This window comes from Methylobacterium sp. W2, from assembly GCF_020662345.1.
Lineage (GTDB): Bacteria > Pseudomonadota > Alphaproteobacteria > Rhizobiales > Beijerinckiaceae > Methylobacterium.
In genome coordinates this window covers 55,453-112,079 of sequence record NZ_VMOA01000016.1, presented here as the reverse complement: position 1 = coordinate 112,079, position 56,627 = coordinate 55,453, and the positions used below count along the sequence as shown (strand labels likewise).

The following is a 56,627-nucleotide window of genomic DNA, read 5'->3' as shown; positions in this document are numbered from 1 at the left end:
CGTGCCGGGCGCATGAGGTGTGGCGAGTGCCTGGAAGTCAGATCGACCGCGGCGGCAATGCCGTCCCGCCGCCGCCGGATGCGCTGATCCGTTTCGAGCAGGTGGCGAAGACCTACTCCACCCGCGACGGCGCCGGCGTTTCGGCGCTCAGTGGGATCGACCTGTCGGTGACGGCCGGTTCGGTGCTGGGGGTGATCGGCCGCTCGGGTGCGGGGAAATCGAGTCTGATCCGGCTCATCAACGGGCTGGAACGCCCGAGCGCCGGCCGTGTCAGTGTCGGGGATGCGGAGGTCTCGTCCCTTGACGAGCGCGCGCTGCGCCGGATGCGCCGCGGCATCGGCATGATCTTTCAGCATTTCAACCTGCTCTCCTCACGCACCGCCTTCGGCAACATCGCCCTGCCCCTGGAGATCGAGGGCCGGGGCAAGGCCGCGATCCGCGCCCGTGTCGAGGAATTGCTGGCCCTGACCGGGTTGGAGGAGCAGCGCGACCGCTATCCCGCCGAGCTCTCCGGTGGGCAGAAGCAGCGTGTCGGCATCGCCCGGGCCCTGGCCACGGGGCCGAGCGTCCTCCTCTCCGACGAGGCCACCTCCGCCCTCGACCCCGAGACCACGCGGTCGATCCTGGCGCTCCTGCGCCGCATCAACCGCGAGCTCGGCCTCACCATCGTGCTCATCACCCATGAGATGTCGGTGATCCGCGCCGTGGCGGATCGCGTCGCCGTGCTGGAAGCGGGCCGCATCGTCGAACAGGGCGACGTGTTCGAGGTCTTCACCCGGCCCCAGGCGGAGATGACGCGCACGCTCCTCGCCGGGGAGATGGGGCTGACCCTGCCGGCAGCACTCCGCGCCGGGATCGAGACCCGACCGATCGCGGGTGGCCGGGCGGTCCTGCGGATCGCCTTCCGCGGGCCTCACGCCAACGACCCGATCGTCGCGCGGCTCGCCCGCGAGACCGGCATCGAGGCCAACATCCTGTCCGGCACCGTCGACGAGATCGCCGGGCAGCCCTTCGGCTCCCTCACGGTCGGCCTGCCCGCGGGGCCGGACGTGGTCGGCCGGGCCCGCGCCTTCCTCGACGCTCACGGCCTTGTCTCCGATCTCCTCGGCTACCTGCCGGCCCATAGCGCGGAGGATCGCCGTGTCGCCTGAAATGATCCGCCTGCTGCTCCAGGCCACCGGCGACACCCTGTCCATGGTGGCCGTGGCGGCTGCTCTCGGCACGCTGTTCGGCCTTCCGTTGGGTGTCTTCCTGGCGACGAGCCGGCGCGGGGAATTGCTCGCCGCACCCTGGCTCAACGGCGTGCTGGGCCTCGTCGTCAACGCCACCCGCTCGACGCCCTTCATCATCCTGGTCGTGGCCATCATCCCCTTCACCCGGCTCATCGCCGGCACCTCCATCGGGATGTGGGCCGCCACGGTGCCGCTGACGGTGGCGGCGACGCCCTTCATCGCCCGCCTGGTGGAGGCGGCGATCCGCGAGGTCGATGCCGGGCTGGTGGAGGCGGCGCGCGCCTTCGGGGCCGGCCCGCTCACCATCATCCGCAAGGTGCTGATCCCGGAGGCGCTGCCTGGCATCCTCCTCGGCCTGACCCTCGCGGTGGTGTCGCTGCTCGGCTACTCGGCCATGGTCGGCGCCGTCGGCGGCGGGGGCCTGGGCGATCTCGGCATCCGCTACGGCTACCAGCGCTTCCGGCCCGAGATGATGCTGGCCGTCGTCGTCGTACTGATCGTCCTGGTCCAGGCGGTCCAGACCATCGGCGAGCGGCTCGCCGCCCGGCTCAACCGGCGCATCCGCCGGGCGTGATCCCGCTCCGGCAGGTTTTGTGAGGGCACACACCCTTTAGCCCGCTCGGCGTGTCCCGTAAAACGAACGACGGGCGTGATCAGATAAATCGATGGTCTCCGGCATCTCGTCGTTCGGCCGGAAATATCCTTCGCATTACTGCGGCGAGCTCGATAATGACTACGATCCGCTTGTTCTAGAGACGGATCATCTCCTTTGTCCGTTCTATAAAGAGAACGATTTCATTGACGCCGGGAGCCCCGCCAAGCAGATTTGCACGACACTTTCTCTAACCCGGCTCCGCGTCCCGCGTCCGAGTTCGACAGCAGGTTTGCCCATGACGACCCGACGCTCTTCCCTCTCGCGCCGGAAGGCTGCGGCTCTTCTGGGTGGATTCGCCCTCTCCCTGGCGAGCCTCGGCCCTGCGGCGGCCGGCGAAGGCCAGCTGCGCATCGCCAAGCAATTCGGCGTGGTCTACCTGCTCCTCAACGTCGTCGAGGACCAGAAGCTCATCGAGAAGCACGGCAAGCAGGCGGGCCTCGACATCAAGGTGGACTACGTCCAGCTCTCCGGTGGATCGGCCGTCAACGATGCGCTGCTGTCCGGCAATATCGAGATCGCCGGTGCCGGTGTCGGCCCGCTCTTCACCCTCTGGGACCGCACCCGGGGACGGCAGAACGTCAAGGGCGTCGCGTCCCTGGGCAATTTCCCCTACTACCTCGTCACCAACAATCCCGACGTGAAGACCATCGCCGACTTCACCGAAAAGGACCGCATCGCGGTCCCCGCCGTCGGCGTCTCGGTGCAGTCGCGCATCCTGCAGCTGGCCTCGGCGAAGCTCTGGGGCGACAAGGATTTCGCCAAGCTCGACAAGATCAGCGTCGCGGTCCCGCATCCGGAGGCCACTGCCGCGATCATCAAGGGCGGCACCGAGATTTCCGGCCATTTCGGCAACCCGCCCTTCCAGGAGCAGGAACTCGCCGACAATCCGAAGGCCCGGATCGTGCTCAATTCCTATGACGTGCAGGGCGGGCCGGCCTCCTCGACCGTGCTCTACGCCACGGAGAAGTTCTATAAGGACAGCCCGAAGACCTATACGGCCTTCCTCGGCGCCCTCGACGACGCCGCGAAGTTCATCACCGCGAATCCGGAGAAGGCGGCCGAGATCTACGTTCGGATCAACGGCAGCAAGATCGACCCGGCCTTCCTGACGACGATCATCAAGAACCCCGCCGTATCCTTCAAGGTGACGCCCGAGAACACGATCGGTCTCGGCACGTTCATGCACCGGGTCGGTGCGATCAAGGCCGAGCCGAAGGCGATCGGCGACTACTTCTTCGATGACCCGCGCATCAGCAACGGCAGCTGAGCTGCGCACGATGATCTCCACGGCTCCCCGCTCCGACTTCGCCATTACAGGGCTTCCCGATCCCCGCGCATGGGGATCGGCGCGGCGTGAGGAGGCGCGCGCCCATGCCCCGGTCGCGGCCGAGGCTTCGCCGCTGCTGCGGATCAAGGGCGTGACCCTCGAATACCGCACGCCGGAGCGGGTGGTGCGCGCCACCCATCGCATCGACCTCGATATCCATCAGGGGGACCGCTTCGTCCTGCTCGGGCCGTCCGGCTGCGGCAAGTCCACCCTGCTCAAGGCGGCGGCCGGTTTCCTCCGCCCCGTGGAGGGGGAGATCACCCTCGGCGGCGTGCCGGTTCGCGAGCCCGGCCCCGACCGGATCGTCGTGTTCCAGGAATTCGACCAGCTGCCGCCCTGGAAGACGGTCGCCCAGAACGTCGCCTTCCCCCTGCGCGCGGCCCGCGCCCTCGGCCGGCGCGAGGCCGCCGAGCGAGCGCGGCACTACATCGACAAGGTCGGGCTGACGCGCTTTGCCGACAGCTACCCGCACCAGCTCTCGGGCGGCATGAAGCAGCGCGTGGCGATCGCCCGGGCGCTGGCGATGCAGCCGAAGGTCCTGATGATGGACGAGCCCTTCGCGGCCCTCGACGCCCTGACCCGGCGCCGGATGCAGGAGGAATTGCTGACCCTCTGGGACGAAGCCCGCTTCACCCTGCTCTTCGTCACCCATTCCATCGAGGAAGCCCTGGTGGTCGGCAACCGGGTGGCGCTGCTCTCGCCCCATCCGGGCCGGGTGCGGGCCGAGATCAACAGCCATGCCTTCGATCTGACCAGCATCGGGAGCCGCGATTTTCAGGACGCGGTGCAGCGTCTGCACAGCCGCCTGTTCGAGACCGCTCCCGAAAGCCGAGACTCCACGGGGGCTTCCGCATGAGCGAGGCCAGTCTCGCCGGCCGGCCCCTCGTGCCGCCGATCCGTCCCGAATACGACCACGTGCTCGCCCCCTTTGTCGAAGCCCCGGTGGAACGGGTGCTGCCGTTCTCGACCCGGCTCTGGCAGCAGGATTGGCTGCGCAAGGGCCTGATCATCGTCGCCCTCATCCTCGTCTGGGAGGGGCTGGCGCGCTGGCAGGACAACGACCTGCTGCTGCCCGGCTTCGGCGCCACGATGTCCGCCCTGGTGGAAGGCCTCGTGAACGGCGAGCTGCTGGACCGGGTGCGGATCTCCCTCGTCGTGCTGATGCAGGGCTATGTCTACGGCATCGTCCTGGCCTTCCTGCTGACCACCCTGGCGGTCTCGACCCAGTTCGGCCGCGACCTGCTCTCGACCCTGACGGCGATGTTCAACCCGCTGCCGGCGATAGCCCTGCTGCCGCTGGCCCTGCTCTGGTTCGGCCTCGGTTCCGGCAGCCTGATCTTCGTCCTCATCCATTCCGTGCTGTGGCCGATGGCGCTCAACACCTATGCGGGCTTTCAGGGCGTGCCCGAAACCTTGCGCATGGCCGGGCGCAACTACGGTCTGCGCGGCCCGTCCTACGTGATCCAGATCCTCATCCCGGCCGCGCTGCCGGCGATCCTGTCCGGCCTCAAGATCGGATGGGCCTTTGCCTGGCGCACGCTGATCGCGGCCGAGCTCGTCTTCGGCGCGTCCTCGGGGCGCGGCGGCCTCGGCTGGTACATCTTCCAGAACCGCAACGAACTCTACACCGACCGGGTCTTCGCCGGTCTCGTCCTCGTCGTCGTCATCGGCCTCGTCATTGAGAACGTCGTGTTTGCGGCGTTCGAACGGCTCACCGTGCGGCGCTGGGGCATGGCGCGATAGTCTCAATCGCCGTCGGAAGCCTGGCTGCCTCGCGCGAAAAATCTGCTCTTACGAGCGGAAGACGAAGCAGTTTTCGGTCGTTCTGTCTTTGTATTTGAAAGATCATGTCATCGACTTTAGTCGGAACCGGCGATTATAACGGCGTTCGCAAAAGCTTTTATTCAATATTTCGTCTATCGGCCGGCCTGAGATGCTGGCCGGATGGTCATGCTTCGATCGGATCCCCGTGCCGTCGCCCCATCTCGCCCTCGATGCCATCGGGTTCCGGCATGGCGCCAGACCCATCCTCGACCGCCTATCGCTGCAGGTCGCGGCCGGGGAGAGGGTCGGGATTCTTGGGCCCTCCGGCGTCGGGAAATCCACCCTGCTCCAGATCGTCGCCGGACTGGTCGCCCCGTCATCGGGGGAGCTCGGGATCGACGGCGCCTCCGTGACCGGTCCCGTGCCGGGGGCCACGATGATGTTCCAGCGCCCTGCCCTTCTTCCCTGGGCGAGCGTGCTCGACAACGTGCTCCTGCCCTCTCGTCTCATGGGCAGGCGCGATCCGGGCAGGCGCGATCCGGGCAGGCGCGATCCGGGCAGGCGTGATTCGGGCAGGCGCGACGAGGCCCGTTCGGAGGCCCTTCGCCTCCTCGGCGAGGTCGGCCTCGCCGACAGGGTGGACGCCAAGCCCCATGCGCTCTCGGGCGGCCAGCAGCAGCGCGTCGCCCTGGCGCGGGCGCTGGCGAGCCGGCCGCGCATCCTGCTCCTCGACGAGCCGTTCTCGGCCCTCGATCCCGAGATGCGGGCCGCTCTGCGGGCGGATGTGAAGCGCCTCGCGCAGGAGCGCGGGCTCACCCTGCTCATCGTGACGCACGATCCCGCCGATGTCGCGGCCCTGGCCGAGCGGGCCGTGGTGCTCGGCGGCCGGCCCGCCGGCATCGTCGCGGATTTCACCCTCGCCTCCGAGGCCGACCTGCGGGCGCGGCTCGGCGGACATGTCTCGCAGAACGGCCGCGAAGCGGCCTGAACCGGATTTCGCCCATGCCCGCCCCCGACGACCTCTCCGCCCTGTGGACGCATGAGTGGGCGCGCGCCGACTGGACCCGCCGCGACACCCTCGACGGCCTCGCCAGGGGCGGCCTCGCCGCGCTTCTCGGCGGCGCGGGCCTCGGCCTTTCGAGCCGCGCCGTCCATGCGGCGGACGACGAGGTCGTGCGCATCGGCTACCTGCCGATCACCGACGCCACCGCGCTGCTCGTGGCCCATGCCAAGGGCTATTTCGAGGAAGCCGGCCTCAAGGTCGCCGAGCCGACGCCGGTGCGCTCCTGGTCGGCGCTCGTGGAGGGCTTCGCCGCCGGCAAGTTCAACCTCGCCCATCTCCTCAAGCCCATCCCGGTCTGGATGCGCTACAACAACACGTTCCCGGTGAAGATCCTGGCCTGGGCCCATACCAATGGCTCGGGCATCGTCGTCGGGGGCAAGAGCGGCATCACCGACTTCAGGGGGCTGGCGGGCAAGCGCATCGCGGTGCCCTACTGGTACTCGATGCACAACGTCGTGCTGCAATACGCCCTGCGCGAATCGGGCGTGACGCCGGTGATCCGCGGCGAGGCGGGGGCGAACGAATGCGCCCTCCAGATCCTGCCGCCGCCCGAGATGCCGGCGGCTTTGGCGGCCGGCAAGATCGACGGCTACATCGTCGCCGAGCCGTTCAACGCGCTGGGCGAGATCAAGGCCGGCGCGCGCATGCTGCGCTTCACCGGCGACATCTGGAAGAACCACCCCTGCTGCGTGGTCGTCGCCCACGAGCGGACCACCGTCGAGCGGCCCGAATGGACCGGCAAGGCCGTGGACGCCATCGTCCGCGCCCAGGCCTACGCCTCGGTGAACAAGGAGGAGGTGGCCCGCCTGATCTCGAAGGACGGGCGCGGCTACCTGCCGATGCCCGCCGACGTGGTGGTGAAGGCCATGACCGATTACGGCCCGGCCTATGCGGCGAGCGGCGCGATCCGGCACCCCGACTGGGCGGCCAATCGCATCGACTTCCAGCCCTGGCCCTACCCCTCCGCCACGCGGCTGATCGTCGAGGCCATGGGACGGACCGTGGTCGAGGGCGATGCCACCTTTCTCACCGGTCTCGATCCCGATTTCGTGGCACGCGACCTCGTGGACGACCGCTTCGTCGCCGCCTCCCTCAAGCGCTTTCCCGACGCGTTTCCCGGCACCGATCTCGGCCGCACCGAGGTGTTGTCCCTGTGAGCGCGGGCCTGCTCAAGGCATCGCTGCCGGTCGCGGGCGGCACCGGGGACCGGCCGGCCTCGTTCTCCGGCGGCGGTGGCGCGCGCCTGCTCCATCGGGGCGCCCCCTTCCTCGGGCTTCTCAGCCTTCTCGGTCTGTGGTTCGTGGCCGGGCGCCTGCTCGCGAGCGATCCGGCCTCTATCGCCTTCACCGGCTTCGGGCCCGGCCCGGCGCTGGCGTCCTTCGTCGAGCTTGTCACCTCGGGCGAAGCGTTGCGCGCGGCGGTGCCGAGCCTCTCGCGGATCGGACAGGGCCTCGCCTACGCCTTCCTGCTCGGAGCCCCGCTGGGATTGCTCATGGGCGCCTCGCCCCTGGCCGAGCGCGCGCTGCAGCCGCCGTTCCAGCTCCTGCGCATGGTCTCGCCCCTGGCCTGGATGCCGGTGGCGGTGCTGGCCTTCCCGAGCTGGGACGGGGCCATCGTCTTCCTCATCACCGCCGCCGCGATCTGGCCGATCCTGTTCTCCACCGCCGCCGGGGTGAAGCGGATCGACCCGGTCTGGCTCACCCTGGCGCGCAATCTCGGGGCGAGCCGGCTCGGCATCCTGCGCCGGATCATCGTCCCGGCGGTGCTCCAGGACATTCTCACCGGCCTGCGCCTGGCGCTCGGCGTGGCCTGGATCGTGCTGGTCCCGGCCGAGTATCTCGGGGTCACCAGCGGCCTCGGCTACGCCATCAACGACGCCCGCGACACCCTCTCCTACGACCGGCTCGCCGCCCTCGTCCTGCTGATCGGCCTGATCGGCTACGCCCTCGACAGCGGCCTCGGTCGCCTCGCTGCCCGCGCCCGCTGGATTCCCGCCACCTGAAAGGAACGCCCATGTCGTCGTCTTCCGTGACCGAGATCGTCCAGACCTTCGAGACCATCGACCGCGACGCCCTCGAGACCCTGTCCGAGAAAGGCCGCTCCGATCCCACCGCCGTGCGCACGGTGCGCGCCCGCACGATCGCGCAGGGCCGCCGCTTCCGCCACCTGAACTACGTCCGCAACCTCGACGCCCATATCGTCGACGAGCCGCCGGGGCTGCTCGGCGACGACACCGCGCCCAACCCCACCGAGGCACTGCTCGCCGCCCTCGGCACCTGCGTCGCGGTGGGGCTTCAGGCCAACGCCGTCGCCCGCGGATGGACCGTGCGCGGCATCGAGATCGAGAGCGAGGGCGACATCAACATCACCTCGGTCTGGGGCACCGGCGACCTGTCGCCGAAGGTCGTCGGCCTCTCCGCCGTGCGCCTGTCCGCACGCCTCGACATCGAGGGGGCGAGCCAGGCCGAGCTCGACGAGCTCGTGGCCCATGCCGGGCAATGGTCGCCGGTGCTGAACACCGTGAAGAACCCCGTGACGGTCAGCCTCGTCCGCGCCCGATGAGCGCCGCGCTCTCCCTCGCCGAGGCGGACAGGCCGGTCCCGGATGTGGAGACCATCGTCCGCACGGAGCTCGGCCCCCTCGCCGGTGCCATCGACGGCGGGCTCTATCCGGAGGCGATCCTGCGGCACCTCGGCGCGGCCGGCGCCTATGCGCATCATCGCGACGGAACGCCCGAAGGGCTGGTCGCCGCCATCGCGGCCATGGCCACGGCCGGGACCGTCTGCCTGTCCACGGCCTTCTGCATCTGGTGCCAGGACGCCCTGGTCTGGTACCTGGCCCGAGGCGACGATGCGGCCGGATCGCGCCACCTCCACTCCGCTATGAGCGGGTCCCGCATCGGCGGTACCGGCCTCTCCAACCCGATGAAGGCGTTCTCAGGCATCGAGCCGCTGGCCCTCACCGGCCGGCGCGTGGCTGGCGGCTACCGGGTGCGCGGGCGCCTGCCCTGGGTCTCCAATCTCGGCCCCGGTCACCCCTTCGCCAGCATCTTCGCCCTGGAGGACGGGCGGCGGGTGATGGCCGTGTTCGAGGCCGGATCGGAGGGCGTCTCCATCGCGGCCAATGCGCGGTTCGTGGCGCTGGAGGGCACCGGCACCTACACGGTGATGATCCGCGACGCCTTCGTGGCCGATGACGACGTGATCGCGGCCGATGCCGCCGCCTTCGTCCCGCACATCCGCAGCGGCTTCGTCCTGCTCCAGGCCGGCATGGGCCTCGGCCTCGCCAGCGGAGTCGCCACTCTGATGCGCGCGGACGAGCGCGGGCGCCGCGACGGCGCGGCCCTTCCCCTGGGCGCGGACGGGATCGAAGACCGCGCCTCCGCCCTGTGGGAGCGTGTGGCACGGGCCGCCGGGCATCATGCCGACCCGTCCGCGGGCGCTTTTCGCGAGACCCTGCGCCTGCGTCTCGACATCTCCTGGCTGGCGCTGGAGGCCGCGCAGGCCGCCATGCTCCAGTTCGGCGCGCGCGGTTATCTCGAAGGCTCGGAACCCTTCCGGCGCCTGCGCGAGGCGCAGTTCGTCGCCATCGTGACGCCCTCCGTGAAGCACATCACGGCGGAACTGGCACGGGCCTGATACCAGACCTCGATGAGCCCGGCTCAACGAGGTCTGCCCGCGCGACGGCGCGGCGGTGGTCGTCCACCGGACCTCGATGACCCTGACCTATGGGGCAGGGTCACCGAGACGGGGTATGAGATGCGGCCGGATGATCGTGAGCATCCGCTCGGCCGAGGTGCCCGGCGGGAAGAAGCCGAGATAGGCCCCCGACCGGTCCATCAGGTAGATGAAGGCCGAGTGGTCGATCGTCCTGTCACCATTCGCCCCCGTCCCCGTCTCGAAGAACACCCGGTAGGCATCGGCCGCCGCGCGGATCGCCGCCGGTTCGCCCGTCAGGCCGACGAGCCGGGGTGAGAAGTTCGGCACGTATTCGGCGAGATGCGCGACGGTGTCCCGTTCCGGATCGAGGGTGATGAACAGCGGCTGGACCGTCTCGGCCTCCGCGCCCAGCAGGGTGAGGGCGCGGGCGATCTCCATGAGGTCGGTCGGGCAGATGTCGGGACACGAAGTATAGCCGAAATAGACGAGGAGGAGCTTGCCGCGAAAGTCGGCCTCCGTGCGCCTGTGCCCCGCGTGATCGACGAGGCTGAAGGGCCCGCCCACCGGCTCGCGGTTCCACATCAGCACGTCCATCAGCTCCGCCGCCGAGCGTCGCGCCGGCTCCGCGCCCCTGGCCGGCACCATGGGTTGCGCGGCCAGGAGCGACAGGAGCAGCGCCCCGGCTTTGGACCTACGCACCGAAGGTGAGACGGCTGCCCGTGGTCGGCACGATCACGTTGGCGGGCATCTGCGCCTGGGCTTCCAGCGCGAAGTTGAGGCCGCTGCAATGCATTGGGATCACCACGTCGGGGTCGAGTTTCCGGATCTCGGCGACGATCTGGGTGAGATAATCCTTCGGCGCCGGCCCGAGATGGAACCCGCCGACGATGGCGTGGACCTTCTCGACGCTCGAGACGGCCTGCGCCTGCCGTACCGAATTGACGATCCCCACATGGCCGCAGGAGCTGATCACGACGAGGCCCTTGCCCTTCACGTTGAAGCAGGTGGCGTGTTCGTGGACATGCTCGTCGGGGATGATCTGCCCTTGCAGTTCGGCCGCCGAATAATGGGTGGCATCGCAGCCGAGACCGTCCTTGATCCCGCGTTCCACGAAGGTGTTGGGCAGGATGCGCTCGATGGAGGAGCGCTTGATCTGGCCCGTGGTGAAGGCGTGCCCCGCCACCACGGTCGGCGTCTCGCACAGGACGGTCCTGATCTTCTGCGCCGTCAGCTCGCGCCGGTCGAGCTGACCGAAATCCGTGAACTGCCCCTGCACCTTGCTCGGGCTGACCCGGTGGCAGAAATTGTCCTCGCCACCGGCATAGAGCGTCAGATCGGCGGGGAGCGAGGCGCGGTACTTGTCCAGGAAGCCGTTGAGGCCGCCGTAATGGTCGTGATGGCCGTGGCTGACGATGAGGGCGTCGATCTTGGACGGGTCGACCTGCAGGATCTCGATATTGTTCAGGAGCGCGTCGGGGCTGTAGCCGAAATCGAGCAGGATCGTCCGCGCTTCGTCCGCGCGCTGCGATTCCACGAACAGCGACAGGCCCCATTGGTTGTGCAGGACCTTGCGGTAGTCGCTGCCGCGCCCGTTGCCGGGCGGCTGGTGGACGACGCCCTGTACCGTCGCCGGCTTGAGGAACTGGTCGTGGGAGGAATCGATCAGCACGCGCAAGGTGAGCCTGTCCACCGTCGGCACCTCGATCGCCGCGGCATTCGCGATCTCGATGCAGGAGAACCCCGCGGTCGCGCTGGCGGCAAAGGCCGCCGAGGCCCTCAGAAAGCTGCGCCTGTCGATCTCTCCGGCCATGCCATCCTCCCCGACGCCGACGCGTCGCATGTCTCACGATGGTGTCGTTATAGCCGAGCTCGCCCTGACTGGTATGCTGTATTTCTGCGACGGCGAAGGTCTTCGTTCTGTATTCGGCGACAGGCCTGGAATTCTATTCCCTCGTGGTGTCGATCCCGTTGCATGAGCGACGCTCCACCCTCGACAGGGGGCCTGGCCCGCACGTCGCATGCGCCCCGGCTCCCCCTTGGACGGTAGGAGTGCCCCGTGTCCCGCCTGCCAGAGGAGAGCCATGCACTCCGATGCGGCGCAGCCCCAGGGCGAAGGCAAGGAAAAGCCATCACGCACGCCTAAGTCAGAATAGCCTTCCCGCCTTTGCAAGAACAACGGAAGCTCATTCTGTCGCCGTCGGACTATACAAGCGTCTTCACAAGACGAATCCGGGGCTGCCTGGTTCATCATCGACGAGGCGGCGGGCCGATGGGCGACATAGACTCGTATCTCGAGGCGAAGCGTCGTGCCCTCGACCTCCGCACGAAGCGCATTCGCGAAGGCAAGGTCTCCGCCGTATCCCTGGCGGCGCGCGCGACGGTGGAAGGCGGCAGCGGCGTGCGCCGGATCGGAATCCGCCGGCACGCGATCGTCAGCGATAGCGGCCCCGATCTCGCCGGCTTCGATCTCGGACCGAGTTCGCCCGAGCTGCAGCTTGGGGTCCTTGGGTCATGCCTCGCGCATACGGTGCTGATCCAGGCCGCGCTTCACGACGTGCCGATCACGTCGCTGGAGGTCGAGGTCTCGGGCACCTTCGATCCCCGTGCCGGCGCGGAGGGGTACGGGGACGTCCCCGTCCATCCGCACGACCTGTCCTACGAGGTGCGCCTCGATTCACCGGCCGATCCGGCCCGGATCGCGGCGCTTCATGCGCGGGTCGAGAAAGCCTGCCCCATCCTCAACCTCTTGCGCCTGCCTCAGGGCGTGAGCGGCCGCTTCACCGATGCCGCACCGGTTCGCCGGGCGGATGCCTGACTTAAGGGAGATCAATCCGTGACGATCACCAGACGCCGCGTGCCGAGCCTGCTCCTCGCGCTCGGAGCCAGCTTCGCCGCCCTCACCGGCGCCGTTGCCGAGGAGGCCGCGCCGAAGGAGTTCCGGATCGGCTACCAGAAGATCGGCCTCATCGTCGTCGCCCGGCAACAGGGGGTGATCGAGAAGCGCCTGGCCGCGCAGGGCACCAGGGTGCAGTGGGTCGAGTTCCAGGCCGGGCCTCCCCTGCTCGAAGCCCTGAGCGCGGGCAGCATCGATTTCGGCTATACCGGCGACGCGCCGCCGATCTTCTCGCAGTCGGCGGGCGGCAACCTCGTCTATGTCAGCGCCGCGGCGCCCTCCGGCGACGGCGAGGCGATCCTGGTCAAGGAGGCTTCGCCGATCCGGTCGGTCGCCGACCTGAAGGGCAAGAAGGTCGCGTTCGGTCGCGGCACGAGTGCGCACAACCTCATCATCGCCGCCCTTGAGAAGGCCGGCCTGACCTTCGCGGACATCACGCCCGCCTATTTGACGCCGGCGGATGCCGGCTCGGCCTTCGCCAACGACAGCGTCGACGCGTGGTCGATCTGGGACCCCTACTTCGCTGTGGCGCAGGCGCGGAGCAAGACCAGGGTTCTGGCGACCTCCGGCCAGACCCTCGACGTGTCGGCCTATTTCCTGGCGAACAGAACCTTCGCCGACAAGCATCCGGGCGTCATCGTCCATGCCTTGTCGGGCCTCACCGAGGCGGCCGCCTGGGCCGACGGGCACCGTGACGCGGTGGCCAAGGCGCTGAACGCCGTGACGGGCATCCCCTACGAGATCCAGAAGGTCGCGGCGGACCGCACCCAGTTCGGGGTCCGGCCCCTCACCGACGCGATCCTGTCGGGGCAACAGGCGACGGCCGACCGCTTCCACCGCCTCGGGCTCATCCCCCGCGCCATCCAGGTGCGCGACGCCGTCTGGACCCCGCCGCGCACCTGATCCCGCAAGCCCGGAGCCCCACCATCGTGACCACCCTCGACCCCCTCGCGAGTCTGTCCCTGCCGGGAGCGGGCGTCCCGCCCCGGCGGGTGCTGCCCAAGGCCGTCTCCCCCTCCCCCTCGCGTCACACGGCCGGGTCCGGGCTCGGCCCCTACCGACTCTTCGTCGTCTCGTGGCTCGCCCCCGTCGCCCTCGTGGTGGTCTGGGAAGTCCTCGCCCGTGCCGGCTGGATCTCGCCGCAGGTGCTTCCGGCGCCGAGCAAGGTCCTCACGACCGCCTGGAAGCTGACGCTGAACGGTTCGCTGCTCCTCGATCTCGGCACCAGTCTTCTGCGCGCGGCGGTCGGCTTCGCCATCGGCGGCGGCATCGGTTTCGCGCTCGGCACCCTGGTCGGGTTTTCCCGTCTCGCGGAGGCGGCCATCGACCGGAGCGTCCAGATGATCCGCGCCATCCCGTTCCTCGCCCTGCTGCCCCTGGTCATCGTCTGGTTCGGCGTCGGCGAGAGCCAGAAGATCTTCCTCGTCGCGCTGGGGGTCGCCTTTCCGATCTACATCAACACCGTGCTCGGCATCCGGCAGGTGGACCCTAAGCTCGTCGAACTCGGCCGGGTTCGTAACCTAGGCCCGATCCAGCTGATCCGCCGCATCATCCTGCCCGGCGCCCTGCCCTCGATCCTCACGGGCGTCCGTTACGCCCTGGCGACGGCCTGGCTGGCCCTGGTGGTGGCCGAGACGATCGGCGCGCAATCCGGCCTCGGCTTCCTCGCGATGGATGCCCGCGAGTTCCTGCGCACCGACGTGATCGTGCTTGCCATCGTGCTCTATGCGCTGATCGGGATCGCCGCCGATTCCATCGCCCGGCACCTGGAGCGCTCGCTCCTCGCCTGGCACCCGAATTACGGGGACCGCCGATGAGCCGCGCCCCTGCCGGGAGCGCCGTCGCCGCGTCCGCTCCCTCGCGTCCCGCCGTCGTCGTCACCGACCTCACCCGCGCCTACGGCCCGCGCGTCGTCATCGACGGCCTCAACCTCGTCATCGAGCGCGGTGAGTTCGTCGCCCTGCTGGGCGAGAGCGGTTGCGGCAAGACGACCCTGCTGCGGGCCCTGGCGGGGCTCGATCCCGTCGATCACGGCCGCATCGACGCGCCCGGAGAAGCCGCCGTCGTCTTCCAGGAGCATCGGCTGCTGCCGTGGGACAGCCTCTGGCGGAACGTCGCCCTCGGCCTGCCGGACCAGGGGGCTCGGGAGCGCGCCGCCGCCGCGCTCTCCCAGGTCGGGCTCGGACACCGCCTCGACGATTGGCCGCGCAATCTCTCCGGCGGTCAGGCCCAGCGCGTGGCCCTGGCCCGCGCGCTCGTGCAGGAGCCGGAACTGCTGCTGCTCGACGAGCCTTTCGCGGCGCTCGACGCCCTCACCCGCATCCGCATGCACGGGCTGGTCAAGGAACTCGTGGCCCGCCACCGGCCGGGCGTTCTCCTCGTCACCCACGATGTCGACGAAGCCATCTCGCTTGCCGACCGCGTGCTGGTGATGCGGGCGGGGATCATCGCCGCCGAGCACCGGCTCGACGGCTCCGGCGATCGGGCGGCCCTCCGCCTCCGCCTCCTCGCCGAACTCGGCGTTCACGCCGAATCCGAGCCAGCCTGAACTCTCCCTCGTAGTCGATCGGCCAGAGACTCCCATGACGACCTCCTTCCGCTCCCCGTCCTCCGGCCCCTCCCGCCGCCGTTTCCTCGAGACGTCCCTGCTCGGTGCCGGTGCCCTCGCCGGTGGTCTCGCGGGCCATTCGGCCGCCGCCGCCAGCGGCCGCACGACCGACACGCTGCGCCTGACCTGGGGCTATACCGGCCTCACCTTCATCGCCAAGGAGCGCGGCGAGTTGGTGAAGACGCTCGCCAGAGACGGGATCAAGGTGGAATGGGTCGGCCCGTTCCCCAACCACGCGCCGACCCTCCAGGCGGTCACCGGCGGCACCGCCGATTTCAGCTTCGGCGGCAGCACGACGCCGGCGCTCGCCGCCATCTCCGCCGGCTCGCCGCTGGTCTTCACCCAGTTCCTGATCTACAGCCCGCGCACCACCGCCATCATCGCCAAGGACGGGTCCGGCATCGACAAGGTTGAGGATCTCGTCGGCAAGTCGGTGGCCGTGAACCGGTCGGGGCTCGGCGAATTCCTGGTGGTGGCGGCGCTGGAGAAGCACGGCATCGACCGGTCCAAGGTCAAGTTCGTCTATCTCAACCCGCCCGATGCCGCCCCGGCGCTGGCCTCGGGCAAGGTCGATGCGTGGTCGATGTGGAGCCCCGGCGTCGACATCGCCCGCTTCGACTACCAGGCCCACGACATCTTCCTCGAAGAGCGCGACCTGCCCTTCCAGATCGATTTCACCTCCTACCTGACGCGCCGGGATTTCGTCGCCAAGAACCCCGATCTCGTCCGGGCCTTCCATGCGGCTCTGAAGAACGACGCCGATTGGGCATCCGCGAATACGGAAGAGGCCGAGCGCCTCACACAGGCCAAGGCAGGCTACAGCGACCGGGTGCGCGACCACTTCATCGGCCTGCGCAAGCAGTACAAGCTCTACGCGACCGACGACCAGGCCTTCCTGTCGGAGTTCCAGAAGGCGGCCGAATGGCTGGTCACGCGCAAGGTCTTGCCCGAGCCGGTGACCGTCACCGATCACCTCGTCCGGGTCTGACGGGATTTCTGTCCCGCGGCAGGCGTCGGTCCTCGCGGCCGGGGCCTGCCACGGGGGCACCGCGTGAAGTCCTTAGGATCGAGGGCATCGATGCGGCGCGAACGTGCCCGCCCCGGAGTCGGGGGTGGGTCAGACCATGCCCGTGGGAACGCCGATCGGTGTCAGGCGCGGCAGGGGCAGGCTGTTCCGGTCGGAATGCAGCAGCGTCAGGCAGTGATGCCTGAGTTTCGTGAAGCGCGGATCGGCGATCAGATCGCGCTGGCGTGGCCGCGCGAAGTCGATGGTGAGATCGTCGAGGATGCGCCCCGGCCGCGGCGTCATCACCAGGATGCGGTCGGCGAGGAAGATCGCCTCGTCGATGTCGTGGGTGACGAAGACGATCGTCGTGCGATGCTGGCTCCAGACCTTGAGGAGCAGCTCCTGCATCGTCATGCGGGTCTGGGCGTCCAGCGCGCCGAAGGGCTCGTCCATGAGGAGGACGCGGGGGCGGGTGATGAGCGCGCGGGCGATCTCGACGCGCTGCTGCATGCCGCCTGAGAGTTCCGCCGGATAACGGTCCTCGAAGCCGGCGAGCCCGACCTCGGCGATGAAATCCCGGGCCTGGTCCAGGCGTGCGCGTTTCGGGACGCCCTTCATCTTGAGACCGAAGGCGACGTTGTCGATGACGCTGCGCCAGGGGAACAGCGTGTGCTGCTGGAAGACGATGCCGCGATCGGGATGAGGGCCGGTGATGGCCGCCCCGTCGAGGCTGACGCGGCCGCGATGCAGGGTGAGATGCCCGGCCACCGCACCGAGCAGGGTCGACTTCCCGCAGCCCGAGGGACCCAGGAGACAGACGAACTGCTCGGGCGCTATGTCGAGATCGATGTTCTCCACCACATCGAAGGCGGCGGCCCCCCGGCCGAGGCGGATGACGCCGCCCGCCATGGCGACATGGCCGCCGGACGAGGCCACCGGCGCGATGCGTGAGGACGGCACCGGTGTCTCCAGCGCGATCGACCCGGTCATCGTTGCGCTCCCGCGCTGACCCAGGGCGTCATCAGCGCGCCGGCCTGTCGCACCAGCAGGCTGGACCCCATACCGAGCAGACCGATCAGCAGCATGCCGACGACGATGTCGTCGTAGTTCTGCAGCGTATAGGATTCCCATGTGAAGTAACCAATCCCGTACTGGCCCGAGATCATCTCCGCCGTCACGAGGCAGAACCATGCCGTCCCCATGCCGATGGCCGCCCCCGTGACGATGCTCGGCGTGGCACCCGGCAGGATCACCTCGCGCAGGATCGCGGCCCTGCCGGCGCCGAGGCTGCGGGCGGACGCGACGAGGCGCGGGTTGACGTTCTCGACGCCGTGAATGGTGTTGAGGAGGATGGGGAACAGCGCGCCCGTGAAGGTGATGAACGCCATCGACAGCTCGGATGACGGAAACATCAGGATCGCCAGGGGAATCCAGGCGACGGCGGGTATGGGGCGCAGCACTTCGAGGGGTGCCAGGAGCAGGTCGTTGGCCAGGCGGGAGCGGCCGATGGCCAGACCGAGGCCGATCCCGGCGGCCAGCGCCGCCAGGAAGCCCAGGAGGACCCGTGTCAGGCTGGCGCCCAGATGCGGCCACAGCGTCGGCGATCGAACGAGGGCCAGGGCCGCGCGCGCGGCCTCGGCCGGGCTCGGCACGTTGCGGAAGCTGATGAAGCCGAGATCGACCTTGCCGCTCGCGGCGAGATGCCAGAGGGCGAGGCTCGCCAGGAGGGACGCGGCCCGCAGGGCGATGCGCCGGCCGGGAAGCAGGCGCAGGGCCGCGAGCCGGGCCGGACCGCCCGCCCGCGCGCCCACCGGCGCGAGGGATGCCGCCGCGGAGGAACTCATCGGGCGCTCAACCGGGCGCCGCCGCTGCGCGCCCCCGCGAAATCGATGACCTCTCCGCCCTGGCGCGCGGCATGGGCCTCGGCGTCGCCCTTGAGTAGGAAGGCGTCGAGGCGCTTGTCCGCGTCGCGCACGAACCAGGCCTGGGTCGCCAGGAGCTTGATCCCCGATTGCCGGTCCTGGGCGTAAAAGGCACGGGCTTCGCGCCCCTCGCGGGTCAGGGCGGCCAGACCGGCGAAGGCCGCCTCCGGCGAGGCGTAGTGCCGGACCTTGGGCTCGCCCCGGACCCAGATCTGAGCGACGCGGGTCGGATCGGTGATCGGCTGCCCGGTCCCGGCATCGTCGGCCACCAGGGGCGCCTGCGCGTAATCCTTGAGGCGGACCTCGTAGTCCAGGCCGGCCTGGGCCGAGGCGGCGCGGATGAAGCGGTCATTGACGAACCGGTCGAGGTCGATGTCGGAATCGGCTTTCTTCAGGAGCTTCAGGGTCTCGAAGGAGGTCTTCACCGCCTGCCGGTATTCCGGCTTCCAGGTCACGTCCCGCGTCTGGAGGCCGAGGGGGCCGTGGAACAGGTAGGCGACTTCCGCCTCGATCCCGGTGATTTTCTCGATCAGCTCCGCATATTTCTCGGGCTCGGCGGCGATGAGACGGTCCGCCTCGATGCCGGCGCGGAGATAGGCCGTGACGATCTCAGGGTACTTCTCCGCGTAATCCGCATCGGCGAGGGCGCCGTGGAAGGTCGGGGCCCCGGCCTGCGAGCCGTCGTAGATCTTGCGGGCGAAGCCGCGCCAGGGGAACAGTTCGGCGAAGGGCACGAAGTCCGCATGGGCGTCGATCTTGTTGGCGAGCAGCGCCGAGCCGGCGACTTCGGGTGCCTGGGTGATGATCGTCACGTCCCGCGCCGGATCCCACCCCTGCGCTTGCACGGCACGGAGCAGGAGCCCGTGCGCCGTGGAGGCGAAGGGCACGGAGATGGTCTTGCCCTTCAGGTCGGCGAGGGACTGGACGGCGGATTCCTTGGGCACCACGATGCCGTTGCCGCTGCCCTTCACGCTGCCCGACAGCACGCTGATGAACAGGCTCCGGCGCCCGGCCTTGGCGAAGGCATAGCCGTTGAGGGAGCCGGGAAAGTCGGCCATGGCCCCGAGATCGAGCTTGCCCGCGACCATCTCGTTGGTCAGCGGCGCACCGCTGGTGAAGTTGCGCCATTCGATCGCGTAGGTCGCATCCTTGTACTTGCCGTCACGGGGCAGGAACTTCTCGAGAAGCTTCAGCTCGCGGATCAGCAGGCCGCCGGTGGCGCAGTTGATCGTGGTGTCCTGGGTGCCGACCGCGATGCGGATCGTCTCCGCCCGCGCCGCACTGCCGGCCGGAACGGTCAGAAGAAGCGCCGTCACCGCAAGGGCAAGAGGTCGGGCGAGAGGTCGGGCGAGAGGTCGGGCAGGAGGTCGGGCAAGCGGGCTGGACTGGATCACGCGACGGTCTCCATCGGACGGAACGGTCGCCACGATGCGGCGCCGGAGGCGGCTTCCGGTCGGCGTCTCGAAGCTTTGGCGACGCGCCCATTAAGCGGCGGTCGACCGCATCGCGGCGAGCAATTAATTTCATCCCGGTCGGATGTAGTGTGGAGGTACGAAGCTTTTCCGGCATGCCGGAAACAATATCTCTTTCGACATCAAGAATGAGGAGTTTCTGTTGTTGCGGAACCTTTCTTTGGAATTGCTCCAGGCGAAGACGGAGCGATAATCGCAGTGCGGCGTGATCCGGTGCGTCGCGGCCGATTCCCCGTCGTATCGATCGTTCGAGAGCGGTTCCCATCATGTCTTCGGCGGCTCTCGTACAGTCCGAAACCCGCAGGCCGGCGCCGCTTATCGCCAGCGCGCTCTTCCTCAGCGAGACCGTCGACGGCCTCGATGACGGCGCGAGCTTCCTCGACGGCCTGTCCGCGAGCGAGATCGCCCGCGTGCGGGCGGCGGGGCGCTCGCTGACCCTCGCCCCCGGCGACAGCGTCTTCACGCAAGGAGCTCCCCATGCCGGCATCTTCCTGATCGAGGAGGGGCGTGTCCGGGTCTTCTATTCCGGCCCGTCCGGGCGGCAGGTGACCCTCGCCTATTGGACGCCGGGGCATTTCATCGGCGGACCGAGCATCTATGGCGGCGGCTCCCACCAATGGTCCGGCATCGCCATCGAACCGGTGCGCGTCACCGTCCTGTCGAGCGCGACCCTGCGCAGCCTGATCCGCCAGATGCCCGACTTCGCCCTCTGCCTGATCGCGGCGCTGGAAGCCAAGGGACGCTGCTACACCGCGATGGCGCAGATGCTCGGCACCCGCTCGGTGATCGAGCGGCTGGCGCAACTCCTGCTCAATCTCGGCGATCTGTATGGGACAAACGAGGGCGGCACGGTGGTGATCCACCGCCGCATCACCCATGACGAGATCGCCGCCCTCGTCGGCTCCACCCGGCAATGGGTGACGATGATGCTCAAGCGCTTCCAGCAGGACGGGATCGTGGCGGTCGACAAGGCGCATATCCGCCTGCTGCGACCGGGGCGGCTGCAGGAGATCGTGCTGACCGAGGGCTGACGCCGCGGCCCGGCGCGGGCGATCGCCGGGCCGTATGGATCGTCGCCCGAGGGGGCCGGCGGGGTGCGCCGGCCAAGTCCCATCCCGGCCTCCACCGCGCAGGACGGCGCCGGCCCTTGGTTCAGACCACGAACTTGGCTCAAACCACGAACTTGGCTCAGACCACGAAGATGTCGAGGTGGCCGAGATCCGCCTTGTTGGTCAGGACGGCGAAGCGCACCGCATCGGCGGCGCCGCTGCCATCCGCATCGTAGGACAGCGCGCCCGTGTCCTGGTCGTAGAGGATACGGTCGTCGGCATCGAGCCCGGCGCCCGTGACGCCCAGATCCTTGAATGCGCCAGCGGCGAGGCGACCGGGTGCCAGCGCCGCGAAGATGGCGTCGTCCAGCCGGATGCGGTCCTCGCCTAGGGTGAAATCGGTGATGCGGTCGACATTGCTCGCCCCGAGCGTGGTCGAGAAGGCGAAGACGTCGTGGCCGCCCAGGCCCCTCGCTACGTCGGACCCCAATCCACCATCGAGGGTGTTGGCGCCCTCATTGCCACGCAACAGGTTGTCGAACTCGTTCCCGACGAGGTTCAAACGGGTCGTGCCCGTGGAGACCGCGAGTTTCAGCACCTCGATCTCCTGCCCGGCGGCGAGGGCATAGCTCACTGACGCGACGACCGTGTCGCGACCCTCTCCACCCGTCTCGAAGACACGGTCGGCGTGCCGGTCGACGACATAGGTGTCGTTGCCGGCGCCGCCATGGAGACTGTCCGTGCCGCCCTTGCCGTTCAGGATGTTGTCGCCGGCATTGCCGCGCAGCACCTGGTTGATCTCGTTGCCCACGAGTTTGAGGGCATCGGTGGCGGTGGCGTCCCGTGCGGCCAGGAACTCGATCGACTGGCCGGTGCCGAGGGCGTAGCCGACCTCCGCGAAAACCCGGTCGTAGCCCTGGTGAGCCAGTTCGAAGACGCGGTCGGCCCTCGTGTCGACGATGTAGGTGTCTCCGCCTGTCAGGCCGTAGAGAAAATCGGAGCGGTCGCCTCCGTCGAGGAGGTTGGCGGCATCGTTGCCGACGATGGTGTCGCGCCCGCTTCCGCCGATGGCAGTCTCGATCACCGTACCCTGCGCGATGGAGAGGTTGTTCGTCAGGCCGGCGACGCTGCTGAAGGCCCCCGACCGGAGGTCCACGAAAGCAGCCTTCGCGAAACCCGACAGGTCCAGGGTATTGTGGCGGCCCTCGTTGTAGAGGGTCAGCACCGGCTGTCTGTTGAGGGCGAAATCGTAAATCTTCTCCAGGGGGCCGGTGATCGAACTGTTGAAGCCGTAGGTCTGGCCGCCCGAGAACGGCGTGTCGGCCTGCGACGCGGTACCGTACAGTTGCTGGATCGCCAGGATATCGAGTTGCATCAGCGACTGGCTGGATTTGCGGGTTTCGCCATCGGCGCGGCCCCAATCCGTGCCCGCGACCGCATCGTTCGCGCGGTACTTGGCGTCCTGCGCCTTGGTCCAGTCGATGTAGGACATGACCGACCATTCCCGGTCGTCATAGGCACTGAATTGCTGTGTCGCCGGATCGACCTCGCCGTTGTAACGGCCATCATGGCCGAGACCTAGCACATGGCCGATCTCGTGCACGATGGTCCCGAACCCGTATCCGGCGGCCTTGTGGAGGGAGCCCGACAGGTCGAACCCATGCTTGCTCGTATCGATCGAGACCACGACCTGACTCTGGGGCGTGCCCAGGGTGCGTCCGCTGCCCTCGGAACTCGTGTTGCTCGTGTCGGCCCGGCCATCATTCCCGCGATGGATCAGGACGTCGGCGGCCGTGCTCGACGAAGCCGCTACGAAGCGGACATCGGCTACGCCCGACCAAGTCGCGAAGGCCCGCAGGACGGTGGCCTGTTCGTTGGCGGAGAACGACGAGTCCGGATCGAAGGCATAGGTGATCGTCGCTCCGGTTCCGGCCGTAGGCGCCCCCCATTTATGCGCCGTCCTTCCCTCCCAGCCAGCGAAGCTCGTCTCCGTCAGCGTTCCGTCGGGCGAGAGCCCGTTGATGAAGGACACCTCCTCGGCCATCGTCGGAGAAACGGGAGCGCCGACGGTCTTGAAAGCGACGAGGCCATTATCGGCGTCGTAGACGTAACTGTGCTCGCGGAAGAAATGGGCTCCGGTGTTCATGAACGATTCCGAGCCATGGAAGGCGCGGTTCTCCCAGACGTTGGACGGAGTCTCCGCCCGCTCGTCCCCGAGGACGAAGCCGTAGCTGGTGGCCGCGCCGTTCGCGCCGGGAACGGTCACGGACAGCGTGCTGCCATCGGGCATCAGATGGCCGGGCTTCGTGATGCCGGGATAATGCACGAAGGCTTCCGGCGTGCCGGTGTCGAAGAGCAGGTCCATGCCGCTATGGACCGTGCCGTCGATCACGACGGTGCCGGTCGGCGAGAGCCAGTCCTGCGGGCTGCCCGCCAGCGGGGCCGAGGGCGCCTCGTCGAGACTCTGAACCGTCCAGCCTGCACCCTCGTCGGCGACGGACCAGCCGAGATGGATCCCTTGCCCATCGATCTTATAGCTGTGGGCCATCTCCCCGCTCTTCATCTCGGTGAGGTTCAGGACGGCGTTGTTCGCCGAAGTGAGCGTCGTGCCCACGACGTTCGTGGCGTAGCCGGTGTTGAACCCGATGCCGAGCATGTGCGTCTTGCTGTCACCGCCGCGAACGAGGGCGGTGACCGTCGTCGTCGGTACGCTGCCGTCCGGCAGGGTCGCATCGGGGAAGGCGAGGATCAGCGGAACCCAATGGCCGGATTCCACCGTGCCGTCGCTGCTGTATTCCAGGCTACCCTTTTGATATTGTGGGTAAAGCGTCCAGTCGATCGCACCGACCGCAGCCTCGACGAGGGCCTGCGGAAGCACGGTGGCCCAGGATCCCGTATCCACCTGGAACGTGCCGGTGGCGGGCGGCACCTCGACGCCGGTCATGTGGGTCGCGTCGGGGGTGGAATGCGTCGCGGGCAGGGTCTGGCTCAGGGCGGCGGGAACGGGTTGTCCGTCGGTCCCGGCGATGCCGACCACGGAGACATGAGCGAACATGCCGTTCTGAAGGCCCGCCGTCTCCAAGGGGCGGTATTGGGGTGGCGTGTTTCCGGTCTCTGCTCCCGGCGGGAGCGGCAACGCCGTATAGAGCGGGATGAGGACTTGGGAGTTCGGCGTCGGAATCGTCATCGTGCGGGCTTGGGACCGAAGTGAGTGCAAGGCCGACCCGCCCCCATGCCCGATATCGACGGGGCCGGAGCGTCAGCGAGCGAGTGGATCACCTCGGATCATCGAATGACTTCATGAAGAAACTCATTACTCACCCGCCGGAACGGGCCGGGTACCGAATGTGCCGCCGGCAACGGCTGCCCCGAAGGACGGCCGCCTCGCTGTCGCATGTCGGCGAGCCGACGCTCGATCGCTTGGGTCCCGATCCGACCGGACCAAGTCCCCAGCGGATCCCGCTTGGGAACGGAGCGATCCCAGGGGCAGGATCGGGCGCCCAAGCTCACCGAGCCGGCGCGAGACCCGCGCGGGCTCCGTCCTTCATGGCCGCCGCCGCCGAAGCCAGCCCCCAGCGAACCATCTCCTCCGCGTCGGCGGCGGTTCCCGCCTCCGCGTAGCAACGCAGCTCGGGCGCATTGCCGGATGCACGGAAGTGGATCGTGCGTCCCCCGTCGAGTTCGACCCTGACACCGTCCTGTTCATCCACGGCCTGCGGCGTGCCGAGCGGGCGGAAGAACTCCGCGCGGAACGCCTCCTGGCCGAGTTGGCGCAGCAACGCGCCACTCCGCTCCGCGGGCGTTTCGGGCAGGCGGTCGCTGGCGGTCTCGCCGACATTCAGGGAGACGACGAGTTCGGCGAGCGTCATGCCGGCGTCCCGTGCCGCCGCCAAGGTCGCCACGATCGGAAGGATCGCATCGCGCGTGGGCAGGGCCGAGAGGATCCTGTCGCCGACGCCAATGTCCGAACCGAGGAGGAATCCGCCATTGGCCTCGAAACCGACGACGGTCTTGGCTCCCTCACTCTCCGCGCGGCCCATCCCGGCAATGACGAACGGCGAGCCGACCTTGGTGCGCAGGACGCGCCGGAAACCGCCCGCATGCTCGATGGCCGACCCCGCCGTGACGGGGACGACCACCGTGTCGACGCCGAGATAGCGGGCGGTGATCAGCCCGAGCACATCTCCCCGGACGATCCGGCCGGCGGCGTCCGCGAGCAGAGGCCGGTCCGCGTCGCCATCGGTCGTTACCAGTGCGTCGAAGCCGCCCGATGCCATCGCGTCGTGGATGAACGCGATGTCCTCGGGGCGGTGGGCTTCCGTGTCGATGGGCACGAAACTGTCGGAGCGGCCGATGGCGACGATCTCGGCCCCGAGGGCGGCCAACACGTCGGCGAGGAGATCGCGCGCCACGGAACTCTGCTGATAGACCGCGATCCTCTGACCGGCCAGGATGGTGGACGGGAGGGCATCGGTGTAGCGCTGACGGTAGCGGTCGATCGCCCCCGGCTCCTGCGTGGCGGCATCGGCGGGCGGCATGTCGCCGACCTGAGAGATGTCGCCGAGGGCGGCGAGGATCGCGACCTCGTCGGTCTTCGTAATCTCGCCATCGGGCCGATAGAATTTCAGGCCGTTGCGATCCGACGGAATGTGGCTGCCGGTGACCATGACGGCGCAGGCCCCGCGACGGATGCCTTCGAGCGCGAGGGCCGGTGTCGGCAAGGCGCCGCAATCGAACACGGTAAAGCCGGCCCCGGCCGCGGCGGCGGCCACCGTCGCTGCGATCCCCTCGCTGCTGTCGCGCAAGTCCCGCCCGATCACGACGTCGCGGCTGCCGCCCGTCGTCGCGGCGATCGAACGGAAGAACGCGCTGGCATAGGCGTAGCTCGGCCATCCCACGAGGTCGGTCACCAATCCGCGCAGGCCACTGGTGCCGAATTTCAGACTGCTCATGAGCTTTCCACTTGCGATGGGCGCGACAGTGCGACGAGCTCCGCTTTTAGGTGGAGTATGCCGCCGCCTCAATCGGTTCCCGGCGGGGCGTCTCAGTCGATTTCAAGCGCCGCGGCGGATTGCCAAGCGGCCACCGGGCGTTCGGAGGACCACGCGAAACTCACCGTCCTCCCGTCCTCCCGTTCTCGCTCCGGCCACGACGGCGCAGCGGCAGCGTTGTGAGCGGTACTGAGTGTCGGGATGGCGCGACTTCGGGTCGGTCGGCGGCGGGGTGGATGCCGCGTCACGCAATCGCGGTGATTCGATGGAGAAGTGACATCAGATCGGATTGGCGCCGTGTCTGCGTCTTCGAAAAGATCGACGCCAGATGTGTCCGGACAGTCCACAGAGTGATGCGTTTGTCGGATGCGATTTCAGCCAGCGTCTTTCCGTAGCAGATCTGCTTGGCGATGCTGGATTCGGTCTGGGTAAGGCCGAACATCTTCTGCATGACTTCGTTGCTAGGGTCCGGGTTCTCGTTCAGATCGACAATCGTCACGAGCGTATGGCCGTAAGCGTCCGTCTCATCGCCGGCGGGCATGGCGTGAATGGCCAGGGAGCGCTTTCCCTGGCGCGGCACCATGATCCACGACTCGGACTTGTGCCGAAACCGTGTTCCACCCGCTTCGAGCACGTTCTTGAAACCGGCCCTCAGGTCTACTGACTTCGGCGTTTCGTCCTCGTTGAATTCCTGGATGGCCCGGATGGCCGCCTGATTGGATTCCACTACATCGCCGTCGGAATCCAGAAGCAGAGCGCCACAGCCCATGCGATCTAAAACGCCGAAGAAACGGCTGTTGATCGACACGATTTGCTCCCCAATACCACTTTGTTCGGTGTTGTCGTGTCAGAAGACTTCTACTTCTTCGGTGCCACCGAGACGGAGTAAGTCTGGCCTGCCTCGCGAGCGAGGGGGCCTGCAAGGCGACGTGACATCTCCAAGGTCCGCATCCTCTCATCCAGCCGTTTAAGCAGAAATCATGGCAGGGCGCCAAAAATTTCCAGCGCCGTGAACTCGTTCACACATGCCTTACAGCGATCGTTTCCACAACGAAACGAACATGTCCACAATTCTCACTCGGTCCGCTGGGCGATAGTCCAGATTACAGGGCGGGCTGATATTTTTCAGTCGCCATCTTAACTAATTGACCGACGTAGGAAATTTTCGATTTTCAACAGATCGGGGGGGCGCACTCGATCTCTGCTCAAGGGCTCTTCTCGGTTTGTCATCACTCATATGAGGGAGGCCGGCGGAATTTTATTTTGCGGGCCGCTCCCTCGGAGGCGTGATGGGACGCGCTTCCCCGCCGCCCGACCTCAAAGTTGTATTGTTCAATGTGACGACCGGCGCTCAGCTCCGTTGGGCGTGACGCCTCCGTCGCTCGAGCGGGCACGCTCATCCTGCGTAATTCGGCTCCTCCAGGGCAAGGGTGCGGAGGCAGGGAAGGGACGGTGACGGCATCCCGATCTGCAGCGAGGGATCGGCGCGGAACAGCCGCTTCAGGAACCCCGTCACCGCCTGGATGCGGGGGGAGAAGCGCAGGTCCGTATGCACGTTGAGCCAGAGATCGCGGCTGGTCGAGGCGGTCTCATGGAGCACGGGGACGAGGTCGTCGCGCCCGTTCACGGCGAAGCTCGGCAGGAGCACGAGGCCGAGACCGCCCGCGGCGGCGTTCTTTTGGGCGATCATGCTGTTGGAGTGGAACACGATGTGACGGTCGAGCACGACGTCGTCGAGCCAGCGGACGCAATCCACCTGGATGAGATCGCTGATGTAGGAGACGAAGGCGTGATGGCGCAGCTCGTCGACGCTGCGCGGCATGCCGGCCCGGGTAAGGTAGGCGGGGGCGCCGTAGAGGCCGAGCCGGAAGCGCCCCACCTGTTCGGAGACCAGCCCCTGGCCCGGCGGCTTGAAGAAACTCAGGAAGAGGTCGGCCTCGCGCCGGTTGACGTAGACGGTCTGGGACGAGGTGACGAGTTCCACCGCGAGATCCGGGTGGGTCTCGCGCAGGCGCACGAAGCGCTCGGCGAGGTAGAGGGAGGCGATGCCCTCCATCGTCGCGAGCCGAACCCGCCCGCTGGCCTGCGCCGCCGAGGGAGAAACCTCCTCGCCCATGGCGATGACCGCGCTCTCGACCCGCTCGGCATGCCCGAGGAGGCGCTGGCCCGGTTCACTCAGGCGAAGCCCCGACGGCACGCGCTCGAAAAGCGCGATGCCGAGCGCACTCTCCAGATGGGCGAGGCGGCGGCTCACCGTCGACTGATCGACCCTCAGGCGCTTGGCCGCCCCGGCGAGGCTGCCGCCCCTGGCGGCGTTGAGGAAGACCTTCAGGTCGTCCCAGTCGAGCAGATCGAGCGCAGCCATGGGAATCGTTTGGCAAGACTCGCGCCACGCCAGGCCATTCGGTCGCCGGCCGCGCCGAGCCCCTTCCGCAAGGCGCCTTGCAGATTTGCCCACTTCGCGCGCGGCGGGCGCCGGTTAGGCTGGTTCACGAAAGGGTCAGTCCATGCTTCCACGCTTCAAGGCCGCGGCCATCCACGCCGCCCCCGTCTTCCTCGACGCCGCCGCCACCACCGACAAGGCGGTGTCGTTGATCCACGAGGCGGCGCGGGCGGGGGCGGGTCTCGTCGCCTTCCCGGAGACCTTCATCCCGGCCTTTCCGGTCTGGGCGGCGCTCTCGGCTCCCATCGACAACCACGACCTCTTCGCCCTCATGGTGGAGCAATCCGTCCTCATCGATGGACCGGAGATCGGGCGCATCCGTCAGGCGGCGCAGAAGGCGGGGATCGTCGTGTCCCTGGGTCTCAGCGAGCGCTCGCCCGTGAGTGTCGGCTGCCTGTGGAACGCCAACCTCATCATCGGCGCGGATGGCGCGATCCTGAACCATCATCGCAAGCTGATGCCGACCTATTACGAGAAGCTCATCTGGGCTCCGGGCGACGGCGCCGGGCTGAAGGTGGTGGAGACCGGGATCGGGCGGATCGGCCAGCTCATCTGCGGCGAGAACACTAACCCGCTGGCGCGCTATGCCCTGATGGCGCAGGGCGAGCAGTTCCACATCTCGTCCTGGCCCCCGGTCTGGCCGACGCGGCGGCCGAAGGGGGGCGGCAATTACGACAATCTGGCGGCCAACCGCCTGCGGGCCAGCGCCCATTGCTTCGAGGCCAAGGTCTTCGGCCTCGTGACGGCGGGCATGCTGGACGCCAAGGCCTACGATTTCCTCGCCGCCCGCGATCCCGGCGCCGCCGACGTGCTCGACGCAACGCCGCGCGCCGCCTCGTTCTTCGTCGATCCCACGGGGGCGCAGATCGGCGAGGCGCTGCAGGACGAGGGGATCCTCTATGCGGAGATCGACCTCGATGCCTGCATCGAGCCCAAGCAGTTCCACGACGTGGTCGGCTATTACAACCGCTTCGATGTGTTCGACCTCGGCGTGAACCGCCAGCGGCTCGCACCCGCCCGGTTCCGCGACGGCCCGGAGCTTGCTGCCGCATCCGAGCCCCCGGCTCCGCCAGCGAACGGCCTGTAAGCGACCGAACCCGCGGAAGTCCGCTCCGATCCTTCGCCTCCGATCCTTCGCCCCCGATCCTTCGCCCCAACGACCCAGAATGGAGATGTGCCATGACCATCGATCGTCGCAAGCTCATCCTCGGAGGTGCCGCCGGACTGATGCTGCCGGATGTTCGCGCAGCCTTCGCCCAGAGTCCGGCACAGATCGGAACATTCCCGGGCGGCGTCGGCGCGGATTCGGTCTTCATCGGCCTCAACATGCCGCTCACCGGGGTCTTTTCCGGCGATGGCAGCGACCTGAAGCTCGGCTATGAACTCGCGATCGCGCAGATCAACGCGGGCGGCGAGATCCCCGCCGCCTGGGGGCTGAAGGGCAAGGGCGTCCTCGGCCGCCAGATCCGCCACAAGATCGCCGATACGGAGGGCAAGCCCAACGTGGCGGTCCAGGCCGCGACGCAGTTCATCCAGCGCGACAAGGCCATCATGTTCCAGGGCTCCGTCAGCAGCGCGGAGGCCATCGCCCTGGAAGAGCTCGCGAGCCGGGACAAGGTCCTCTACATGGTGGGCATCGCCGGCTCGAACGATGTCACCGGCAAGAACTGCCAGCGCTACGGCTTCCGCTCGCAGCAGAACGCCTACATGGCTGCCAAGGCCCTCGCCCCCGTCGTCGCCAAGGCGCTCGGCAAGAAGCTCAAGGCCGCCTTCCTCGTTCCCGACTACACCTACGGCCAGACGGTCTATGAGTCCTTCTCCAAGTTCTCGAAGGAGCAGGGCTGGACGCAGGTCCTGAAGGAGACGGTCCCCCTGGGGACGGCCGATTACAGCTCGGCGCTTCTCAACATCGCCAACAGCGGCGCCGACGTCTTCGTCAATATCTGCTTCGGCTCGGATGCCGTGGCCTCCACGAAGCAGGCCGAGCAGTTCGGCGTCCTGTCGAGCATGAAGCTCGTGGTGCCGAACCTGTCCTCGTTCCAGGACAAGGAAGTCGGCCCGGAGCTGATGCAGGGCGTCTACGGCTCCTGCGATTTCTGGTGGACGCTGGAGGACCGCTTCCCCCTCGCCAAGACGTTCGTGGAGGCCTTCCTCGCCCGGAACGCCTATCGCCCGCGCTGGGGCGCCCACATCGCCTACATGCAGACCTATCTCTGGGCGCTCTCGGTGGAGAGGGCGGGTGGTTTCAACCCGGTCGACATCATCAAGGTGATGGAGGGCTCGAAGGCGCAGCCCTACGAGACCACGATCGGCCGCGTCTATTTCCGCGCCGAGGACCACCAGATGGTCCGCCCGATCCCGATCCTGCGCGGCAAGGCGCCCTCGGCCATGAAGGGGCCGGAGGATTTCTACGAGGTCGTCGACCTCGTGGACGGCGAGACCGTGATGAACCCGCCCGATCTGTTCGGGTGCAAGCTCGGCCCCTACAGCTGAGGCGCGCCATCATGCCCAGCACCGCCGTCCTCCTCTCCCAGGCCTTCAACGGCCTCGCCCTCGGCAGCCTCCTGGCTCTCGTTTCCAGCGGGCTCACCATCATTCTCGGGACGCTCGGCGTCCTGAATTTCGCCCATGGCGCGCTGTTCGCTGTCGGCGCCTACACGGCCTTCGTGATGATGCAGGCCACGCACTCCTTCGTGCTCGCCATGCTCGGCGGCTGCGCCATCATGCTCATCATCGGTTTCACGATGGAGCGGCTCGTCATCCGCCACTTCTATGCCCGGCCGGACGAGGACCAGATCCTCGTGACCTACGGGATCGGCATCGTCCTGGTGGAGGGATTGCGGGCCGGCTTCGGCGGCAACAGCCAGCGGGTTCCGGTGCCGTCCTGGGGCACCGGCGCGACGAAACTCGGCTTCATGGTCTACCCGACCTACCGCCTGCAGCTCATCGGCATCATCGCGGCGCTTCTCGTCGGCCTCTACCTCGTGCTCTACCGGACCTCGATCGGCCTCGTGGTGCGGGCCGGCATCGAGAATGCCGGCATGGTCGGCATTCTCGGCATCGACGTGCGGCGGACCTTCCTGCTCGTGTTCGCGGTGGGCATCGTCGCCGTCGGGCTCGCCGGCATGCTCTATGCCCCCGTGGTGGCGGTGACGCCCGACATGGGCGCGAGCTTCATGGTGCAGTCCTTCGTGGTCATCGTGCTCGGCGGCCTCGGGTCGTTTCCCGGCGCCATCGTCGGCGGCCTCATCGCGGGCGAGATCATCAGCCTCACCAGCGCCTTCGATTCCGCCTACTCGGAAGTGATGCTCTACGGCCTGATGGCCCTCGTCCTCGTGGCGCGGCCGCAGGGCCTGTTCGGCACGGAGGGACGCGTCTGATGACACGCGGCCCCCTCCGGGCGCTGTTGCCCGAGCTCGCCCTCTTCGTCGTTCTCATCGCCGCCCCCGTCCTCCTGCCCCCGCTCGGCTTCTCCCACGACCTGCTGTCGCGGGCGCTGAACTGGGCCCTGTTCGGCCTCGGCTTCGACATCCTCTTCGGGCTCGCCGGTCTGCTCTCCTTCGGGCAGGCGGCCTTCTACGGGGCCGGCGGTTTCGTCGCCGCCTACCTGCTGGTCTCGGGGACGATCCAGAGCGTCTGGCTCGCCTTCCTCATCGGCACGCTGGCCGCCGGCCTGTTCGGCATCGCCGTCGGCTGGCTTGCCGTGCGGCGGATCGGCATCTACTTCGCGATGATCACCCTGGCCTTCGGCCAGATGGCTTACTTCATCCAGAACTCGTCGCTGTCGGATTACACGGGCGGCGAGAACGGCATCGCCGGGGTGCCCGTGCCGGTGATCGGCTTCGGCGACGGCGCCATCCGGATCACGGCGGGCCTGCCGATGTATGCGCTCCTGGCCGCCGCCTTCTTCCTCGGCTTCGTGCTGGCCCGGCGCATCGTGCGGTCGCCGGTGGGCCTGATCCTGAAGGCCATCAAGGAGAATACGCCCCGCGTGGCCATGCTCGGGCACGACGTCCCCGCCTACAAGCTCGCGGCCTTCACCATCGCGGCGCTCTATGCGGGCCTCGCCGGAGCGATGCTCGGCTCCTTCCAGAGCTACATGCCGCCGGACGCCTTCGCGCTGGAGACGTCGGGCCAGCTCGTGGTGCAGACGATCGTCGGCGGGGTCGGCACCCTCGTCGGCCCCCTGGTGGGGGCGGCGCTCTGGCTGTGGCTGCGCGACAACCTTCAGCTCATCCCCGGCCTGGGCCCTCTCTGGAAGCTTATTCTCGGAATCGCCTTCATCGGTCTCGTGATGGGCCTGCGCCGCGGCATCTGCGGCGAGATCCTGCATCGCTGGGAGCAGCGGCGCGACGCGGCGCTCCTGCGCGCCGCCGAGGCCCGCACCGAGGCGATCGAGGCGACGACCGGAGCCCTCACTCCCGAAATCCCGGCCGAGGTTGCGCTGCCCATGCCCCGGCCGGCCATCGACGGCCGCGCGTCGCATGCGGAGATCGCCCTGGAGGCCCAGGATCTCGCCCGGCATTACGGAGGCCTGAAGGCCGTGGACGGGGTCAGCTTCCGGGTCCGGCGAGGATCGATCCATGCGGTGATCGGCCCGAACGGCGCCGGCAAGAGCACCCTCTTCAAGATGCTCTCCGACGAGGTGAGCCCGAGCGCCGGTTCGGTCCTGCTGTTCGGCGAACGGCTCACGGGGGCGGGGGTGACCCGTGCCACGCAGCTCGGCGTCGCCAAGAGCAACCAGCTCAACCAGCTCTTCCTCAACCTGACGGTGCGGGAGAACCTGCGGGTGGCCGCCCTCGCCCGGGCGCGCGGCAGGTTCCGCCTCGATCTCCTCGCCCCCTCGGTGGGTCGGGCGGAGGTGGAGGAGCAGGTGGAGACCATGCTGGCCATCCTCGATCTCGGCCTGCGGGCGGAAACCCGCGCCAGCATCCTGGCCTATGGCGAGAAGCGCCGCCTCGAGATCGGGATGGCGCTGGCGACCAGCCCCAACGTCCTCCTCCTCGACGAACCGCTCGCCGGGATGAGTCCCTCCGAGCGGGTCGCGACCTGCGCGCTGATCCGGCGGATCGGACGCTCCTGCACGATCCTCATCGTCGAACACGATCTCGATGCCGTCTTCGACCTCGCCGAGCAGGTCACCGTCCTCAGCGACGGGCACCTCCTCGCGGATGGACCGGCCGAGGAGGTGCGCCGCGATCCCGCCGTGCGCAAAGCCTATCTCGGTACGGGACCGGAGGAGGACGAGACCGGCGAGTCCACTCGCATCCGGGGAGCCATGAATGAGCCTGCTTGAGGTCGAGACCATCAACACGCTCTACGGGGATTCACACGTCCTGTTCGACGTGTCGCTCCGGGTCGAGGAGAACGAGGTCGTGGCGCTGCTCGGCCGCAACGGCGCGGGCAAGACGACGACGCTCCGGACGCTGATGGGCGCCCTGTCTCCCCGCAGCGGAACGATCCGCCTCGACGGCAAGCCGATCCACGGCTTGCGGCCCGAGAAGATCGCCCGCGTCGGGATGCAGCTCGTGCCGGAGGAGCGCGCCATCTTCGGCACCCTCACGGTGGAGGAGAACCTGCGCGTCGCCCGCCTGACCGCGCAGAAGCCATGGTCCCTCGACCGGATCTGGGAGGTTTTTCCGCGATTGAAGGAACGCCGGACGTCGCGGGGGCGCACCTTGTCCGGCGGTGAGCAGCAGATGCTCTCGATCGCCCGGGCGCTCATCCGCGATCCCCGGATCATCCTCCTCGACGAACCGTTCGAGGGCCTGGCACCCCTCATCGTCCAGGACCTGATCGCCCTCACGCGCCGCCTCGCGCAGGAAGGCCGGACGATCGTCGTGGTGGAACAGAACGTGGCGGCGGTGCTGAGCTTCGCCCAGCGGGTCTACGGCTTCAACAACGGCCACGTCGTCTATGAGGGGCAGGCCGCCGATCTCCGCGCCGATGCCGCGCCGATGCGGGCCTTCATGGGCCTCGCTGCCTAGAGCGTCTGTCCCGGATGCGGGTTGCGGCTGACCGGCCGGACGACGCGGCATGGGTGGGGAGCACGATGAATCGCCTCGACAGGGCCTTTGCGCCCTGAGATAAGCCCCCGGCGGTCGCTGGATGACGAGGCGTTTTAAGTCTTTGTCGCCGCTTTGCATTTTTCCGAGAAGCGGCTCCGAATCCGGGGCCGGCTCTGTAGGGAGAGACGAACATTGGCGAATGATGAAGAGGCTCTTGCCGAGCGGACGTTCCTGACCTTCCTCAGGAATGGAGAGCGGGACGCCTTCCACCAGCTGGAAGCCGAGTTGCTGGGCCAGTCCGTCGAGAAATGGGGAGCCCTCGTAGCGGCCTATCACTCCCTGCTCACCCTCGACGATATCGCAGCGGAAGCCGGGCTCGACGAACGGTTTCGTCCGAAGATCTGGTGGATGCGCAGTCCGTTCCCGGGGAATTTCGGCGATATCCTGACGCCTTACGTGCTCTGGCATGCCTTCGGCGTCATGCCCCGCTGGTACAATGCGAAACAGGCGGACGGCCTCTGCATCGGCAGCATCGCCAAGTTCGCCCGTCCCGGCATGTATCTGTGGGGAACTGGCATGCCCCGCAGCACCGATGATATCTGCCCGACCGCGATCTATTCGGCGGTTCGCGGGCCGCTCTCGCGTGACGCCGTTCTGGCCGCGGGCGGGCAATGCCCCGAAATCTATGGCGACGCCGCGATCCTGCTCCCCGAACTCTATGCGCCCGCGGTGGAAAAGACCCACAAGGTCGGCATCATCGCGCATGTCCTGCAGGAAGCGCGGATCCGCAAGGCCGTCGAGGCGGTGGGCGCCGACCACGTCAAGGTCATCTCGCTCCTCGCCGTGTCGTTCGAGGATATCGAGCGGGTGATCCGCGAGATCCTCTCCTGCGACGAGATCGTCACCACCTCGCTGCACGGCCTCATCGTGGCGCATGCCTATGGTGTCCCCGCCCAATCGGCGCGGCTGTCGGAGGGCGAGAAGGAGGCGAAGGATTCCTTCAAGATGCGGGACTACAAGCAATCGGTGGGTCTCTCCGACGAAGCCCTCGAACTTCCCCGCAAGTTTGGGGATCTGACCTGGCTTGAGCGCCGGGCCTGCGTGCTCCCGCCATCTCCCCTCGACACGAAGCCCCTGCGGGCCGCCTTCCCGTTCCCGGTCCGGTTTCAGGAGCCGCCGGCCGCGAGGACTTGAGGCTCACGCTAAAGGCCGGTTCTGTCAGGCAAAGGGGTCCCGATGCGGTCGCATCGGGAGCCCTTTCGTTGTCGATCGTCGGTTTCGCGCCGCGGCGATCCGGAGCGGCTGAGACAACTCCCGGCCACCACCGGCTCTCGTTCGAGGCACGGCGGCGCGGCGGGAGTTTCAGAGAGACACTCAGTTCAGCGCCACGGTGAAGGCGCCCTGGGTCTTGGAGCGGATCTCCTCCTCGGTGACGCCATCGGCGAGTTCGACCAGGACCATGCCGCCATCGCCCTTCTTGTCGATGGTGAAGACGCCGAGATCCGTGATCACCATGTCGACGACGGCGGTGCCGGTCAGCGGCAGGTCGCAGGCGGTGAGGAGCTTGGGCGCCTCCGACCCGTCCTTGCCCTTGGCGGTGTGCTCCATCACCACCACCACCTTCTTCACGCCGGCGACGAGATCCATGGCGCCGCCCATGCCCTTCACCATCTTGCCGGGGATCATCCAATTGGCGAGGTCGCCGTTCTCCGCCACCTGCATGGCGCCGAGGATCGACAGGTTGATGTGCCCGCCCCGGACCATGCCGAAGGAATCGGAGGACGAAAAATAGCTCGTGGTCGCCAATTCGGTGATCGTCTGCTTGCCGGCATTGATGAGGTCGGGGTCTTCCTCGCCCTCGTAGGGGAATGGCCCCATGCCGAGCATGCCGTTCTCGGATTGCAGCTGAACCGACATGCCGTCGGGAATGTAGTTCGAGACCAGGGTCGGAATGCCGATGCCGAGGTTCACGTAGTAGCCGTCGCGCAGCTCCTTGGCGGCGCGCTCAGCCATCTGTTCGCGGGTCCAGGCCATGGTGGTGTCTCCCTAGGTTGTCAGACGGCGGCGGAGGAGGCGGCGGTCTCGCCACGCTTGCGCGTGGTGCGCTGCTCGATCCTCTTCTCGCGGATCGCCACGTGGATGATGCGCTTGATGAAGATGCCCGGCGTATGGATCGCGTCTCCGTCGATCTCGCCCGGCTGAACAAGGTGTTCGACCTGGGCGACCGTCACCGTGGCGGCGGTGGCCATCATCGGATTGAAGTTGCGGGCGGTCTTCCGGTAGACGAGGTTGCCTTCGGTATCGCCCTTCCAGGCATGGACGATGGCGAGATCCGCGAACAGGCCGCGCTCCATTACGTACGCCTCGCCGTCGAACTCGCGCACCTCCTTGCCCTCGGCGATGAGGGTGCCGACGCCGGTCTTGGTGAAGAAGGCGGGGATGCCCGCCCCGCCCGCGCGGATGCGCTCGGCCAGCGTGCCTTGCGGGTTGAACTCGATGGCGAGTTCACCGCCCAGATACTGGCGGGCGAATTCCTTGTTCTCGCCGACATAGGACGAGATCATCTTCGCGATCTGGCGGGTCTGCAGCAGCTTGCCGAGGCCGACATTGTCGATGCCGGCATTGTTGGAGATGACGGTGAGATCCTTCACCCCTGACGCCTGGATCGCGTCGATCAGTTCGTCGGGGATGCCGCACAGGCCGAAGCCGCCGGCCATGATCGTCATGCCGTCCTTGAGCAAGCCGGCGACCGCCTGCGTGGCGTCGGAATATACCTTCTTCATCTCAAGCCTTCCTCCCGAAATCCGGTCCCTGGCGCCGTTTCGGGCCGCCCTGCGAAACACGAGCCAATCCCGCCTCCCCGGCCCGGCTCGCGCGGGGCTCAGATCTGCCAGGGAGGGCCGCGTCCGTCTGCCCTGTCTCTGCGCCAGGACATGGCGTTTCGGCAAGATCCTGCGGGAGAACATCGTGGTGGAAAGGATAAGGCTGGCAAGACCTGTAGCAGGTTGAGCCGTGGGGCAAGGACGGCCCCAAGGATGGGAGGCTGTTTCCGAATGCTCCACTGCGGAGAAATGATGCATGGCAGACAAAGCCTGTCCGGCTCGCTATGGAAGGGAACGGGGGGCAGGTTTTCGAAGATCGACCGCAGCGGCTCGGCGAGGCCGTGCGCGGGACCGCGCGTCGCGGTTTTGCTCCGATAGGGAGAGATATGCCGCTCCGCCGCCTCCTGCCGGCCGTCTGTATCGGCAGCCTCGTTCTCGCCCTGATCGCTGCCTGCCTGCCCTGGTCCGTGGCCTCCGCGCGCCTGACGCGGGGCGTCGGCAAGTCGCTGGCGACCAGTTACGGAATCGCGATGACGGCCGAGGGCCCTACGGGCATCGCCCTGCTTCCGATTCCCCGGCTGGATTTCGAGGGCGTCCGGCTCAGCTCCGGGACGGTGGACGGGCCGCTTCTCGCCGAGGGCGGATCGCTCGCCCTCAAGCTCGGGATCCGCGCCCTTCTCGCCGGCCGCATCGAGGTCGATACCCTCTCCCTCGAACGCACCACGATCACCCTCCCCGTCGATGACGGGGATCGGCGCTGGGTCGAGCCGTTCCGTCGCCTGAAGGCGCGCCTGACCGAGGGCGGCGCTGCGCGTCCCCGTCGCATCAGCCTCACGGATGCGATCCTGGTGGGGCGCGATCCCCGCGACGGCAGTGCCCAGACCGCCAGCGACGTCGATCTGGTCCTCGCCTGGCCGTTCTGGAGTTCGCAGACCAACGTCGCGGGAAGCTTCCTCTGGAACGAGACTCCCACCCGGTTCTCGCTCTCCGGGGTTCGCCTCGACGAGCTGTTCTCGGGCCGCGAATCCCCGTTCTCCGCCAGCGCGACCTGGCCCGCGGGCCAGATGACGGCGGAGGGAAGCGGCAGCCTCGCCGACGGGGTGTCGCTCCGTGGCCAGGGCAGCCTGCAGACCCGGTCCCTGCGCGAGACCTTGGCCTGGGCGGGGACGGACATCGCCCTGTCGCCCTTCCTCGAGACCCTGGCCATCGACGGCACCTTCGAGAGTTCGGGCCGGACCCTGCTGCTGCCGTCCATGCGTCTGCGGCTCGGTGACAACAGCCTCGAAGGTGCCGGCTCGATCAGCTTCGGCCAGGGTCGCCCGGCCCTGCAGGCGACCCTGGCGGCGGAGAGCCTGAACCTCGCCCCCGTCCTGGCCACCCTGGTCCGGGTCTTCGGCTCGGACGACACGTTGAACGCCAACGGCTGGAGCCGGCAGAGTCTGGCCCTGCGGCCCTTCACCGGAGGCGACCTCGACCTGCGGCTCTCGGCGGGCAGTGCCCGCCTCGGCCCGGTGGTGATGGAGGATCTCGCATCCAGCGTCCTGGTGCGGGACGGCAGCGTGGAGGGCTCTCTCGTCCGCGCCATGGTGAGGGGCGGCCTCGTCAAGGGACGGTTCGGCTTGACCACCTCGGCCACCGATCGCGGCGAGACGGAACTGCGTGCGCAGGGGACTTTCGACCAGGTCGATCTCGGCGCCCTCCTCGTCGATGTCGGGCAGGAGGGCTGGATTCTGGGCAACGGCCAGGGGCAGTTCACCCTGGAGGGGTCGGGCCGCACCGCCGCCGGGCTGATCGCACACCTCAACGGCCGCTCGTCCTTGGCCATGGAGAACGGCACCCTCGCCGGGCTCGACCTCGCCGACGTGGTCCATCGCAACGGCGTCGCCGCCGATGGCGCCCTAGTCCGCCGGAATGGCCGCACGCCCTTCGAGCGCGCGGGGGTGATCCTGCGCTTCGTCGATGGGATCGGCGAGATCACGGATGGAATGCTGAAGACCACGTCGCTGTCCGCGTCCCTGCGCGGAACCCTGTCGCTGCCGGAGCGGACCCTCGCCGCGAGGGCCGAGCTGACACCGCGCGCATCCACCGACACCCTCCCGCGGCCGGTCTCACCCCAGACCCTGTCTCCGGCCCCGGCGCAGGGGCCGCTCTTCGACATCGACGGCCCCTGGGATGCGGTCGCCGTTCGCGTCATCCCGCGCGAGGGCGGTTCCGATCTCGATTCCCGGGGCGGCTCGATCCTCGCTCCCGATGCGATGCAGGGGCCGAGGACGGGGGCTCTCGACCTGCCCACACGGGTGCGGGCCTACGTGCCCTGAGCCCCGGCGGAGGGGCGGCCGGTGAGGAACGACGCCGTCAGCACGACGAGGGTGACGCCGCCGACGAGAAGCGTCGAGGCGGCGTTGATCTCCGGGTTCACCCCGAGACGGACCTGGCTGTAGAGCCGCATCGGCAGCGTCGTCGCCCCCGGTCCCGAGACGAAGCTCGCGATGACGAGGTCGTCGAGGGAGAGGGTGAAGGCGAGGAGGAACGCCGCCGCCAGGGACGGTGCGATCAGCGGCAGGGTGACCGTTGCGAAGACGCGGAGCGGTCCTGCTCCGAGATCCGCCGCCGCCTCCTCCAGCGAGCGGTCGAGCCCCTTCAACCGGGCGCCCACCACCACGGCGACGAAGCCGAGGCCGAGGGTGGCGTGGGCGATGATCAGGGTCACGAGGCCACGGTCGAGGCCGAGCCCGACGAAGAGCAGCAGCAGCGACAGGCCGGTGATCACCTCCGGCATCACCATCGGCGCGTAGACGAGGCCGGTGAAGGCGCCCCGCCCGGTAAAGCGGCCGCTGCGGTCGAGGGCCAGCGCCGCCAGCGTGCCGAGGACGGTCGCCACCAGGGCGGCGAGCGCCGCCACTTTCAGGGAGACGAGGGCGGCGGCGATGAGCGGGCCGTCGTTGACGAGCACCCCGTACCAGCGTGTGGAGAACCCGCCCCAGACCGTGACGAGGGACGAGGCGTTGAACGAGAAGACGACGAGGACGGCGATCGGCGCGTAGAGGAAGGCGAGTCCGAGCCCGAGGCTGATCCGGTTGAGCGGGCTCATCGGCCGACCTCCCCGCGCTCGCGCTCGGCATCGCGGAACAGCACGATCGGTCCGACGATGAGGACGAGGAGCAGCACCGCCACCGCCGAGGCGAGGGGCCAGTCGCGGTTGGAGAAGAACTCGCTCCACAGGACGCGGCCGAGCATCAGCGTATCGGAGCCGCCGAGGAGATCGGGGATGATGAACTCGCCCACCATCGGAATGAAGCAGAGGAGCGCGCCCGCGACGATGCCGGGCCGGGCCAGAGGCAGCGTCACGGTCCAGAACGCCCGCGCCGGCGAGGCTCCGAGATCGGCGGCGGCCTCCGTCAGGGTCGGGTCGAGGCGGGAGAGCACCGCGTAGAGCGGCAGCACCATGAAGGGCAGGTAGGCATAGGTCAGGCCGATCATTACCGCGGCCGGCGTGTTCAGGATGTCGAGGGGGCGGGCGATGAGACCGGCCCAGATGAGGCCGGCATTGAGCAGGCCCTCGGGCTTCAGGATCGCGATCCAGGCATAGATGCGGATGAGGAAGCTCGACCAGAACGGCACGATCACCAGGGCCACGAGGAGCGGCTGGAGCCGGGCCGGCGAGCGGGCCAGCGCATGGGCGACGGGCGTGCCGAGGATCACCAGGATCGCCGTCGCCATGCCTGCATAGAGCAGGGAGGACAGGGCTGCGTCGCGATACAGGCTGTCGCCGGCCAGGGTCTCGAAATTGGCGAAGTCCAGGGCTTCGAGGAACGCGCCCCATCCGTCGATCCCGGCGCTCCAGTCGAGCACCGGCAGGTAGGGCGGCTGTGCCGTCGCCGGCGAGGACAGGCTGATCTTGAGGGTGATGAGGCAGGGCAGCAGCACGAAGGCGGCGAGCCACAGATACGGCGCAACCGGGAGGAGCCGCTTCATCACGCCGCCATGACCGTCGCGGCGTCGGGGGCGAAGGACAGGCGCACCGGGGCGCCACTGGCGAGCCCGGCTCCGGCGGGCAGGGTCGCGCGGATCGTGCTGCCATCCACCATGCGGATCTGGAGGCGGATGCGGTCGCCGAGATAGGTCGATGCCTCGACGTGCCCGTCGAGGGCATTGCGATCCCCGTCGGCGGAAGACGTGCTCAGACGTTCGGGGCGCAGGGCGACCAGCGCGGGAGCGCCCGCGGCCGGGGCGCCCTCCCCGAGGGCGAGGACCGGACCGAGGGCGGTCTCGACCCGCACCAGCGCTCCGTCGGCGTCCCGGACCGTCCCCGGAATGAGGTTCACGTCGCCGAGCAGGCCGGCGACGAAGCGGTTGACGGGCCGTTCGTAGAGCGTCTCGGGCCGGCCGATCTGGACGAGACGGCCCTTGTCCATCACGCCGATCCGGTCGGCGAGCGCCATGGCCTCCGAGGGATCGTGGGTGACGATGATGAAGGCGGTGCCCAGGCGGCGCTGGATCGCGCGCAACTCGCCCTGGGTCTGCTCGCGCAGGCCCCGGTCGAGGGCGCCGAGGGGTTCGTCGAGGAGGAGCATTTTCGGTTCGCGCGCCAGGGCGCGTGCGAGGGCGACGCGCTGGCGCTGGCCGCCGGACAGGGTCTCAGGTGCCCGGTTCCCGAAACCCTCTAGCCGCACCAAGCGCAGCAACTCGTCCACGCGGGCGGAGGCGGCCGCGCGGCCGAGGCCTTTCAGCCCGTAGCCGATGTTGCGCGCGACGCTGAGATGGGGAAACAGCGCGTAGGACTGGAACATCATGTTCACCGGCCGCCTGTGCGGGGCGAGGCCGGTGAGATCGGTGCCGTCGAGGTGGATCGATCCGCCCGTAGGCGCCTCGAACCCGGCGATCAGGCGAAGCAGGGTACTCTTGCCGCAGCCGGAGGGGCCGAGCAGGCACAGGATTTCGCCCGATGGCATGTCGAGCGAGACATCCGCCACCGCGTCATGGGTGCCGAACGTCTTCGTCAGTCGTTCGAGGGTGAGGAACGGAGCCACGGCGTTCCGCGCCGTCAATTGTCCTCGCGCAAGGCTTCGGCCACCCGCGCTTCCAGCAGGTCGGGCCGGCGGATGACGAGGGCCCCCCGGGTCCGGTCGATCAGGCCATCGGCCGCCATCACGGTGAATTCGCGGGTGACCTGCTCGCGGCGGCAGCCGATGCGAGCGGCGAGCACGTGGTGATAGGGCGGCGGCGTCACCACCCGTTCGCCATCGCCGCCGGCGCGGGGAACCGACAGGCGCAGCAACTCGGCATAGAGGCGGTGGCGCAGGTCGAGGAGCGCGTGTTCCATCAGCCGCGTGTTCAGTTCGCGCACGCGTTTGGCCAGCAGCCGGAACAGACGGTCGGCGATGGGCTCGGAGGCGAAGATCATCTGCCGGAAGGTCGGGGCCGGGACGACACAGACCTCGCCGCGGGTCAGGGCGGTGACATTGGCCGAGCGGCCGATCCCGTCGAGGGCCGCGAGTTCGCCGAAGAACGCGCCGCCCCGCATCTCGCCGAGGATCACTTCCTTGCCGGATTGCGAACGGTTGAGGATACGGACCTCGCCCGAGACGAGGAAATACACGTCGGTGGAGATGTCGTCATAATCGACGAGGACTTCGTTCTCATCGAACCGACGCCAATGGCAACGGGTCTCGTAGGCCGACAGCTCGATTCCCGGCTCCTTGAAGAAGGGGATTGTCGCCAGCCGTCCTGCAGTCACGGGTATCATCTCCTAAAGCGGGTGATCGTTAAGCTGCCGGTCCCGTGGGTCAACCCATTCCGGCGGCCCATCCCTACCAAAAGTCGCGCCGCCGGATTTTGGGTTCCGCTGCGGCATTGCGATCGTGTGAGAAAGACGTTGCTCATCGCGCGTAGTTTACCCGCCTCCCCGATTGATCCGGGTTACGCTAGGCGCACGCCGAGAATGAACCGCCTGTCTCAAGACAATCCCGGTTGATCGCGCCGGGAGACGGGACGTGTTGGTAGGGTCAGCGTCATCGAGAGACGTCACGGGCGCGACCCTTCCGTCAGAGCCATCCAGGATCGATCGGGGATTTGGCTCCCCGCCATCGATGCAGGCCGCGCGCGAGGTGGCGTCGCCGAGTGCGCGCCACCGGCAGGCCACGTTGTCCGCGAGCGTCCATCTGACGGGCTACGGCCTGCATACCGGGCGCCGCGTCACGGTCACCGTCGCGCCCGCTGGCGACGACCACGGCATCGTGTTCCGGCGCATCCTCGGCCGTGGCCGCACCGTGGATGTGCCGGCCCTCTGGTCCTTTCGCGAGACGCAGCCGCTCTGCACCGCCCTTCGCTCGCCCCAAGGCCCCCTGGTCCGGACCGTGGAACACCTCATGGCCGCGCTCTACGCCTATGGCATCGACAATGCGCTGGTCTCCCTCGACGCGGAGGAACTGCCGATCTTCGACGGTGGCGCCCTGCCCTGGTGCGAGGGCCTGCGCGCGAGCGGCCGGACGGAAAGCGACGCGCCGCTGCGCAGCATCCGGATGCTGCGGCCGGTCGAGGTCCGCCAGGGCCACCGGACATTGAGGATCGCGCCGGCGGACGCGCTCCACCTCTCCGGTCGCCTCGAACTCTCCTATTTCGCCCCCATGCACTGGTCCGGCACGATCACCCCGGAAGTGTTCACCGAGCAACTGGCTCCCTCGCGCAGCTTCGGGCGGGCCAAATGGGCAATTCCGGCCAAGATCTACGGGACGCTCCTGGGCAAGCCGCTGCTGCGGGGGGCGAATTTGTCCTCGACCGCCTGTATCGTGGGCGGGTGCATCCTCGGCGGGATGACGGTGCCGGACGAGCCGGTGCGCCACCGCATGCTGGATCTGATCGGCGATCTGGCGCTGGCGGGGTACCCGATTCTCGGCCGGATCGAGGCCGCGCATACGGGGCACGCGCTGAATCACGCCCTCGTCGCGGCGCTGATGAGCGATCCCGCCGCCTGGGAACTGGGCTGACGCGGGTCCCGCCGGGGCGCCTCAGCCGATTCCGGCCAAAGCCAGCACGATGGCCAGGACGAGGGGGAGCACCACCCCGGCGATCACGGTCTGGGTCGCCGTGATCCCTGCCATCAGCTTTGCGTCCCCGCCGAGCTGGCGCGACATGATGTAGGACGACGACGCGGTCGGCAGGGTCTGGAACAGCAGGGCCGTCACCGCGGCCGGACCCTTGAGCCCCAAGGCGAGGCAGGCCAGCACGGTGGCGGTGGGCATCAGCCCGAACTTGATCAGGGACGCCACGGCGACCGGCCGGACCCAGCTTCGCACCGCTCCGAAATCGAGGGCTGCCCCGACGCAGAGCAGGCCCAGCGGCAGCGACGCCTGGCCCAGGGCCCGCAGCATCGGCTCGAGTCCCGGCGGCAGGCCGAGCCCCGAGGCCTGGAGCGCGATGCCGCCCAGGCTGCCGAGGACCAACGGGTTGAGGGCGATCTGCCGCGCGAGGCCGAGGGCCGAGGGTCGGCCCGCCGTGCCGAAACGGGCGAAGACCAGAACGCAGAGGACGTTGACCGTCGGCACGATCGCGGCGTTCGCCACCGCCGCCAGCGCGACGCCCTGAGCGCCGTAGAGTCCGGCCGCCGCCGAGACCCCCACATAGTTGTTGAACCGGATCCCACCCTGGAACACCGAGGTGAAAGCCGGTCCGCTAAAGCCAAGGCGCGGCCGGGCGGCCAGCGTCAGCCCCGCCACCGCCAGGGTCGAGGAAACCAGGACCAGGGCGAGTGCACCCACCGGGACGTCGGCGAGACGCGCGGTGGCGAGGCTGTCGAGAAGCAGGCTCGGCAGCAGCACGTAATAGGCGAGGCGTTCGGCCTGCGGCCAGAAGCCCTCGGCGAGGAAGCCGAGGCGGCGCAAGGCCGCGCCGAGGCCTATCAGGAGGGCGATCGGAACGAGGGCGGCGAGAAGCGTCACGGTCATGGCGGCCGGATTACAGCGCTCCGCCCCCGCCGGATACGGGCGGCCGCCGCCCTCCCCCTAAGCAGGTTTCGCAGAAGTGGCCCCCGGTTCTGCGATCAGAACCTGCTTAGCGCCCTTCCCCTTGCAACCCTTGCCGCGCGCCGCCAGAAGCCTTTCATGCTCCGCGTCAACGACCTCACCTACCGCATCGGCGAACGCCTGATCCTCGACGGCGCCACCTTCGTCATTCCGGACCGGGCCCGCGTCGGGCTCGTGGGCCGCAACGGCGCGGGCAAGACGACGTTGTTCAAGGCGATCCTCGGCGAATTGCCCACCGAGGGCGGCACCGTCTCGATGCCCAAGGGCATGCGCATCGGCGCCGTGGCGCAGGAAGCCCCGGCCGGCCCGGAAACGCTGCATGCCGTGGTGCTCGCCGCCGATACCGAGCGGGCGCGCCTGATGGCGGAGGCGGAGCATGCCGACGGCCTGCGCCGGGCCGAGATCGAGACCCGGCTCGTGGACATCGAGGCGCATTCGGCCCCGGCCCGCGCGGCGGCGATCCTGCACGGTCTCGGCTTCGATGCGGAGGCGCAGGGACGGCCCTGTTCCGACTTCTCCGGCGGATGGCGCATGCGCGTGGCGCTGGCCGCGGTGCTGTTCTCCGAGCCCGACCTGCTGCTCCTCGACGAGCCCACCAACTACCTCGACATCGAGGGGACGATCTGGCTCTACGACTACCTCGAGCGCTATCCGCGCACCGCCGTCATCATCTCCCACGACCGCGACCTGCTCGACGAATGCGTCGATCACATCCTGCATCTCGACCGCGGCAAGCTTAGCATCTACCGGGGCGGCTACACTTCCTTTGCCCGGCAGGTGGCCGAGAAGCGCGTGCTCCAGTCCAAGGCCAAGGCCAAGCAGGATGCGGAGCGGGCGCATCTCCAGAGCTTCGTCGACCGGTTCAAGGCCAAGGCGACGAAGGCACGCCAGGCCCAGTCCCGGGTCAAGCGGCTGGCCAAGATGGAGATCATCGCCTCGGTGATCGAGGACGACGTGCCGGCCTTCCGCCTGCCGAGCCCGGAGCGGCCGCTATCCCCGCCCATCGTCGCCATGGAGCGGGTGCAGGCGGGCTACCCGGACCGGATCGTGCTGTCGGGGCTCAACCTCAGCCTCGCCCCCGACGACCGGGTCGCGCTGCTCGGCGCCAACGGCAACGGCAAGTCGACCTTCTGCAAGCTCATCGGCGGGCGCCTGCCCCCCTTGAGCGGCGAGATGCGGCGTTCGGGCAAGATGGAGGTCGCCTATTTCGCCCAGCACCAGCTCGACGAGTTGCGCCCGGCCGAGAGCGCCTACGCCCATGTCCGCGATCTGATGCCGGACGTGCCGGAATCGAAGGCCCGCGCCGCTGCCGCCCGGCTCGGGTTCTCAGGGACCAAATCCGAGACGCCGGTCTCGCAGCTCTCCGGCGGCGAGAAGGCGCGCCTGCTGATGGGGCTCGCGGCCTTCAAGGGGCCGCATCTCCTCATCCTCGACGAGCCCACCAACCACCTCGACATCGAGAGCCGGCAGGCCCTGGTGGAGGCGATCAACGAGTACGAGGGCGCGGTCATCCTCGTCTCGCACGATCGCTTCCTGGTAGAGGCCTGCGCCGACCGGCTCTGGCTCGTGGCGAATGGCAGCGTGAAGGCCTTCGACGGTGACATGGACGATTACCGCCGCTTCGTCCTCGCCGGCCCCGAACGCGAGGCCGAAAAGGGCACGTCCGATGCGACCGGCGGGGTGAAGGCGCTGGAGCGCCGCTCCAACGCCGACCGCCGCGTGGCTTTGGCCCCCCTGCGCAAGAAGCTGGAGGGGGTCGAGGGGCGGATGAAGAAGCTCACCGACGCTATGACCAAGATCGACGCCGCGCTCGCCGACGGCACCGCCTTCCAGACCAACGCCGCCAAAGCCGGCGAACTCGCCAAGATGCGCTCGGACGCGGCCGCCGCCCTGGAAGCGGCCGAGGAGGAATGGCTGGAACTGAGCGGCGAGATCGAGGGCGCGACGGCGTGACGAGGCGAAGGCCTGGATCGACCGGGGACGCTTCGCGTTTCCCGGAGCCTGCTCCGTACCCGGACGACACGATGCCCGCACCGATCCGCCGCGACAGACCCGCTTCCCGCGCGGGCCTCGCCGCCAAGCTCGCTCTCCTGCCCCTCGGCGCGGCGGGCGCATGGATCGCATGGAGCCGCTTCGGGATCGACCACGATCAGACGCTGCATCCCGCCCTGCCGGGACGGCACGAGCGCCTGGAAACGCCGGCCGGGGATATCGGCCTCTATGGCGACGCCACCGCGCCGGGCGTTCCGCTGCTGCTGATCCACTCGGTCAACGCGGCGGCGAATGCCTATGAGATCCGTCCGTTCTACCGGCATTACGCGGGGAGCCGCCCGGTTTATGCCCTCGACCTGCCGGGTTTCGGTTTTTCGGAGCGCAGCGACCGGGTCTACACGCCCCGCCTGATGACCGATGCGATCCAGGCCGTCACCGCCGAGATCCGTGCGCGACACGGCGGCGGTCAGATCGATGCCGTCGCCCTGTCCCTGTCCTGCGAGTACCTCGCCGCCGCCGCTCTCGAGGCGCCGGGCGATTATCGCAGCCTCGGCCTGATCAGCCCCACCGGCTTCGATTCCCGCTTCGTCGGCCGGCATCGCGACCGGACCCGGCATGGCGGCGCCGTCGCTCGGGCGATGTTGAACGCGCCGCTCTGGGGAGAGCCGTTGTTCGATCTCCTCGTGACCCGGCCGAGCATGCGCTTCTTCCTGGAGAAGACCTGGGGCTCGAAGGACATCGACGAGGGCCTGCTCGCCTACGATCAGGCCTCGGCGCATCGTCCTGGCGCACGGCATGCGCCGTTCTCGTTCCTGTCCGGCGCCCTGTTTCCCGATGCGCCGGGTCGGCTCTACGAGGCGCTCACCCTCCCAGTCTGGATGATCCACGGGGTGCGCGGCGATTTCGTCGACTACCGCCATGCCGACCGTGTCGCCGGCCGTCCGAACTGGACCGTCGACGTCCTGCCCACCGGGGCCTTCCCGCATTTCGAGGATCTGGCATCGGTGACGCGGCACTACGATACGTTCCTGGCCGACCGCGACGGGTGAGGCCGGGGCTGGTCCGGCATCGACGGCCGGGGTACGTCCGGTATGACCCGTGACCTCATCCCCCGGTAAGCCGATGCCCGACCTCACCCTCGCCGCCGCCCAGAGCATCGTCGCCACTGCCCTCGAGACGGCGCGCTCGCACAGCCTGAAGCCCCTCGCGGTGGTGGTCTACGATGCGCGCGGTGCGCTCAAGGCCATGGCCGCCGAGGACGGCACGTCCCTGCGCCGGGCGGAGGTCGCCATGGGCAAGGCCAATGGCTGCCTGGCGCTCGGCCTCGGCGGCCGCGCGATCCACAAGCGGGCGGAGGAGCAGGCCTATTTCGTCGCGGCCGTGAGCCATCTCGTCGGGCCCGCCGCGCTCGTGCCGGTGCCAGGCGGTGTCCTGATCCGTGATGGTGATGCGGTCATCGGTGCCGTCGGCATCTCGGGCGATACCTCCGACAACGACGAGCTCTGTGCCCTCGCCGGGATCGAGGCGGCCGGCTTTACCGCGCAGACCGGCGCCTGAACGCTGTCATGCGCCCGGACCGGCGCGCCTGCCTTCTCGGCGGCGGCGCCCTGCTCGTGGCCGGAGCCGGATCGGTGCGCGCGGCGGCGTCCTCCGTCTACCGGCGCGGCAACGATGCCGACCCCGAGACCCTCGACCCGCACAAATCCTCCACCGTGGCGGAGGCGCACATCCTGCGCGACCTCTACGAGGGGCTGCTCACCTACGACAATCACGGCGCTCTCATTCCCGGCGCCGCGACGCATTGGACCGTCTCCGACGACGCCCTGACCTACACGTTCCACCTGCGCGACGACGGGCGCTGGTCGAACGGCGATCCGGTGGTGGCGGCCGACTTCGTCTTCGGACTGCGCCGGATCATGGCCCCGGAGACGGCGGCGAAATATGCCGAGGTGCTGTATCCCCTGAAGAACGCCCGCGCGGTGAATCAGGGCGAGGCGGCGCCGGAAACGCTCGGCGTATCGGCGCTGGATGCACGGACCCTGGTCGTCACCCTCGACCGGCCGACGCCCTACCTCCTCGAACTCCTCACTCACCAGACCTCCCTGCCGGTGCATCCGCCCTCGATCGCCCGCTTCGGCGATGCCTTTACCCGACCGGGCAACCTCGTGAGCAACGGCGCCTACGCCCTCGTGGACATGGTGCCGAACGACCGCATCACCCTGCGGCGCAACCCGCATTTCCACGCGGCGGACGGGATCGCCATCGAGACCGTGGCCTTCCTGCCGACGCCGGACCTGTCCAGCGCGGTTCGCCGCTACGCCGCCGGCGAGATCGATTCCCTGGCCGACCTGCCCGGCGACCAGATGGCCTCCCTCAAGGCGAGGTTCGGCGGTCAGGTCGTCCTCGGACCGTCGCTCGGGCTCTATGCCCTGGCCGTCAACACCCGCAAGCCCCCCTTCGACGACGTCCGCCTGCGCCGGGCGCTGTCCCTGGTGATCGACCGCGAGTTCCTGGCCGAGAGGCTGTGGGGCGAGACCATGGCGCCGGCCTATTCCCTGTGCCCGCCGGGCCTCGACAATTACCGCGCGCCGCCGGAACTCGAAGGCCGCAACGCCTTGCCCATCGACCGCGAGGAGGAGGCGCGTTCACTCCTCGCCGAGGCCGGGTTCGGCCCGGGCGGCAAGCCCCTCCGCGTCGAGTATCGCTTCAACAGCACCGACAACAACCGTAACGCGGCGGTCGCTATCACCGACATGTGGCGGGGCATCGGCGTCGAGACGCGTCTCGTCTATACCGATGCCAAGACCCATTTCGCCCATCTGCGCGACGGCGGCGATTTCGATGTCGCCCGCATGTCCTGGTTCGCCGATTACTCCGATCCGCAGAACTTCCTGTTCCTGCTGGAGACCGGCAATGACGGGCTCAACCCCGGCCGTTACAGCAATCCGGCCTATGACGGGCTGATGCGCGAAGCGGCCTCCGAGCGCGATATCGCGGCGCGTGCCGACATCCTGTTTCGCGCCGAGACGATCGTCCTGCGGGACCTGCCCTGGATCCCGCTGCTCCATACCCGCTCGAAGGCGCTAATCTCGCCCCGTCTCACCGGCTACCATCCGAACCTGCGCAACGCATCGCCGACGCGCTTCCTGAGGCTCGAACCGTGAGGCCGGCGGCGGCATGATCGGTCTTATCCTGCGCCGCCTCGCCCAGGCAGTCCCGACCCTGTTCCTCGTGGTCACCGGCAGCTTCTTTCTCATCCGCCTCGCCCCCGGAGGCCCGTTCGACCTGGAACGTCCGCTGCCGCCGGCGGCGATGCGCAACCTTGCTGCCGTCTACGGCCTCGATCAGCCGCTTCTCGTCCAGTACGGGCGCTATCTCGGTGCGCTGATGCGGGGCGATCTCGGCCCGTCGTTCTCGTTCCGCGACCTTACCGTCGCGGATCTCTTCGCGCGCGGCCTGCCCGTCTCCATGACCCTGGGCGGCCTCGCCCTCGTCCTGGCGCTGGCCTGTGGGATCGGCTTGGGAAGCTGGGCCGCTCTGCGACGCGGTGGATGGATCGACCGGGCCATCGGCCTTGTTGCCGGGCTGACCCTGGCGGTGCCCAACTTCGTCGTGGCGCCGCTGCTCCAGATCGTGTTCGGGCTGACCCTGCGCTGGCTCCCCGTGGGAGGCTGGGAGGGCGGCGCGCCGTCGCATCTCGTGCTTCCCGTCCTCACCCTCGCCCTGCCGCAGGTCGGCGCCATCGCCCGCCTGACACGGGTCTCGCTCAACGAGACCCTGAATGCCCAGCCGGTCCGCACCATGCGCGCCATGGGCCTGCCGCCCCACCGCATCGCCCGCCATGCCCTGCGCGGGGCGCTGCTGCCCGTTGTGTCCGTCCTCGGGCCGACCGCCGCCGCGCTGCTCACCGGCTCCGTCGTGGTGGAGACGATCTTCGGCCTGCCCGGCATCGGCCGCGCCTTCGTCGACGGGGCGCTCAACCGCGACTACACCCTGGTGATGGGGACCGTGGTGCTGGTGGCCGTGTTCGTCACCCTCCTCAACATCGTCGCCGACATCGTCTGCGCCCTCCTTGATCCGCGCCTGAGGACGGCCCGATGAGGCGCGCTTGGACCCGCTTCGCGCGCAACCGCGGTGCCCTTGCCGCCTTTCTGGTCCTCATGGCGATGACGCTCGCCTGCCTCGTCGGGCCGCTTCTCACCGGCCACGAGCCTGGGCGGATCTACCCCGACCTCGTGCGCACCGCGCCGGGCCTCGCCGCCCATCCCGGACCCGACGAGATCGCCCCCGCCCTCACCCGCCTCGCCTTCCGCATGCGGCTCGCGGTCTCCGACATCGCGGTCACCGGCGGCACGGTCCGCATGGTGTTTTCGGGTGTTTCCCAATCCATCGATGCCAAGCCCATCGATGCCACGCCCATCGACGAACGGGTCCTGGTCTATCTGCCCCGCTCGGACCTGTTCGGCCCCGCCACCATCGTCGAGCGCCGGGACGGGGGGCGCCGCCTCGTGGTCGAGGCTCCGCTGCGGCGCCTGCGCTTCCTCATGGGCACCGACATGCTGGGGCGGGACATCCTTACCCGGAGTCTTGTCGCCGGGCGTGTCTCCCTCCTCATCGGGGCCGTCGCCACCGCCGTGGCGCTCCTCATCGGGATCGGCTACGGAGCGCTCGCCGGCTATCTCGGCGGCGCCGCCGACGCGGTGATGATGCGCGTCGTCGACATGCTCTACGCGCTGCCCTTCGTCTTCTTCGTGATCATGCTGCTGGTGTTCTTCCGTTCCGGATTGGGGCTGATCCTGGTGGCCATCGGCGCGGTGGAATGGCTCGACATGGCCCGCCTCGTCCGCGCCCAGACCCTTTCCCTGCGTCATCGCGATTTCGTCCGCGCGGCGGAGGCCCTCGGCTTGTCCACGGCGGCGATCCTGCGCCGGCACATCGTCCCGAACACGCTCGGCCCCGTCACGGTGGCGGCGACCCTCCTCGTGCCCAGGGTGATCCTGCTGGAGAGCTTCCTGTCGTTCCTCGGCCTCGGGGTGCAGGAACCGGCCACGAGCTGGGGCGCGCTCATCGCGGAGGGCGCGCGCGCCCTCGAATCCGCCCCGTGGATGCTCGCCGGACCCGCCGCCTTCCTCGTCTCGACCCTGGTGGCTCTCAACGTCCTCGGTGACGGCCTCGGCGACGCCCTCGATCCGCGGATCGCCGAAAGGTGACGGCCTCGGGGCCGTGGCCCTACAGGATTCGCACATCTGCTCGACGGTCGATTCGCTACCCAAGAGGGTTCGACATGAGGCGCGACGGGCTCCCTCTCCTTTCAGGAGAGGGGACCCGTGGTCTCGCGAAATGTGTGAATGCCGTAGGCCGTGGCCCGAGGGAAACAGGCATGAATCCCGCCGCCCTCGAATTTGGGGCGGGCATAGGATCCTGAAGATCGGCTATGCCACCGATCTCAGGTCGGCGATGTCCGCCGTGAAGGTGTGGATGCAATTGCGTCCCCGAGATTTCGCCTCGTAGAGGGCACGGTCCGCGCGCTCGATGGTGCGGTCGATGTCCTTGTCGGACGATTCCGCCTCGGCGATGCCGATGCTGATCGTCGCCAGAAGGCGATTGTTGTCGGGCTCGAACACGGTGCTGGCCACGCTCTGGCGAATGCGCTCCGCGATCAGCGCCGCGCCGAGGGCGCTGCTGTCGCCGAGCAGGACGACGAACTCCTCGCCGCCGAAGCGTGCGACCTTGTCCGTCGTCCTGATGGTGTCGTTGATGATGGAGCCGACCTTGCGGATGACCACATCGCCCGCCGGATGTCCGTACCGGTCGTTGACCCGCTTAAAATGGTCGATGTCGATCATCAGCACCGCGATGGGGCGGCGATAGAACTTGAAGTCGTTCAAGGCCTCCTTCGCGAGGGGAAGGAATGCGCGCCGGTTGAGGAGGCCCGTGAGAGCGTCCTTGTTGGCGATGAGCTGCATGGCCTGGAGGTCGGCTCCGATGCGCTTGACCCGGTCCTGCGCGGCCTGCACCGCCCGTGACGCCTCGGTCTCGACGTCACGCGCATCGGCCTCGGCGGTGCCGATCCGTCTCAGCAAGGACCTGACGGCGGCGGACAGGCGCAGCACCTCGGGCGAGCCATGGACCCGCTCGGTCATCGTCGCATTCGGCTCACGGCCGATCCGGTCTACCGCATCCGTGAGGTGTGTGAGCGGGCGGCTCAGGCGCGCGACCACCAGGAAGATGCCGATAACGCCGATCGCCGCCGCGCCGAGGCCGATCAGGGTGATGAGGAGGGTCAGTCGGTGGGCGCCGGCGAGCGCCGTATCCATCGGCTGGAGGGCGACCACGATCCAGCCGAGGCCGGTATAGTCGCCCCGGCCGCGGGTGGCCGAGACGGCGGCGAGCCGTTCGCCGTCCGGGCCGCTCGCGATGAAATGGCCCGCCGCGAGATCGGCCGGGGCGTAGGGTGTCGTCCCGAGCGCCGGTCCGAGGAGCACGCGGCCGGTCCGGTCGAGGACGACGATCTCCTCCTTCAACTCCGGCCTGCGCGAGGACAGGACTTCCCGTCGCACCACGTCCGCCCAGCTCCAGCTGAGATGGCTTCCCAGGACGCCGATGATCCGGCCCGATGCATCGGTGACGGGAGATGCGAAATCGACGAACCGGAACGGAGTCTTGTCGGCATTTGGCTTGAGCAGGCTCTGCAGCAGGGCCGCAACGTGAACGTCCTCAGCGACCGCGCCCTTCATCCCATCGATGAACCAGGGACGCTGGCCGACATTCGCGCCTTCCAGGATGCCGCCGGTCGCAGCGTGGACCTTTCCGGTCGCGTCGGCAAAGCCGATCCAGGCATAGTCCGGGAGGGTTTTCTGCATCGTCTGAAGGACTTTGCGCAGACTTCCGGTCTCTTCCATCCAGTGGGGCTGCAGCGGATCGAGCGCCGCCACGTTGCGGATCTCGCGCAGGCGCTCCGCCATGTCCTGGTCCAGGCGATCGGCAACGGAGCGCGCCACCTGTAGCAGGGCGTTCTGCGCCATCTCTGTGGCTTGCCCGCGCGCCAGCAATGCGGAGCCCAGCGTGCTCGCGGCGACGATGGACAGGCCGACCGCCCCGGCGAACAGGCTGATCTGGTGCCGGAAGGATATCTTGTCCGCGAGGCGTCCCAGCATCGTTTCTGACCCTTCACCAGACCAGACCCTGCAGCCCGTGGGCTTGCGAGACCGTCAACCCGCAGGGTCAATTTTTCGTATAAATGAGAAGTGTTGAATATGGGTAATAGAAGAACGGTGTGCCATGGGGCGAGGGTCCAGCCTGGTAGAAAGGCCGCCGGCCCGTTTCCGGCCATTGATTCTGTCATCGATAATATAATATGGAACAAATACCATATTTATAATATGATATACTTTTAATAATCTTAATTTATAATCACATATACTATTCTGTTGGACTGATTTGTGATTCAATTATTTCCAGTGTGGAGAGAAATCGATTTATCGGAATAGCGGATCAATATTATCAATTCCGTCTTTGTATCTGTATCTCGAGTTCCGATCTGTGAGCTCGTATATGATGCTGTGAATTGTCGAACCGCCACGGCGCCGTGCGCGCCCAATCTTCGGAAAACTGCCCTTTACCCTTACCTGGAGCTAAGTGGAGCGACCGCCGAATGGTCGACCCACGGTGGAGGCTCGTCTCCGCACTGTCGAAGGGCGCCGGCGCGGCCGGGCCGGGTGCTCACCGGTCGGCGAGGAGGCCGGGATAGACCACCCGCACGGCGCGCCGCTCCGCCGGAATGTCGGCGGTCGGGCGGTCCTTGATCGCGGCAACGGTGCTTCCCGTCGTCGTCACGTCGGCGGGGCGCAGGCGCCAGCCTTCGGCGCCGCGCGGCGGCCTGTGCGAGACCTCGTTGGCGCGCAGCGGCGACGCTGCGAGCGCGGCACCCGCAAGCACTGTGGTGGCGAGGATGGCGGCGAGAAGACGGGGATTCATCGGTCGAGGCACCCGGAGACGAGTGCCCTGAGTGAAGCGTGAACAGGTAAAGACGCCGACGGAACCGCGAGGCTTGGCCGTTCATTGCCAACAACATTCGTGTCCGAGAGTTAACGAGGCGTCGATGACGAGTATGGTCGAGGCAAAGCCGGGCTCCGCCCCGCCTGAGCGGGTTCCGATGGGCACGGTGATCGACACCGATATTTCCGCTCGTCTCGACCGGTTGCCCTGGGGACGCTTCCACATCCTCGTCATCGTGGCCCTCGGCATCACCTGGGTGCTCGACGGCCTCGAAGTTACTCTGGCGGGCTCCCTCGTGGGGGCCCTGCGGGCCGAGCCGATGAGCTTCACCGAGTTCGATATCGGTCTGGCGGCGAGTTCCTATCTTGTCGGCGCGGTGGTCGGGGCGCTCGGCTTCGGCTGGCTCACCGACCGGATCGGCCGCAAGAAGCTGTTCTTCATCACGCTGGCCCTGTACCTCGCGGCCACCGCGGCCACGGGCCTGTCCTGGAACATCTACAGCTTCTGCATTTTCCGGTTCCTCACCGGCGCGGGCATCGGCGGCGAATACACCGCCATCAACTCCACCATTCAGGAACTCGTCCCGGCCCGCGTGCGCGGCTGGACCGATCTCGTCATCAACGGTTCGTTCTGGATCGGGGCGGCCTTGGGCTCCTTCCTCTCCATCGCCGTGCTGCGTCCCGGCATGATCGACCCGGCCTGGGGCTGGCGCATCGCCTTCTTCGTCGGGGGCGGCATCGGCCTCGTGATCCTGCTGCTGCGGACCTGGATTCCTGAGAGCCCGCGCTGGCTCGCCACCCACGGCTACGTCGCCGAGGCGGACAGGGTCGTCACCAGCATCGAGAAGCGCTTCACCGACGAGGGCATCACCTTGCCGCCGGTGGACGAATCCAAGCGGATGAAGCTGAGGACCCGCAGCCACACGCCGCTCAAGGAAGTCTTCGGCACCATGCTGGTCGGCTACCGTAAGCAGACCTTGGTGGGCCTCGCCCTGATGATCGCGCAGGCGTTCTTCTACAACGCCCTGTTCTTCACCTACGCCCTCGTGCTCCAGCGCTTCTACGGCGTGCCGGGCGACCATGTCGGCTGGTACCTGCTGCCCTTCGCGCTGGGATCGTTCCTCGGCCCGCTGCTGCTCGGCCGCCTGTTCGATACGATCGGCCGCCGCCAGATGATCGCCTTCACCTACGGCATCTCGGCGGTGCTGCTCACCATCACCGGCTACCTGTTCAAGATCGAGGTGTTCGGCCCCGTCGGTCAGACGGCGGCCTGGATGGTGGTGTTCTTCTTCGCCTCCGCCGCGGCCTCTGCCGCCTACCTCACCGTGGCCGAGACCTTCCCCCTCGAGATCCGGGCGCTCGCCATCGCGGTGTTCTACGCGCTCGGCACCGGCATCGGCGGCGTCTCCGGCCCGCTCTTGTTCGGCGCCCTGGTGGAGACGGGATCCCGCGACAACGTGCTGATCGGCTACGGCATCGGTGCCGTGCTGATGCTGATCGCCGCCATCGTCGGCGGGATCTGGGGCACGGCCGCCGAGGGCAAGTCCCTGGAGGATGTCTCGAAGCCGCTGGCGGCGGCCTGAAGGCTGGCTGGTTCTGAGGCGCTCTCAGGCGGCTCAGAACCGCTCCACCCACGGACGCAAAGCGATTTCTGAGGTCCAGGCGCTGCGGTCCTGGCGCAGGACGTCCCAATAGGCCGAGGC

Annotated in this window: 50 protein-coding genes (1 of these 50 running past the window's edge); 31 read left to right on the top strand and 19 right to left on the bottom strand. The window is 68.3% G+C overall.

Annotated elements, in window-relative coordinates; translation table 11 throughout:
* The first annotated feature begins 26 nt into the window (after positions 1-26).
* The 10 genes from FPV16_RS11475 to FPV16_RS11430 all read left to right on the top strand — a co-directional run bounded on the left by FPV16_RS11475 (position 27) and on the right by FPV16_RS11430 (position 9,679).
* Positions 27-1,151, top strand: a complete 1,125-nt coding sequence (locus FPV16_RS11475) for a methionine ABC transporter ATP-binding protein (RefSeq protein WP_227438315.1) — start codon at positions 27-29, stop codon at positions 1,149-1,151.
* Positions 1,141-1,806 carry a methionine ABC transporter permease gene (locus tag FPV16_RS11470; RefSeq protein WP_227438314.1) on the top strand — a complete coding sequence of 222 codons (666 nt, stop codon included), beginning with the start codon at positions 1,141-1,143 and terminating at the stop codon, positions 1,804-1,806. Before FPV16_RS11475 ends, FPV16_RS11470 begins: the two co-directional genes overlap by 11 nt.
* Positions 1,807-2,122: 316 nt before the next feature.
* Complete coding sequence (locus FPV16_RS11465) at positions 2,123-3,154, top strand: ABC transporter substrate-binding protein (RefSeq protein WP_227438313.1); 1,032 nt, start codon at positions 2,123-2,125, stop codon at positions 3,152-3,154.
* 10 nt (positions 3,155-3,164) lie between these two features.
* Positions 3,165-4,070 carry an ABC transporter ATP-binding protein gene (locus tag FPV16_RS11460; protein ID WP_227438325.1) on the top strand — a complete coding sequence of 302 codons (906 nt, stop codon included), beginning with the start codon at positions 3,165-3,167 and terminating at the stop codon, positions 4,068-4,070.
* The gene (locus FPV16_RS11455) at positions 4,067-4,957 is read left to right on the top strand and encodes an ABC transporter permease (RefSeq protein ID WP_227438312.1); all 891 of its coding nucleotides are present in this window, start codon (positions 4,067-4,069) and stop codon (positions 4,955-4,957) included. Before FPV16_RS11460 ends, FPV16_RS11455 begins: the two co-directional genes overlap by 4 nt.
* Before the next feature lie 226 nt (positions 4,958-5,183).
* Complete coding sequence (locus FPV16_RS11450; RefSeq protein ID WP_227438311.1) at positions 5,184-5,966, top strand: ABC transporter ATP-binding protein; 783 nt, start codon at positions 5,184-5,186, stop codon at positions 5,964-5,966.
* Between the two features lie 14 nt (positions 5,967-5,980).
* Entirely contained in the window at positions 5,981-7,198 is a 1,218-nt protein-coding gene (locus FPV16_RS11445) for an ABC transporter substrate-binding protein (protein ID WP_227438310.1), read from the top strand.
* Between the two features lie 23 nt (positions 7,199-7,221).
* Positions 7,222-8,043, top strand: coding sequence for an ABC transporter permease (locus tag FPV16_RS11440; protein ID WP_227438324.1), 822 nt, complete (start codon positions 7,222-7,224; stop codon positions 8,041-8,043).
* Between the two features lie 11 nt (positions 8,044-8,054).
* A complete protein-coding gene (locus FPV16_RS11435; RefSeq protein WP_227438309.1) occupies positions 8,055-8,603 on the top strand; it encodes an OsmC family protein in 549 nt (182 codons plus the stop codon).
* Complete coding sequence (locus tag FPV16_RS11430) at positions 8,600-9,679, top strand: acyl-CoA dehydrogenase family protein (protein ID WP_227438308.1); 1,080 nt, start codon at positions 8,600-8,602, stop codon at positions 9,677-9,679. Before FPV16_RS11435 ends, FPV16_RS11430 begins: the two co-directional genes overlap by 4 nt.
* Before the next feature lie 87 nt (positions 9,680-9,766).
* Here FPV16_RS11430 and FPV16_RS11425 read toward each other — a convergent pair whose 3' ends face one another.
* Complete coding sequence (locus FPV16_RS11425) at positions 9,767-10,399, bottom strand: SCO family protein (RefSeq protein WP_413629267.1); 633 nt, start codon at positions 10,397-10,399, stop codon at positions 9,767-9,769.
* Positions 10,392-11,510, bottom strand: a complete 1,119-nt coding sequence (locus FPV16_RS11420; RefSeq protein ID WP_227438307.1) for an MBL fold metallo-hydrolase — start codon at positions 11,508-11,510, stop codon at positions 10,392-10,394. The genes FPV16_RS11425 and FPV16_RS11420 overlap by 8 nt, the downstream gene beginning before the upstream one ends.
* 459 nt (positions 11,511-11,969) lie before the next feature.
* Here FPV16_RS11420 and FPV16_RS11415 point away from each other — a divergent pair, with 459 nt between their 5' ends.
* The 5 genes from FPV16_RS11415 (at position 11,970) to FPV16_RS11395 (ending at position 16,189) form a co-directional block, all read left to right on the top strand.
* Entirely contained in the window at positions 11,970-12,515 is a 546-nt protein-coding gene (locus FPV16_RS11415; protein ID WP_227438306.1) for an OsmC family protein, read from the top strand.
* 18 nt (positions 12,516-12,533) lie between these two features.
* The gene (locus tag FPV16_RS11410) at positions 12,534-13,496 is read left to right on the top strand and encodes an aliphatic sulfonate ABC transporter substrate-binding protein (protein ID WP_227438305.1); all 963 of its coding nucleotides are present in this window, start codon (positions 12,534-12,536) and stop codon (positions 13,494-13,496) included.
* Between the two features lie 194 nt (positions 13,497-13,690).
* On the top strand, positions 13,691-14,410 hold the full coding sequence (locus tag FPV16_RS11405; protein WP_227438322.1) for an ABC transporter permease subunit: 720 nt from the start codon (positions 13,691-13,693) through the stop codon (positions 14,408-14,410).
* Positions 14,407-15,141 (top strand): ABC transporter ATP-binding protein, encoded by a 735-nt coding sequence (locus FPV16_RS11400; RefSeq protein ID WP_227438304.1) that lies wholly within the window; start codon positions 14,407-14,409, stop codon positions 15,139-15,141. The genes FPV16_RS11405 and FPV16_RS11400 overlap by 4 nt, the downstream gene beginning before the upstream one ends.
* 34 nt (positions 15,142-15,175) lie before the next feature.
* Positions 15,176-16,189, top strand: coding sequence for an NrtA/SsuA/CpmA family ABC transporter substrate-binding protein (locus tag FPV16_RS11395; RefSeq protein WP_227438303.1), 1,014 nt, complete (start codon positions 15,176-15,178; stop codon positions 16,187-16,189).
* 129 nt (positions 16,190-16,318) lie between these two features.
* Here the strand turns inward: FPV16_RS11395 and FPV16_RS11390 are convergent, their stop codons facing one another.
* From FPV16_RS11390 to FPV16_RS11380, 3 genes are all read right to left on the bottom strand, one after another.
* Positions 16,319-17,116, bottom strand: a complete 798-nt coding sequence (locus FPV16_RS11390; RefSeq protein WP_227438321.1) for an ABC transporter ATP-binding protein — start codon at positions 17,114-17,116, stop codon at positions 16,319-16,321.
* Between the two features lie 77 nt (positions 17,117-17,193).
* Entirely contained in the window at positions 17,194-18,051 is an 858-nt protein-coding gene (locus FPV16_RS11385; RefSeq protein ID WP_227438302.1) for an ABC transporter permease, read from the bottom strand.
* On the bottom strand, positions 18,048-19,523 hold the full coding sequence (locus FPV16_RS11380; RefSeq protein ID WP_227438301.1) for an ABC transporter substrate-binding protein: 1,476 nt from the start codon (positions 19,521-19,523) through the stop codon (positions 18,048-18,050). The genes FPV16_RS11385 and FPV16_RS11380 overlap by 4 nt, the downstream gene beginning before the upstream one ends.
* 344 nt (positions 19,524-19,867) lie before the next feature.
* On the opposite strand from FPV16_RS11380, the gene FPV16_RS11375 reads away from it, so the two are divergent.
* Positions 19,868-20,632: a Crp/Fnr family transcriptional regulator gene (locus FPV16_RS11375; protein WP_227438300.1), complete on the top strand. Its 765-nt coding sequence runs from the start codon at positions 19,868-19,870 to the stop codon at positions 20,630-20,632.
* 157 nt (positions 20,633-20,789) lie between these two features.
* Here the strand turns inward: FPV16_RS11375 and FPV16_RS11370 are convergent, their stop codons facing one another.
* The 4 genes from FPV16_RS11370 to FPV16_RS11355 form a co-directional block, all read right to left on the bottom strand.
* Positions 20,790-23,837 carry a M10 family metallopeptidase gene (locus tag FPV16_RS11370; protein WP_227438299.1) on the bottom strand — a complete coding sequence of 1,016 codons (3,048 nt, stop codon included), beginning with the start codon at positions 23,835-23,837 and terminating at the stop codon, positions 20,790-20,792.
* 319 nt (positions 23,838-24,156) lie between these two features.
* Positions 24,157-25,602, bottom strand: a complete 1,446-nt coding sequence (locus FPV16_RS11365; RefSeq protein ID WP_227438298.1) for a phosphomannomutase — start codon at positions 25,600-25,602, stop codon at positions 24,157-24,159.
* A 283-nt stretch (positions 25,603-25,885) separates the two neighbouring features.
* On the bottom strand, positions 25,886-26,449 hold the full coding sequence (locus tag FPV16_RS26280; RefSeq protein WP_227438297.1) for a helix-turn-helix transcriptional regulator: 564 nt from the start codon (positions 26,447-26,449) through the stop codon (positions 25,886-25,888).
* A 588-nt stretch (positions 26,450-27,037) separates the two neighbouring features.
* Positions 27,038-28,006, bottom strand: coding sequence for a LysR family transcriptional regulator (locus FPV16_RS11355; protein ID WP_227438296.1), 969 nt, complete (start codon positions 28,004-28,006; stop codon positions 27,038-27,040).
* A 142-nt stretch (positions 28,007-28,148) separates the two neighbouring features.
* On the opposite strand from FPV16_RS11355, the gene FPV16_RS11350 reads away from it, so the two are divergent.
* The 6 genes from FPV16_RS11350 (at position 28,149) to FPV16_RS11325 (ending at position 35,286) form a co-directional block, all read left to right on the top strand.
* Positions 28,149-29,171, top strand: coding sequence for a carbon-nitrogen hydrolase family protein (locus FPV16_RS11350; protein WP_227438295.1), 1,023 nt, complete (start codon positions 28,149-28,151; stop codon positions 29,169-29,171).
* 92 nt (positions 29,172-29,263) lie between these two features.
* Positions 29,264-30,577 carry a substrate-binding protein gene (locus FPV16_RS11345; RefSeq protein ID WP_227438294.1) on the top strand — a complete coding sequence of 438 codons (1,314 nt, stop codon included), beginning with the start codon at positions 29,264-29,266 and terminating at the stop codon, positions 30,575-30,577.
* Positions 30,578-30,588: 11 nt separating this feature from the next.
* Positions 30,589-31,464, top strand: coding sequence for a branched-chain amino acid ABC transporter permease (locus tag FPV16_RS11340; RefSeq protein WP_227438293.1), 876 nt, complete (start codon positions 30,589-30,591; stop codon positions 31,462-31,464).
* Entirely contained in the window at positions 31,464-33,380 is a 1,917-nt protein-coding gene (locus tag FPV16_RS11335) for an ABC transporter permease subunit (RefSeq protein WP_227438292.1), read from the top strand. Before FPV16_RS11340 ends, FPV16_RS11335 begins: the two co-directional genes overlap by 1 nt.
* Entirely contained in the window at positions 33,367-34,071 is a 705-nt protein-coding gene (locus FPV16_RS11330) for an ABC transporter ATP-binding protein (RefSeq protein ID WP_027173895.1), read from the top strand. Before FPV16_RS11335 ends, FPV16_RS11330 begins: the two co-directional genes overlap by 14 nt.
* A 213-nt stretch (positions 34,072-34,284) precedes the next feature.
* Positions 34,285-35,286, top strand: a complete 1,002-nt coding sequence (locus FPV16_RS11325; protein WP_227438291.1) for a polysaccharide pyruvyl transferase family protein — start codon at positions 34,285-34,287, stop codon at positions 35,284-35,286.
* Positions 35,287-35,466: 180 nt separating this feature from the next.
* Here FPV16_RS11325 and FPV16_RS11320 read toward each other — a convergent pair whose 3' ends face one another.
* Positions 35,467-36,126: a 3-oxoacid CoA-transferase subunit B gene (locus tag FPV16_RS11320; protein WP_227438290.1), complete on the bottom strand. Its 660-nt coding sequence runs from the start codon at positions 36,124-36,126 to the stop codon at positions 35,467-35,469.
* Between the two features lie 20 nt (positions 36,127-36,146).
* Positions 36,147-36,875 (bottom strand): CoA transferase subunit A, encoded by a 729-nt coding sequence (locus FPV16_RS11315; RefSeq protein ID WP_227438289.1) that lies wholly within the window; start codon positions 36,873-36,875, stop codon positions 36,147-36,149.
* A gap of 425 nt (positions 36,876-37,300) precedes the next feature.
* On the opposite strand from FPV16_RS11315, the gene FPV16_RS11310 reads away from it, so the two are divergent.
* The gene (locus tag FPV16_RS11310) at positions 37,301-39,232 is read left to right on the top strand and encodes an AsmA family protein (RefSeq protein ID WP_227438288.1); all 1,932 of its coding nucleotides are present in this window, start codon (positions 37,301-37,303) and stop codon (positions 39,230-39,232) included.
* Here FPV16_RS11310 and FPV16_RS11305 read toward each other — a convergent pair.
* Genes FPV16_RS11305 through FPV16_RS11290 form a run of 4 tightly spaced genes read right to left on the bottom strand, consistent with a single transcriptional unit; the run spans position 39,220 to position 42,660 of the window.
* Complete coding sequence (locus tag FPV16_RS11305; RefSeq protein WP_227438287.1) at positions 39,220-40,005, bottom strand: ABC transporter permease; 786 nt, start codon at positions 40,003-40,005, stop codon at positions 39,220-39,222. The two genes, FPV16_RS11310 and FPV16_RS11305, sit on opposite strands and share 13 nt — an antisense overlap.
* Entirely contained in the window at positions 40,002-40,889 is an 888-nt protein-coding gene (locus FPV16_RS11300; protein ID WP_227438286.1) for an ABC transporter permease, read from the bottom strand. Before FPV16_RS11300 ends, FPV16_RS11305 begins: the two co-directional genes overlap by 4 nt.
* Positions 40,889-41,962, bottom strand: a complete 1,074-nt coding sequence (locus tag FPV16_RS11295; protein ID WP_227438285.1) for an ABC transporter ATP-binding protein — start codon at positions 41,960-41,962, stop codon at positions 40,889-40,891. The genes FPV16_RS11300 and FPV16_RS11295 overlap by 1 nt, the downstream gene beginning before the upstream one ends.
* On the bottom strand, positions 41,959-42,660 hold the full coding sequence (locus FPV16_RS11290) for a Crp/Fnr family transcriptional regulator (RefSeq protein WP_227438284.1): 702 nt from the start codon (positions 42,658-42,660) through the stop codon (positions 41,959-41,961). The genes FPV16_RS11295 and FPV16_RS11290 overlap by 4 nt, the downstream gene beginning before the upstream one ends.
* Positions 42,661-43,003: 343 nt before the next feature.
* Here FPV16_RS11290 and FPV16_RS11285 point away from each other — a divergent pair, with 343 nt between their 5' ends.
* A complete protein-coding gene (locus FPV16_RS11285; RefSeq protein WP_227438283.1) occupies positions 43,004-43,900 on the top strand; it encodes a UDP-3-O-acyl-N-acetylglucosamine deacetylase in 897 nt (298 codons plus the stop codon).
* Between the two features lie 21 nt (positions 43,901-43,921).
* Here the strand turns inward: FPV16_RS11285 and FPV16_RS11280 are convergent, their stop codons facing one another.
* On the bottom strand, positions 43,922-44,857 hold the full coding sequence (locus FPV16_RS11280) for an AEC family transporter (protein ID WP_227438282.1): 936 nt from the start codon (positions 44,855-44,857) through the stop codon (positions 43,922-43,924).
* Positions 44,858-45,013: 156 nt separating this feature from the next.
* On the opposite strand from FPV16_RS11280, the gene FPV16_RS11275 reads away from it, so the two are divergent.
* From FPV16_RS11275 to FPV16_RS11250, 6 genes are all read left to right on the top strand, one after another.
* Positions 45,014-46,888: an ABC-F family ATP-binding cassette domain-containing protein gene (locus FPV16_RS11275; RefSeq protein ID WP_227438281.1), complete on the top strand. Its 1,875-nt coding sequence runs from the start codon at positions 45,014-45,016 to the stop codon at positions 46,886-46,888.
* A 71-nt stretch (positions 46,889-46,959) separates the two neighbouring features.
* Positions 46,960-47,976: an alpha/beta fold hydrolase gene (locus FPV16_RS11270; RefSeq protein ID WP_227438280.1), complete on the top strand. Its 1,017-nt coding sequence runs from the start codon at positions 46,960-46,962 to the stop codon at positions 47,974-47,976.
* A 73-nt stretch (positions 47,977-48,049) separates the two neighbouring features.
* The gene (locus FPV16_RS11265; RefSeq protein WP_227438320.1) at positions 48,050-48,484 is read left to right on the top strand and encodes a GlcG/HbpS family heme-binding protein; all 435 of its coding nucleotides are present in this window, start codon (positions 48,050-48,052) and stop codon (positions 48,482-48,484) included.
* An 8-nt stretch (positions 48,485-48,492) separates the two neighbouring features.
* Positions 48,493-50,091, top strand: a complete 1,599-nt coding sequence (locus FPV16_RS11260) for a peptide ABC transporter substrate-binding protein (protein WP_227438279.1) — start codon at positions 48,493-48,495, stop codon at positions 50,089-50,091.
* 13 nt (positions 50,092-50,104) lie between these two features.
* Positions 50,105-51,028 (top strand): ABC transporter permease, encoded by a 924-nt coding sequence (locus FPV16_RS11255; RefSeq protein ID WP_227438278.1) that lies wholly within the window; start codon positions 50,105-50,107, stop codon positions 51,026-51,028.
* The gene (locus tag FPV16_RS11250) at positions 51,025-52,137 is read left to right on the top strand and encodes an ABC transporter permease (RefSeq protein ID WP_227438277.1); all 1,113 of its coding nucleotides are present in this window, start codon (positions 51,025-51,027) and stop codon (positions 52,135-52,137) included. Before FPV16_RS11255 ends, FPV16_RS11250 begins: the two co-directional genes overlap by 4 nt.
* A gap of 222 nt (positions 52,138-52,359) precedes the next feature.
* Here FPV16_RS11250 and FPV16_RS11245 read toward each other — a convergent pair whose 3' ends face one another.
* Together FPV16_RS11245 and FPV16_RS11240 are read right to left on the bottom strand one after the other, a co-directional pair.
* Positions 52,360-54,084 (bottom strand): diguanylate cyclase, encoded by a 1,725-nt coding sequence (locus tag FPV16_RS11245; RefSeq protein WP_227438276.1) that lies wholly within the window; start codon positions 54,082-54,084, stop codon positions 52,360-52,362.
* Positions 54,085-54,649: 565 nt separating this feature from the next.
* Complete coding sequence (locus tag FPV16_RS11240; protein WP_227438275.1) at positions 54,650-54,904, bottom strand: hypothetical protein; 255 nt, start codon at positions 54,902-54,904, stop codon at positions 54,650-54,652.
* Positions 54,905-55,028: 124 nt separating this feature from the next.
* On the opposite strand from FPV16_RS11240, the gene FPV16_RS11235 reads away from it, so the two are divergent.
* Positions 55,029-56,507: an MFS transporter gene (locus FPV16_RS11235; RefSeq protein ID WP_227438274.1), complete on the top strand. Its 1,479-nt coding sequence runs from the start codon at positions 55,029-55,031 to the stop codon at positions 56,505-56,507.
* 33 nt (positions 56,508-56,540) lie between these two features.
* Here the strand turns inward: FPV16_RS11235 and FPV16_RS11230 are convergent, their stop codons facing one another.
* Positions 56,541-56,627: the final stretch of an SDR family NAD(P)-dependent oxidoreductase gene (locus tag FPV16_RS11230; protein ID WP_227438273.1), read on the bottom strand. It continues 615 nt past the right edge of the window; 87 of the gene's 702 nt are visible here — the last part of the coding sequence; the start codon falls outside the window, past its right edge; the stop codon is at positions 56,541-56,543.

What these genes read in the sequence shown, in the direction of transcription:
- FPV16_RS11270 (WP_227438280.1), top strand. Translation starts at nt 46,960, where the DNA reads ATGCCCGCACCGATCCGCCGCGACAGACCCGCTTCCCGCGCGGGCCTC.
- FPV16_RS11340 (WP_227438293.1), top strand. Translation starts at nt 30,589, where the DNA reads ATGCCCAGCACCGCCGTCCTCCTCTCCCAGGCCTTCAACGGCCTCGCC.
- FPV16_RS11375 (WP_227438300.1), top strand. Translation starts at nt 19,868, where the DNA reads ATGTCTTCGGCGGCTCTCGTACAGTCCGAAACCCGCAGGCCGGCGCCG.
- FPV16_RS11415 (WP_227438306.1), top strand. Translation starts at nt 11,970, where the DNA reads ATGGGCGACATAGACTCGTATCTCGAGGCGAAGCGTCGTGCCCTCGAC.
- FPV16_RS11300 (WP_227438286.1), bottom strand. Translation starts at nt 40,889, where the DNA reads ATGAAGCGGCTCCTCCCGGTTGCGCCGTATCTGTGGCTCGCCGCCTTC.
- FPV16_RS11395 (WP_227438303.1), top strand. Translation starts at nt 15,176, where the DNA reads ATGACGACCTCCTTCCGCTCCCCGTCCTCCGGCCCCTCCCGCCGCCGT.
- FPV16_RS11285 (WP_227438283.1), top strand. Translation starts at nt 43,004, where the DNA reads ATGCAGGCCGCGCGCGAGGTGGCGTCGCCGAGTGCGCGCCACCGGCAG.
- FPV16_RS11280 (WP_227438282.1), bottom strand. Translation starts at nt 44,857, where the DNA reads ATGACCGTGACGCTTCTCGCCGCCCTCGTTCCGATCGCCCTCCTGATA.
- FPV16_RS11370 (WP_227438299.1), bottom strand. Translation starts at nt 23,837, where the DNA reads ATGACGATTCCGACGCCGAACTCCCAAGTCCTCATCCCGCTCTATACG.
- FPV16_RS11390 (WP_227438321.1), bottom strand. Translation starts at nt 17,116, where the DNA reads ATGGCGGGCGGCGTCATCCGCCTCGGCCGGGGGGCCGCCGCCTTCGAT.
- FPV16_RS11335 (WP_227438292.1), top strand. Translation starts at nt 31,464, where the DNA reads ATGACACGCGGCCCCCTCCGGGCGCTGTTGCCCGAGCTCGCCCTCTTC.
- FPV16_RS11235 (WP_227438274.1), top strand. Translation starts at nt 55,029, where the DNA reads ATGACGAGTATGGTCGAGGCAAAGCCGGGCTCCGCCCCGCCTGAGCGG.
- FPV16_RS11330 (WP_027173895.1), top strand. Translation starts at nt 33,367, where the DNA reads ATGAGCCTGCTTGAGGTCGAGACCATCAACACGCTCTACGGGGATTCA.
- FPV16_RS11420 (WP_227438307.1), bottom strand. Translation starts at nt 11,510, where the DNA reads ATGGCCGGAGAGATCGACAGGCGCAGCTTTCTGAGGGCCTCGGCGGCC.
- FPV16_RS11305 (WP_227438287.1), bottom strand. Translation starts at nt 40,005, where the DNA reads ATGAGCCCGCTCAACCGGATCAGCCTCGGGCTCGGACTCGCCTTCCTC.
- FPV16_RS11310 (WP_227438288.1), top strand. Translation starts at nt 37,301, where the DNA reads ATGCCGCTCCGCCGCCTCCTGCCGGCCGTCTGTATCGGCAGCCTCGTT.
- FPV16_RS11275 (WP_227438281.1), top strand. Translation starts at nt 45,014, where the DNA reads ATGCTCCGCGTCAACGACCTCACCTACCGCATCGGCGAACGCCTGATC.
- FPV16_RS11265 (WP_227438320.1), top strand. Translation starts at nt 48,050, where the DNA reads ATGCCCGACCTCACCCTCGCCGCCGCCCAGAGCATCGTCGCCACTGCC.
- FPV16_RS11460 (WP_227438325.1), top strand. Translation starts at nt 3,165, where the DNA reads ATGATCTCCACGGCTCCCCGCTCCGACTTCGCCATTACAGGGCTTCCC.
- FPV16_RS11435 (WP_227438309.1), top strand. Translation starts at nt 8,055, where the DNA reads ATGTCGTCGTCTTCCGTGACCGAGATCGTCCAGACCTTCGAGACCATC.
- FPV16_RS11400 (WP_227438304.1), top strand. Translation starts at nt 14,407, where the DNA reads ATGAGCCGCGCCCCTGCCGGGAGCGCCGTCGCCGCGTCCGCTCCCTCG.
- FPV16_RS11260 (WP_227438279.1), top strand. Translation starts at nt 48,493, where the DNA reads ATGCGCCCGGACCGGCGCGCCTGCCTTCTCGGCGGCGGCGCCCTGCTC.
- FPV16_RS11345 (WP_227438294.1), top strand. Translation starts at nt 29,264, where the DNA reads ATGACCATCGATCGTCGCAAGCTCATCCTCGGAGGTGCCGCCGGACTG.
- FPV16_RS11290 (WP_227438284.1), bottom strand. Translation starts at nt 42,660, where the DNA reads ATGATACCCGTGACTGCAGGACGGCTGGCGACAATCCCCTTCTTCAAG.
- FPV16_RS11385 (WP_227438302.1), bottom strand. Translation starts at nt 18,051, where the DNA reads ATGAGTTCCTCCGCGGCGGCATCCCTCGCGCCGGTGGGCGCGCGGGCG.
- FPV16_RS11445 (WP_227438310.1), top strand. Translation starts at nt 5,981, where the DNA reads ATGCCCGCCCCCGACGACCTCTCCGCCCTGTGGACGCATGAGTGGGCG.
- FPV16_RS11255 (WP_227438278.1), top strand. Translation starts at nt 50,105, where the DNA reads ATGATCGGTCTTATCCTGCGCCGCCTCGCCCAGGCAGTCCCGACCCTG.
- FPV16_RS11240 (WP_227438275.1), bottom strand. Translation starts at nt 54,904, where the DNA reads ATGAATCCCCGTCTTCTCGCCGCCATCCTCGCCACCACAGTGCTTGCG.
- FPV16_RS11320 (WP_227438290.1), bottom strand. Translation starts at nt 36,126, where the DNA reads ATGGCCTGGACCCGCGAACAGATGGCTGAGCGCGCCGCCAAGGAGCTG.
- FPV16_RS11465 (WP_227438313.1), top strand. Translation starts at nt 2,123, where the DNA reads ATGACGACCCGACGCTCTTCCCTCTCGCGCCGGAAGGCTGCGGCTCTT.
- FPV16_RS11350 (WP_227438295.1), top strand. Translation starts at nt 28,149, where the DNA reads ATGCTTCCACGCTTCAAGGCCGCGGCCATCCACGCCGCCCCCGTCTTC.
- FPV16_RS11430 (WP_227438308.1), top strand. Translation starts at nt 8,600, where the DNA reads ATGAGCGCCGCGCTCTCCCTCGCCGAGGCGGACAGGCCGGTCCCGGAT.
- FPV16_RS11315 (WP_227438289.1), bottom strand. Translation starts at nt 36,875, where the DNA reads ATGAAGAAGGTATATTCCGACGCCACGCAGGCGGTCGCCGGCTTGCTC.
- FPV16_RS11455 (WP_227438312.1), top strand. Translation starts at nt 4,067, where the DNA reads ATGAGCGAGGCCAGTCTCGCCGGCCGGCCCCTCGTGCCGCCGATCCGT.
- FPV16_RS11355 (WP_227438296.1), bottom strand. Translation starts at nt 28,006, where the DNA reads ATGGCTGCGCTCGATCTGCTCGACTGGGACGACCTGAAGGTCTTCCTC.
- FPV16_RS11250 (WP_227438277.1), top strand. Translation starts at nt 51,025, where the DNA reads ATGAGGCGCGCTTGGACCCGCTTCGCGCGCAACCGCGGTGCCCTTGCC.
- FPV16_RS11245 (WP_227438276.1), bottom strand. Translation starts at nt 54,084, where the DNA reads ATGCTGGGACGCCTCGCGGACAAGATATCCTTCCGGCACCAGATCAGC.
- FPV16_RS11365 (WP_227438298.1), bottom strand. Translation starts at nt 25,602, where the DNA reads ATGAGCAGTCTGAAATTCGGCACCAGTGGCCTGCGCGGATTGGTGACC.